Consider the following 57,671-nt stretch of genomic DNA (forward strand, 5'->3'; position numbering starts at 1 on the left):
CGGAGAGCGCGGGGGTGGCCTTGGTGCCGTTGTTCGACGCCACGCCGCTGCCGGTGAGCAGCCGGGTCTCGCCGCCGGTGCCGTACTTGTCGATCCGGGTCTGGTCGAGCAGCTCCCGCACCGGGTCACCGTCCCACCAGATCAGGAAGTTGGCCGAGGACGGCTTGCGTCCGACGTTCGCCCCGGACGGGCTACGCAGCCCGTCGACCGCCGACGACCAGGACTCCGCCCCGGGGCTGCCGGCGTAGATGTCCCCGGAGACGCCGCGGCCGTTGTCTCCGGAGGGCGAGGTCGACCAGTAGATCTGTCCGGTCCGGGCGTTGGCGAACCACGACGACGGCTTGCTGGAGTCCTCGCTGACCTTGAAGTACTCCAGTCCGGGTCGGCTCGGGTCGAGGTCGCCGAGGTGCGCGGCGTCCCCGTGCCCGTGGCCGGTGTTCCACAGCGGCGCGCCGGTGTCGTCGATGGTCATCGCGCCGTAGACGATCTCGTCCCGGCCGTCGCCGTCGACGTCGCCGACGCTGAGCGAGTGGTTGCCCTGGCCGGTGTACTGCGACCCGGCCGAGTTGGAGTCGAAGGTCCAGCGCCGGGTCAGGCTGCCGTTGCGGAAGTCCCAGGCCACGATCACGGTACGGGTGTAGTAGCCGCGCGCCATGATCAGCGAGGGGCGCTGCCCGTCCAGGTACGCCGTACCGGCGAGGAACCGGTCCACCCGGTTGCCGTAGTTGTCGCCCCAGGACGAGACGGTGCCCCGGGGCGGCTGGTAGTCCACGGTGGAGAGGATGGCGCCGGTACGCCCGTCGAACATCGTCAGGTACTCGGGGCCGGTCAGGATGTACCCGGACGAGTTCCGGTGGTCGGCCGAGGCGTTCCCGATCACCTGGCCGGTGCCGGAGCGGGTACCGTCGGCGGTCTTCATCGCCACCTCGGCGTCCCCGTCGCCGTCGTAGTCGTACACCTGGAACTGGGTGTAGTGGGCGCCGGCCCGGATGTTGCGTCCCAGGTCGATCCGCCACAGCCGGGTCCCGGTCAGGGTGTACGCGTCGACGTACACGTTGCCGGTGTAGCCGGACTGCGAGTTGTCCTTGGCGTTGGACGGGTCCCACTTCAGCACGATCTCGTACCGGCCGTCCCCGTCCAGGTCCCCGACGGAGGCGTCGTTGGCGGAGTAGGTGTACGTCTCACCGCTCGGCGTGGTCCCGCCCGGCGGCACCTGCAGCGGTACGTCGAGGTAGCCGGCGCCGAACTGGAGCGCGGGGGCCGAGGCGGCCTGCTCCGTTCCGCCCACCACCGCCCGGACCGTGTACGTCGCCCCGGCCGGCGCCCCGGCGTCGAGGTAGTTGGTGGCGCCGGTGATCGGAAACGCGTTGACCCGGGTGGAGCCGCGGTAGAGGTTGAACGCCACGCCGGAGGTCTCGGTGCCGAGGAGCCGCCAGGAGACCAGGTTGCCGTTGCCGGACCGGACGCTGATCAGTCCCCGGTCGAGGTCCTCCATCTGCTTGGCTCCCGGCGCGGGGTTCGGCGGTGGCGTGGTCGCGGGTGGCGTGGTGGCCGGCGGGGTGGTCGTCGGCGGCACGGTCGGTCCGCCGGTCGTCGGGGTGACCGCGCCGGTGCAGGTGGTGCCGTTCATCGCGAAGCTGGTCGGCACCGGATTGCCGCCGGTCCAGGTTCCGTTGAACCCGAACGAGGTGCTGGCGTTGGTGCCCAGCGACCCGTTGTAGCTGACGTTGGTGGCGGTGACCCGACCGCCGTTCTGGCTGATCGTGGCGTTCCAGGCCTGGGTGATCTGCTGGCCGGCGTCGTACGTCCAGGTGACGGTCCAGCCGGTGACCGGGTCCCCGAGGTTGGTGAGCGTGACGCTGGCGCCGAAGCCGCCCTGCCACTCGGTGGTCACCTGGTAGTCGACCCGGCAGCCGGCGGCGGCGGCCGAGGCGACGACCACGCCGAGGGATCCGGTGCCGGCCAGGATGCCCGCCGTGGCGGCGGCGAGCAGGACGGTGCGCTGTCGTGCGAGGGGCATGATCATCTCCATCGCGGAAGGCGGGGCACGCGGCACGGTGCCGAAGGCGCGGCCGACGGCGGCGGCCGGCCTGCCCAGGCCGACGGACCGAGCTGCGGCGGGGTGGCCGAAATGGAACATTTCAATCGGGCACCCCGGGACGAGATGTGGCTCCAGCGCACTTGGATGCTAGGGCAACCGCTTTCCTAATGCAACGACCATCTTGAATATTTGAAGGTTTCATGGCCGATCGCGCGTCACCCACCCGATCGCGCGTCACCCACCCGCCCGGGTGTCGCCGCGCCAGCCCTCGCCCGGAGTCGCCACCGCAACCGCCCGTCGATGCGGCGGCCGACCGAACCAGCCAGCGGTACCGCCCGCCCAGCCGTCCGTGGGTACCGACGGGTCGGCCCCCGTCGGTACCCACGGGTCAGTCGAGCGCCGCGAGCAGCGCGCCACCGCCGCAGCAGATCACCAGCGTGCTGATGAGGCCGATGAGGGCGATCAGGTAGTTCGACCACATGCCGAACCTCGTGACGTCGGCGCCCTGGCCGTCGTACACCCGGTTGCGCCAGACGCCGAACCGGAAGTCCAGGTAGCTCGGGGTGCCGGGCTGGACGACCACGTCGGTCCGCACCATCGGGACGCCGAGGAAGTCCGTGTACTTGACCTCGTGCGGACCGGCCGGCACGGGGATGTGCCAGGTGCCCGCACCGGGGATCGGGACCTCGCGACCGTCGATCTTCAGTTTGCAGGTGGCCGGTACCGGGACGACGTAGGGGCCGCGGCTGACGGTCACGACGAGGGCGCCGGCACCCGCCGGCAGGGGGACCGGATGGGGGTGGGCGACCGGTGCCAGGTAGCCGGGCGGACCGTAGGGGTGTGTCATGGCACAGCATCGTGGCACATGGGACGGTCGCGGGGCGCACCGCTCCGCACCGGCATCCCCGCGGCGGTCTCCCGGCCGGGCACACCGCGCGATCGGGCACACCGCGACGCGGGGCTCAGCCCGCCGCGCCGTCCTCCCGCAGCACCGCGCAGCCGCCGGGCGGCAGCGTCACCGGGTCGAGGTGACCGCCGGTGAGCAGGTCGGTTCCGGCGGCCGGAACGGTCTGCGTCGTGGCGGTGTGGTTGAGCAGGAAGAGCCAGCTCCGCCCGGCGCCGTCGCCCCGCCGGACCGCCTCCACCCCGGGCGGGGCGGCCGGGCAGGCGGGCGCCACCCCGGCCCGCTCGGCCGCCCGGCGCAGCAGATCCCGGTACGCGTCGTCGTCGAGCCGGGTCGAGACGTACCAGGCCACGCCGGCGCCGTGGTCGTGTCGGGTCACCGCCGGCCGGCCGGCCACCGTCCCTCCGGCGTACGTCGTCACCACGGTCGCGCCGGCCAGCCGTACCGGCTCGGACCAGAGTCGCCCGGTGGTGCCGTCGGCGAGCGGCACCCGCTCCGCCGGGTCGAGCGGGTGGAACTCCTCCACCCGGATCCCGAGGAGGTCCCGGAAGGCACCCGGGTAGCCGCCGGGGCGGACCCGCCCGTACTCGTCGGCGATCCCGCTGAGGTAGCCGACGACCAGGTGGCCGCCGCCGGCGACGTACCCGCGGACCTGGTCGGCGTACCGGTCGGAGACCAGGTAGAGCGCGGGCAGGACCAGCAGGGCGTACCCGGAGAGGTCGTCGCCCGGGATGACGAGGTCGCACGGGTAGCCGGCCCGCCACAGCGCGCGGTGGGCCGCCGCGACCTCGGCGGCGTAGTCGAGGCTCGCCGACGGGAGGACGGTGGCCTGCATCGCCCACCGGCAGGAGGCGTCCCAGGCGATCGCCACCCGGGCCGCGACCGTTCCGGCGTCCACCTCGGCGAGCCGGGTCAGGCTCTCCCCCAGCGCGACCGCCTCCCGGAACGTCCGGCTCTCCGGGCCGGCGTGTGGCAGCAGCGCGGAGTGGAACAGCTCGGCGCCGCCGCGGGAGGCCCGCCACTGGAAGAACATCGCGCCACGGGATCCCCGGGCGACGTGGGCGAGGCTGTGCCGCAGCAGCCGGCCCGGTTCCTTGGCGTGCATCCGGCCGGGGGTCAGGATCAGGTTCGGGGCGCTCTCCATCAGCAGCCAGGCCGGGCCGCCGGGGCTGCGCCGGGCCCAGCACCGGGCCAGATCGGCGGCGAACGCGGTCTGCTCCTCCGCGCCCGGCCCGGACTCCGACGGGTAGTGGTCGATCGCCACCAGGTCCACCTCGGCCGACCAGCGGGCGTGGTCGACCGGCACCCAGTCGCCGAGGACGTAGTTGGTGGTCACCGGCACCTCGGGGGTCGCGGCCCGGAGCAGGTCGCGCTGCTCGAGGTACGCGCCGAGCAGTTCGTCGGAGACGAAGCGGCGGAAGTCCAGCAACTGGCCGGGATTGCCGAGGTACCGGGTGGCGACGGGGGTGCGGATCTGCTCCCAGTCGGTGTAGTGCTGGCTCCAGAAGCTGGTCGTCCAGGCGTCGTTGAGGGCGTCGAGCCCGCCGTACCGCTCCCGTAGCCAGCGACGGAACGCGGCGGCGACGTACTCGCAGTGGCAGGTGGTGCCGTACTCGTTGTGCACGTGCCACAGCGCCAGCGCGGGGTGGTCGGCGTACCGCTGGGCGAGGGCGGTGGCGATCCGCCGCGCCGCCGCCCGGTACGCCGGCGCGCTGGCGCAGTAGGTGTCCCGGCTGCCGTGGCTGAGCCGTACGCCGTCGGCGGTGACCGGCAGCGCGTCCGGGTGCCGCAGCGAGAACCACGGCGGTGGGGCGGCGGTGGGCGTCGCGAGCGCCACCCGGATGCCGCCCGCGTGCAGCAGGTCCAGCACCCGGTCCAGCCAGTCGAAGTCGTACCGGCCGGGCTCGGGCTCCAGCCGGGACCAGGCGAAGACGCCGACGGTGACGAGGGTAACCCGGGCCCGGCGCATCAGGGCGACGTCCTCCGGCCAGAGCTCGGCCGGCCACTGCTCGGGGTTGTAGTCCCCGCCGTAGCAGAGCCCGGTCAGCCCCTTCGGCCACCGCATCGGCGTCCTCCCAATGGGCTTTTGTTGAGGGTCCAGTCAAAGTAGACGGGATGGCGTACCCCGTCAACGGTCGGGTCTTTCCCGCCGGCGGTGACGGCGAGACCGACTTCGCAGACGGTGCAGGCCGGCGACGGAGGGCGCGCGGACCGACGGGGGGCGGCCCCCGGCCGGGCACCCGGCGTTGACAGTTTGTTGGGTTACCAAAGAAACTAAGGGAGTCCGGCGGGACCGCGCGGCCGGGCGCCGGCCACCCCGGCGACCCGGGCGGGCGGACGACCGGGCAGGCGGACGAGTCGCGACGTGTCCGACTCCGGGTCGGCACCGGTCGCCGTCCACGTCACAACCGCGCCCGGGAGCCGAGGAGACCGCATGCCGTACCGACCGCCCCTGGTGCCGCACGAGACCTTCGTCGCCGACCCGCCCGACCTACCGGTCCGGGCCCCCGGCGAGGAGGGGCTCTCCGCGCTGACCCGGGCCGAGGTGCTCGGCACCGACACCGCCGGGGTCAGCCTCAAGGCCGGCACCTCCGACGGCGGTTCGCTCACGGTCCGGATCAGCGCGGCCGGCGAGGGCGTCATCCGGGTACGGCTCAGTGAGGACCCGCTGGCCCGGGGCCGGGCCGCCCGGGCGCTGCCGCTGGTGCGGCCGCAGCCGTACGTCGCCGGCGTCCGGGTCGACGGCGACCGGGTACGCGTCGACGCCGGCGCGGTCGTCGCCGAGCTTCACCTCGACCCCTGGCACCTGCGCTTCGTCGACCGCACCGGCGCACCGCTGCTGGAGCAGAGCCGGGGCGAGCAGGACATCAGTGGCCGGCTCCGGACCCTCCCCTTCGGCCGCTCCCTCGTCGACGGCGCGGTCGCCGCGTACCACGAGAGTTTCGTCGCGCCCGGCGACGAACGCTTCGTCGGCCTCGGCGAGAAGTTCACCCCGCTGGACAAGCGGGGGCAGCGGGCGCTGATGTGGAACTTCGACGCCTTCGGCAGCGAGTCCGACCGGGCGCACAAGAACGTCCCGCTCTACCTCTCCAACCGCGGCTACGGGATCCTGGTGGACAGCGGGATGCCGGTCGAGTTCGACATCTGCCAGTCGACGCACAGCTGCGTCCAGATCCTGGTTCCCGACGACCTGATCGACTACTACGTCCTCGCCGGCCCCACCCCGGCGGAGATCCTCGACCGGTACGACGCCCTGACCTGCCGCCCCGCGCTCCCGCCGAAGTGGGCCTTCGGCACCTGGATCTCCTCCGGCTTCGTCCGGGACAGCCAGGAGCGGGTGCTGGACCGGGCCCGCCGGATCCGCGAACGTGGCATCCCCTGCGACGTACTGCACCTGGACTGCTACTGGCAGGTCGCCGGCGCCTGGTCGGACCTGCGCTGGGATACGGCACAGTTCCCCGACCCGGCCGGGATGCTGGCGACCCTGGCCGCGCAGGGTTTCCGGGTCTGCCTCTGGATCAACCCGTACGTGATGACCGGCAGCCCCCGGTACGCCGAGGCCGCCGAGGCCGGCTACTTCCTGCGCCGGCCGGACGGATCGGTCTACGTCGCCGACACCTGGCACGGCAGCCATCCGGCCGGCGCCATCATCGACTTCACCAACCCGGCCGCGGTGGAGTGGTTCACCGGCCTGCTCCGCCCGCTGCTGGCGCAGGGCGTCGCCGTCCTCAAGACCGACTTCGCCGAGGGTGTCCCGGCGGACGCGGTGGCGAGCAACGGGATGACCGGGGTCGAGCTGCACAACGTCTACAGCCTGCTCTTCAACGACGTCGTCTCGGCGGTCACCGAGGAGGTCGTCGGGCATCGGATGGTCTGGGCTCGCTCGTCGTACCTGGGCGGGCAGCGGCACGCGGCACAGTGGAGCGGCGACGTGAACGCGACGTACCCGGCGATGGCCAGTACGCTGCGCGGCGGGCTGAGCCACGGCCTCTCCGGGGTGCCGTTCTGGAGCCACGACACCGGGGGTTTCCACGGCACGCCGACGCCCGATCTCTACGTGCGCTGGGCGCAGTTCGGGGCCCTCTCGCCCCTGGTGCGGTTCCACGGCACCACGAGTCGGCTGCCGTGGGACTTTCCCGCCGAGGCCGAGCGGGGCGCGGTCGACGCGCTCCGGCTGCGGTACCGGCTGCTGCCGTACCTCTACTCGGCGGCGGTGACGGCAGCCCGGACCGGTACGCCGATGCTGCGGGCTCTGCTGGTCGACTCGCCGGACGATCCGGCGGCGTGGGGTGCCGAACTGGAGTACCGGCTCGGGACGGACCTGCTGGTCGCCCCAATGATCAGTCCGGATGGCCGCCGGTACGTCTACCTTCCCGCGGGCGAGTGGGTGGACTTCTGGACCGGCGAGGTGCACCCCGGGGGCCGGCATCTGCGGGTGTCCCGGCCGTTGGAGCAGATTCCGCTCTTCGTCCGGTACGGCGCGCTGATCCCGGTGGCTCCGCCCGCCGACCGGGTCGGCGACGGCCCGTTCCCCCGGGTCACGCTGCTGAGCTGGGGAGCGGTCGACGCCGAGGTGACGATTCACGACGTCGACGGGGACACCACTGTCCGGGCCTGTCGTTCGGGCGACGAGTTCCGGGTCGAGGTAGACGGGCCGCTCTCGATCGACGGTGTCGCGTTCGCCCGGGTGAGCGGCGCCCGGCTACCCGCGCGGCTGGTCTGTGACGGCGAGGTCACCGCCCCGGTGCGCCTCGACGGGCTGCCGGTCGCGCAGGGCTGAAGGTCGGGACGGGGTGCCCAGGTGGGGGGCGCCCCGTCCCTCCTTCGCGGCCGGCCGCTGCCGTCCGGTCCCGGCCGGTCCGGCCCGTCCTGGTCCGGGGTGACCCGCTCCGGTCCCGGCCGGTCCGGCCCGTCCCAATGGTGGCCGACGCCGGGCGGCGGACCCGGCGCTCCGCCCGTACTCCGGCTGGTCAGGCGGTCGCGGCCGCCGGGTCGGGGGTCGGTGCTTCCACCGCCTCCTCCGGTTCCGTCCCGGCCGGCCGGGACGGCTGGCGGAGCACCGCCGCCGCGAGCACGAGGGCGGCGGCGAGGAGCCCGACCGCGACGGTGAACGCCAGCCGGTATCCGCCGGTCAGGGCCGCCGCCGCGGACGTACCGGCGCCGAGCAGGTCCTCGGTGCGCGCGGCGGCGAGCGTGGAGAGCACCGCGACCCCGGCCGCCATACCGACCTGCTGGGTGGTGTTGAACAGACCCGAGGCGAGCCCGGCGTCGTCGGCGCGGGCCCCGGACATGCCGAGCGCGGTCAGCGCCGGCAGGGCGAGCCCGAAGCCGGCGGCGCAGAGCATCACCGGTAGCAGGTCGGTCAGGTAGTCGGCGTGTACCGGAATCCGGGCCAGCAGGCCGAACACCCCCATCAGCAGGACCAGCCCGACCAGCAGGACCCGGCGCTCACCGAACCGGGCGATGAGCCGGGCCGAGATGCCGAGTGAGACGACGCCGATCACCACCGCGGCCGGCAGCATGGCCAGCCCGGTGCCGGCGGCGCTGTAGTTCAGGACCCGCTGCAGGTAGAGCGCGACGAGGACCTGGAAGCTGAAGCAGGCGGCGACCATCAGGACCTGCACCAGGTTGGCCCCGGCCACGGCGCGCGAGCGGAGGATCCGCAGGGGCATCAGCGGCTGCCGGGCGGTGGCCTGCCGGACCACGAAGCCGGTGAGCAGGGCGAGGGTGAGGAGCCCGAGCCCGAGGGTCGACCCGGCGGTCCAGCCCACGGCCTCGACCCGGACGACCGTGAAGATGCCGAGCATCAGGCCGGCGGTGACCAGCAGCGCGCCGAGGACGTCGGCGCCGGCGGCCAGGCCGATCCCGCGGTCCGCCGGCAGGACGGGCAGCGCGACCGCCAGCGTCGCGAGGCCGATCGGCAGGTTGATGAAGAAGATCCAGTGCCAGCCCAGCGCGTCGGTCAACACGCCGCCGAGGACCGAGCCGAGCGAGGCGCCGGCGGCGCCGGTGAAGCTGAACACCGCGATGGCGCGGGCCCGCTCCCCGGGGTCGGGGAAGAGCGTCACGAGGATCCCCAGGCCGACCGCGGTTGCCGCCGCGCTGCCGATCCCCTGCAGGAAGCGGGCGACGATCAGCACCGCCGGCGTCGTGGCCAGGCCGGCGAGCACCGAGGCGGCGGTGAAGACCGCCGTGCCGGCGAGGAAGACCCGGGTACGACCGAGCAGGTCGCCGAGCCGGCCGGCCAGCAGCAGGAGGCTGCCGAAGGCGATGAGGTAGGCGTTGACCACCCAGCTGAGGCTGGCGGGCGAGAAGGCGAGGTCGTCCTGGATGGCCGGCATCGCCACCGTCACGATGCTGCCGTCGAGGATGGTCATCAGCGTCGCCGTGGCGATCACCGCAAGGGCGAGCCAACGGGATCGGGGCGACGGGGCAGGTGGTACGGACACAGGTCCTCCTGTCGAGTAGGCGCGACAGAAGGAAAGTAGCAGATAGTTTTGTTGTAGACGATCTGCTAGAGATCTAGCTCTCCCGCTGGCGGGCCCGGCGGACCTGCTGGGGCCCCTCGACCGGCTCGGCGAGGTGACCGGTGGCCAGCCGGGTCAGGGCGCGGACCAGGACCTCCCGTTCCTCGGCCGGAAGCGTCGCCAGCACCTCGCGGTGCACCCGGTCGACGATCTCCTGGCTACGCACGGCCACCCGGGCTCCCTCCTCGGTGACCGTGATGATCCGGGCCCGCCGGTCCGTGCCGGAAGGCCGCCGCTCCGCCAACCCCGCCCGCTCCAACGCGTCGACGGTCACCACCATCGTGGTCTTGTCGATGTCGCCGAGCTCGGCGAGCTGGGCCTGGGTCCGCTCCTCGGCCATGGCGTGCACCAGCACACAGTGCATCCGCGCGGTGAGCCCCACCTCGGCCAGCGCCGCCGCCATCCGGGTACGCAGCACGTGGCTGGTGTGGTCCAGGAGATACGACAGGTCCGGTTCACGCCGGGTCGGGGCGATGGCGGTCATGTCACGAGGATAGGCGGAGCGGGTCACCCCTTGACCGCGCCGACGATCACGCCCTTGACGAAGTGTCGCTGCACGAACGGATAGACCAGGACGATCGGCGCGACCGTCACCACCACCACCGCCATCTTGATCGCCAGGGTCGGGGGCATCGCGGCGCCGACCACGCCGGAGGTGCTCGGCGACTGCCCGGCCAGGATGAAGCTCTGCAACACCCGCTGGCTCGGGAACTTCGCGTTGTCGTCGATGTAGAGCAGCGCGGTGAACCAGACGTTCCAGTAGCCGACGGCGTAGAAGAGCCCGACCACGGCGATGACCGCCCTGGACAGCGGCAGCACGATCCGGGCCAGGATCCGGAACTCCCCCGCCCCGTCGATCCGGGCGCTGTCGAGCAGTTCGCCGGGGAGGTTCTGGAAGAACGCCCGGAGCACCACCAGGTTGAAGACGCTGATCGCGCTCGGCAGGATCAGCGCCCAGAGGCTGTCCTTCAGCCCGAGCCCGGTCACCACGAGATAGCTCGGCACCATGCCCGGATAGACCAGGAAGGTCAGCAGGAAGTAGAGCAGCAGGCCCCGGTGCCCCACCGAGCCGGGCCGGGAGAGCCCGTACGCGGCCAGCACGGTCAGGGTCAGGCTCACCGCCGTACCCGCCGTGGTGACCAGGGCGCTGATCCAGAGTGCCTGGGTGATCTGGCCACCCGAGAAGATCGTCACGTACGCCGAGACGTCGATCTCCCTCGGCACCAGCACCAGGCCGCCGGCCTCGTTGATGGTCTCCTGGGACGCCAGGCTGGTGACCAGCACCACCCAGAGCGGGATCAGCACCGCCAGCACCACGCCGGCCAGCAGGCCGCCCCGGGCGACCTGGCCGGCCATGCTCGGCGGCTCCTCCCAGGCCGGACGGCGGCCCCGGCCGCGCCGCGTCCCCGCGCCGGCGGGACGCCGATCCGTCACCGTCATGACCGCGAATACACCCCCCGCTCGCCGAGGGCGTGGGCGAACCGGTTGGCCGCCAGGATCAGCACCAGCCCGACCACCGCCTTGAACAACCCGGCCGCCGCCCCGTACCCGTAGTTCCCGGTCGTGATCCCCTGGTGGTAGACGAAGGTGTCCAGCACCTCGGCGGCCTGCCGGCCGACCGCGTCCCGCTGGAGCAGGAACTGCTCGAATCCGACCGAGAGCGCGTCACCGAGCCGCAGGATCAGCAGCAGGACGATCACCGACCGCAGGCCGGGCAGGGTCACGTGCCAGAGCCGCCGCCACCGTCCGGCCCCGTCCACCGCCGCCGCCTCGTAGAGGTGTGGGTCGATGGTGGAGAGCGCCGCCAGGAAGACGATCGTGCCCCAGCCGACGTCCTTCCACACCGTCTCGGCGGTGACCAGCACGATGAAGGTGTCCGGATTGGACATGATGTCCCACGGCTCGAGGCCGACGTTGCGCAGCGTCTGGGCGAGCAGTCCCGCGCCGCCGAACATCTGCACGAAGAACGTCACCACCAGCACCCAGCTGAAGAAGTGCGGCAGGTAGACGACGCTCTGCACGAAGGCGCGCAGTCGTGCGGAGAGGATGCCGTTGAGCATGATCGCCAGGGCGACCGGCAGCGGGAAGTAGAAGACCAGCTGGAAGCCGGTGATCGAGAGGGTGTTCCAGAACGCGTCCCAGAACGCCGGATCGCCGAAGAGCGCCTCGAAGTTGCCGAACCCGATCCACGCGCTGGCGAGGAACGCCTCCAGCGGGCTGTCCCCGGCGTACGGGTTGTAGTCCTGGAACGCGACGACGTTGCCGAGCGTGGGCACGTAGTGGAAGACCAGCAGCAGCAGGGCGGCCGGGGTGACCATCACCAGCAGCGGCCAGTCCCGGCGCAGCCGGGCGCGCAGCGGGAGCCGGGAGCCGTACCGGCCTCGCCGGCCGCGGCGTGCCGCCGTGCCGTCCCGCCGGTACGCTCGCGCACCGCGGTGCGGCGCGGCCGTCGCTCCGGCCGGCGGCCGCGCGGGTCCGCCGCCGCGCCGCGGCCGTGCGCGGTCGTCGGGGGTGGGCTCCGCGCCCGGGTCGCGCTCCGCCGCTCCGGTGGCCCCTACCGGGTGGGGTGGGCCCGCGCCACCGACCCGGTCGGTCGAGTCGCCGGGCCGGGCCGCCTCCCGGGTGCTCATCGTCCGGCGTCGGCCAGCGCCTTGGCGCGGAACTCCCGGGCCTCGTCACCGCCGCCGCTGGTGCGCCACTCCTGGATCACCGCGTCGAGGTCGCGCAGCGGCCGGCGGCCCCGCAGGATGTCTGTGATCTTGTCCTCGGTCGGGACCAGCCCCGCGTTGAACCGGGGCGGCATCTCCAGCTTCAGTCCGGCCCACGGGTCCTTCTCCAGGTACCTGACCATCTCGTTGGAGTACGCCAACACGTCGACGACGAAGTTCGGGGTCTGCGGGGAGGGCTGGAGCACCGGGCTGCGACCGCTGATGAAGAAGTACTGGTTGGCGATCTCCTTGAAGCCGAGGTCGGTCTTGGCCACCCCGGCCGCGCTCCGGGTATGGTGCTGGCCTTCGACGCCGTACTCCCGGAGGTTGAACTCGGTGGTGCCGAACGGCGCCGAACACCAGTTGATCACGCGGAGTAGCTCCTCGACCCGTGCCTTGCCCAGCCCCTTGCGGATGAAGGTGAAGGAGATGGGGTCGTCGTCGCCCCAGACCAGCGGGTCGCCCCCGGTGGCCGCGAAGATCGGCACCGGTTGGATGTTGAAGCCCGGGGTGACCTTCTGCTGCTCGGCCTGCATCGGCTGCCACATGCCGACCCCGTCCTGGTGGAAGAGGATCCTGCCGCTCTGCAACAGCTGCTTGGCGTCGGCGCCCTTGCTGGCCACCAGGTCCGGATGGACCAACCCCTCCCGGTAGACCTTCGCCATGAACTCCACGGCCTGCTGGAACTCCGGGGTCTCGTACTTGAACTCGGGGGTGCCGTCCGGTCTGAGTCGCCAGCCCTCGTCGGTGCCGGGCACCTTGTAGAACATCTGCACCATCGCGAAGATGTCGGAGAAGGCCCAGACGCCCCTGGCCGGGTTGGTGACCGCCTTGCCGACCTCCCACAGCTCGTCCATGCTCGTCGGGTACGTCAGCCCCAGCTTGTCGAGCAGGTCCTTCCGGTAGAAGAGCGCCCACGGGAACGGCCCGTCGGTCGGGTTGGGGATCGCCATCAGCCGTTCGTTCCACAGCGCGTTGCGCCACGCCCCGGTCGGGAAGGTGGCCAGCATCGGGTACGCCCTGACCGCGTCGCCGGCGAGGTAGTCCGTCAGGTCCTCGAAGAGCGCGGCCACCGCGTCGGAGAAGCGGGGCAGCTTGCTCACCTCCCACTCCGGCACGCAGAGCAGGTCCGGCACGTCCCGGGCCCCGAGCATCGCGTTGAGCTTCTCGGCGTACGTGAGGCCGTCCTGGACGCTGAAGTTGACCGGTACGCCGAGTTCGGCGTTGACCGCGGCCAGGTAGGCGTTCTGCCCGAGGCCGGGTGGGGCGGGCCCCCAGGCCGGGGTCATCGCCCGGATCTCCTGGCCGCTGCTGCCGGGCTTCTCGGTGACGGCGTCGACCAGGTTGGCCGGGAACCGGGTGTAGCCGTCGGGGACCGGCCGGACCCCGGCGATGTCCGGCTTCGGGATGCCGGGCGGCAGTGGCTGCGGGTTGGGCAGCAGGCCGGCGAGCCGGTCCAGGTTCTGCGCCTCGCCGCCGGATCGTGTCGCCTCGCCGCAGCCGCCGAGCAGGCCGCCGCCGACGGTCGCCGCCGCGCCGAGGCCGAGCAGGCCGAGAACGCTCCTACGGCTGGTGGCGACGTCCGGGCCGGATGCTTCCACGGCGCGCTCCCTTCGCTGTCGCCGGACGGGCCGCCTCGCGGACGGGACGGACGAGGCGGTCCGATCGGGGGTGGTATGGGGTAGAGTTAGTTCGTCGGGTGACTAAACAAACCTAATCGACGGTGACCGGTGCCACAAGATGCCGGGCGCGCGACGGCGACCGGCGCCCAGGAGCGCCGCGCGGCAGACCACACGTGGCCGCACGGGCCCGTGGTGCGGCATGATGGGGCCGCGTGGTGCGCCTCGGGAACGCGTCCGGGACGCACCGTCGCGTGGGGAGCGGGGCTGATCTTGATCACGACGCAGCGCGGGCCGCGGCCGGCCGATCTCGCCGACGTACGGGCCACCAACCTCGCCGTCGTCCTCCGCTTCGTCCGGGCCAACGCGCCGTGCTCCCGCGCCGACATCGCCGCCAGCACCGGGCTGAACAAGGCGACCGTCTCGAGTCTGGTCGCCGAGTTGATCGATCGTCGCCTGATCCGGGAGACCGGGCTCACCGAGAACCGGATCGGCCGCCCGGCGACCATGCTGGTGCTGGACGGCGCGCCGTACGCGGCGATCGGCCTGGAGGTCGGGCTCGACGAGCTGACCGTCGTCGCCGTCGACCTGGCCGGCACCGAACTGCTCGCCTGGCGGCGCGCCTTCGACGGCTCGGCCGCCTCACCCGGGCGGGCGGTCAGCGCGATCGCCGCGCTGGCCAGCCGGGCCGTCAAGCGGGTCTCCGGGCAGGGACGCCAGGTGCTCGGCCTCACCGTCGCGGTCCCGGGGCTGGTGGACGCGGCCGGTACGGTCCGGCTCGCCACCACGCTCGGCTGGCGGGACCTGCCGCTCGGTGCGGACCTGCGTCGCGCCCTGCGCGAGCCGTCCTTCGACGTGGTGGTCGAGAACGACGCAAACCTCGCCGCGCTGGCCGAGTACCGGCAGGGCCCGTACGCCGGGACGGCCCACCTGGTCCACCTCACCGGTGGCGCCGGCCTCGGGGCCGGGGTGATCGTCGACGGGCGGCTGCTGCGCGGCGGGCGCGGGTTCGCCGGCGAACTGGGGCACGTGTCGCTCGACCCCACCGGCCCGGTCTGCCCGTGTGGCCGGCGCGGTTGCCTCGAGGCGCTCGCCGGCATCCCGGCGCTGATCCGCCGGGCGCTGCCGGACACCGCCGAGGACGGCCCGATCACCGACTTCGCTCCCGAGGTCGACCGGATCCGGGCCCGGGCCCGGCGCGGGGATCCGGCGGTCCTGGCGGCCCTCGCCGAGACCGGCCGGCACCTCGGGCACGGCGTCGCGCTGCTGGCCAACCTGGTCAATCCCGAGGTGGTGCTGCTGGGCGGCTACTTCAGCGTCCTGGCGCCGTGGCTGCTGCCGGCGGCCGAGGCGGAGTTGGTCGCCCGGGCGCTCGCGCCGGAGGCCGGCGGCACCCGGCTGCTCGCCTCCACCTTCGGCACCGGCGCGGCCGCGGCGGGGGGTGCGGCCCGCACCCTGGAGGCCGTCGACGCGGGCCGGTTGCCCCGGCACGAGCCGGACCCCGGCCGGGCCGGGCGCGGCGCCGTGGGCGGCGACGCGTCCCGCAAGGCGCCGCACCGGGCGACCGGTCGGCCGGGCCCCGAGCCGGAGTCGGGTACGCCCGGCGAGGATGTCGACGCGCTGCCGTCGGCCCTGGCCGCGTCGCCGCCGGGTACCGCCACCGACAACCGCTGACCCCGCGGGGCCGGGTGCGGTCGTACGTCGCGCGGCCGGCCGGGCCGTGACCGCCTGGCCCGCCCGGGAATCACGTTGTCCGTGTAGCCCGCGGCGGCAGCTTCGGAATCGATGGTGGTAAACCCTTGACCGACGGCACGGCGGGTGGAAATCTCGAACTGCTCCGCCGGGACGTGCGGGACCGCGTCGTCCAGGGCGGATTTTCCACCTCGCCTGTCGAAGCGCTTCGAGGGCGCCGGGCCGCGGCCGGGGCGTGCCGCCCGGCCCCGTGTCCTCTCGAAGCGCTTCGACCGCCCACAACCCCATACCCCACGCCCCCACACGGTCCGCACCCCCGACGATTCGCACCCCGCCGCCCCACCACGCACCCACACCGCCCGCTCCCCCACCACCGCACGACCCCACCGCCCCTCGGCACCACCACCCCGCCGCCACGTCCCCTCGGCTTCACGCCGGGGACGCAGTCGAGACCAAGGTGATCCAGATGAGTGAAGGGACGTACCGCGACCCTGACCGACCGCTCGACGTACGGGTCGACGACCTGCTGAGTCGGCTCACCCTCGGCGAGAAGATCGCCCTGCTGCACCAGTACCAGGCACCGGTCCCCCGGCTCGGGATGGGCGCCTTCCGGACCGGGACGGAGGCGCTGCACGGGCTCGCCTGGCTCGGACCGGCCACCGTCTTCCCCCAGGCGCTCGGACTCGGCACCACCTGGAATCCGGACCTGCTCCGGGCGGTCGGTGCCGCCGTCGGCGACGAGGTCCGCGGCCTGCACGCCAAGGACCCGAGCCGGGTCGGCCTCAACGTCTGGGCGCCCGTGGTCAACCCGCTCCGCGATCCCCGGTGGGGCCGCAACGAGGAGGGGTACGCCGAGGACCCCTGGCTGACCGGCCAACTCGGCACGGCGTACGCCGAGGGGCTGCGTGGCGACCACCCGGTCTACCTGCGGACCGCACCAACCCTCAAGCACTTCCTCGGCTACAACAACGAGACCGACCGCTGCACCAGCTCCAGCAACCTGCCGCCTCGCGTGCTGTACGAGTACGAGCTGCCGGCCTTCCGGGCGCCGATCGCCGCCCACGCCGCGGTCGCGGTGATGGCCTCCTACAACCTGGTGAACGGGCGACCGGCGCACCTGAGCCCGCTGATCGCCGCCGAACTGCGGCGCTGGACCGACGACGAGATCATGGTGGTCAGCGACGCCCTGGCGGTCTCCAACATCGCCGGGGCGCAGGGGTTCCTTCCCGACCATCCGACCGGTTACGCCGCGGCGCTGCGGGCCGGGATCGACAGCTTCACCGAGGATGACGACGACCCCGGGCCGACGGTGGCCCGGATCACCGAGGCGCTGGGGCGCGGCCTGCTCACCGAGTCCGACGTGGACATCGCCGTCCGGCGGATCCTGGCGATCCGGTTCCGCCTCGGCGAGTTCGACCCGCCCGGGCGCAACCCGTACGCCGAGGTCACCGCCGACGTGGTCAACTGTCCGGCGCACCAGGAACTCGCCCGGACCGCGGCCCGACAGTCCATCGTGCTGCTGCGCAACACCGCTCCCGAGGGCGGGGCCGCGCCGCTGCTGCCGCTCGACCCGGCGCGCCTGCGCCGGGTGGCCGTCCTCGGACCGCTGGCGGACATCCTCTACGAGGACTGGTACAGCGGCACCCTGCCGTACGCGGTCACCGCCCGGGCCGGGCTGGCCGCGCGGCTGCCCGGGACGGAGATCGTCCACCACTGGGGCGCGGACCGGATCGCGCTGCGCACCGCCGGGGGCGTCGTCCGGGCCGCGACCGGACCGGAGGGTGGGCCGCTGACCGTCGCCCCGGCGGACCGGGAGGCCGGACCCGTGCCGGTCGACGGAATCCTCGAGGTCTTCGACTGGGGCCAGGACGTCCTCGCGTTTCGGGCGGTGGCGAACGGCCGGCACGTTGGCGCCGACGAGACCGGGGTGCTGGTCAACGACCGGCCCGGTCCCGGCGGCTGGGTGGTCCGGGAGACGTTCCGGTTCATCGCCCGGGCGCCCGGGGAGGCGGTGCTGCACCACCTGGGTAGCGACCGGTACGTCCGGGTCGGCCCGGACGGCGTCCTGCGTGCCGAGGCCACCGATCCCGCGGACGGGACCGGGTTCACCGTCGACCTGATCGGCGACGGCGCCGCCGAGGCGGCCGCCCTCGCCGGCGCGGCCGACGTCGCCGTGGTGGTGCTCGGCAACCACCCGATGGTCTGTGGTCGGGAGACCGAGGACCGCGCCGACCTGGCGCTGCCGACCGCGCAGGATGCGCTGCTGAGGGCCGTCCGGGCGGCGAACCCGCGCACCGTGCTGGTGCTCAGCAGCAGCTATCCGTACGCCATCACCTGGGCCGACGCCCACGTGCCCGCGATCTGCTGGTCGGCGCACGGCGGCCAGGAGTACGGCCACGCGCTGGCCGCGGTGCTCTGCGGCGACGCCGACCCGGGTGGCCGGTTGACCCAGACCTGGTACCGCGACGTGGCCGAGCTCCCCGACCTGTTCGACTACGACGTCATAGCCGCGGACGCCACGTACCTCTACTATCGGGGCACCCCGCTCTATCCGTTCGGCCACGGGCTGAGCTACGCCGACTTCGCCTACTCTGACCTGCGGCTGAGCGCGGACGAGGTGGACGCGGCCGGAGAGATCGAGGTCAGTGTGCGGGTGGCCAACGTCGGCGCGCGACCGGGCGACGAGGTGGTGCAGCTCTACACCCGGCAGCGGCGGTCCCGGGTCAAGCAGCCGCTGCGCCAGTTGCGCGGGTTCGCCCGGGTGACGCTCGCCCCGGGCGAACAGACCACGGTACGGCTGCGGCTGCGCGCCGCCGATCTGGCCCACTGGGACGTCGTCCAGGGCCGGTACGTCGTGGAGAACGCTCGGCACACCGTGGCGGTCGGCCGCTCCAGCGCCGATCTCGGGCTGACCGCCACCCTGACCGTCCACGGTGAACGGATCGGACTCCGCGATCCGCTCGCCGCCCGGCTGTGGGCGATCGATTACGACGAGTACGCCGGCGTCGGCGCGTTGCCGGACGGCCCGGTCGCGACCGCGGTGCTCGCCCGCCAGGCCGGCGGGTGGATCCGCTTCTCCGACGTCGACCTCGACGCCGACATCCACGGCGTGACCGCCCGGGTCGGCGGGCGAGAGCTGCCCGACGACGGTGCGGAGCTGCTGCTTCGACTGGACGATCCGGTCCGGGGTCCGGTCGTCGGTACCATCCCCGTGCTCCCACTGACCGCCGACGGCGACGCCGCCCGGGGCCCGCTGCCCGGTCGGGTGGTCTCCGGACGGTGGTACGGCGGGGCGACCGGGGTACGGGACCTGTATCTGCTCTTCCCGAACCCGGGCGTCACGGTGACCTGGCTGGCCTTCCTCGGCGGGCCAAAGGGTCACCGGTCCGGTCCTGACCTGGGAGAAGGCTAGTGTCCGACCCGTCGCACCCCACCCCGCGCCCCGCCGCCCGGCGCGCCACCCGCGCTGCCGGGGCGGGGTCGGCCGGCGGCTCGTCCGGCAAGCGGGCGGACATGGTGACCATCGCCGACGTGGCCCGGCACGCCGGGGTGGCGGTGAGCACCGTGTCGTACGTGCTGAGCGGCAAGCGGGCGATCTCGGCGACGACGCGGGAACGGGTCCTCGCCAGCGTGCGTGCCCTCGGCTACCACCCCAACGCCGGCGCCCGCGCCCTGGCCAGCCGGCGGGCCAACGTGATCGCCCTGGTGCTGCCGCTGCGGTCCGGGATGCACCTGCCGGTGCTGATGCAGTTCGCCACCGCCGTGGTGACCACCGCGCGCACGTTCGACCACGACGTTCTGCTGATGACGGCGGACGAGGGGCCGGCCGGGCTGCGCCGGATCGCGGCCAGCGCGATGGTGGACGGCATCGTGCTGATGGACGTGGAGATGCACGACGTCCGGGTGCCGTTGCTGCGCACCCTCGAACGCCCCAGCGTGCTGATCGGCTTTCCCGCCGACCCGACCGGGCTGACCTGCATCGACCTGGACTTCTACCGGGCCGGGCAGGTCTGCGTCGACCACCTGGCCGACCTCGGTCACCGTCGGATCGCGCTGCTCGGCGCGCCGGCCGTGGTGTACGACCGGGAGACCGGTTTCGCGCACCGCACCCGGGCCGGCTTCGCCGAGGCCGCCGTCCGGCACGGCATCGCGGCGACCACGCAGCCCTGTCCGGAGACCTTCGCGGCGGTGCACCGGGAACTGGCCGACCTGCTGGCCCGACACCCCGACCTCTCCGGCCTGGTCGTGCACAACGAGGCGGCGGTCGGTCAGGTGCTGACCGCACTCGCGGCGCTCGGTCGACGCGTACCGGCCGACGTCTCGGTGGTGGCGATCTGCCCCGACGAGGTCGCCGAGCGGGCCAATCCGGCGCTGACCTCGGTGCTGATCCCGGCCGAGGAGGTGGGCCGACAGGCGGTGTCGCTGCTGATGCGCAAGCTGAAGGGCGAGCCGGTGCCCGAGGCGACCCTGCTCGACCCGCGGCTGACGGTCCGGGCCAGCACCGGCCGCGCGGCGTCCTCCCGATCGCCCGCCTGACGGTCCTCGCTTCAGGAACTGCCAGACGCTAGGAAGAAGCCGCAATTTGTGGATGGCACCGCACTTCCGATCATGAATGGGTTTGCTGTAGCGTCTGTCCCGCACCTCTCCGGATCGCCGGTCCTCAATGGGATGCGGTAGAGGATCTCCAATACGGAGATGGACCATGCCAAACGCTGGGACGTCAGTGATCCCCGCTCCCGCGGGGCTGAATCGCGCGTTCGTGTCGGCCGGCCGGTAAGACACGGATCGCGAACGACATCGTCTCCGGGCGCCACCCGGAGACCAATCCCTCAACGTGGAGGTGGCTATCTCATGACCACTTATCGACGTGGGCGCGGGCCCAAAAGCGAGAATGCTCAACTCATCCCAGTCCGCACCTTGGCGATCGCCACCGCATCGACCCTGTCCGCGCTCCCGGTGGGTCTGTGCACCTGGTGGGTGGCCCAGCAGGCGATGCCACAGACGCCGGCGCTGGCGGTGACCGCCATCGCGATGCTGACCGCCTATGGCCGGTGTCTCGACTACCTGCACGAGCGCGTCGGGTGACCGTCCAGACGGTGGCGGCCTGGGGCAAGGCGGTCGATGGTCAGGTCCACCCGCTGATCTGTCATGCCTACGACACAGCCGCCGTGGCCGAACGCGTACTTCGCCAGTTCATCGGACCGACCGCCCGTGACGAGCTGCTCGCCAGTTTCCATCCGTTGGGAAACCCCACATCATGGATAGCCCTGCTCTGCGGCCTTCATGATCTCGGAAAGGCGACGCCATCGTTTCAGGCAATCCGGGCCGACCTCGCATCTACCCGGCTCGCCGAGCCGGAAGCCAACGACGTGGGTCGGCTCGGCCGGCACAAGGTGGGAACACGACGCCTCGACACCCCGCATGGACTGGTAACGGCAATGCACGTGCAGGACATGCTTGTCCGGTGGGGAGCCTCCATCGACACGGCCGAGCGGATCGCCGTGGCGATCGGCGGCCACCACGGACACCTGCCGGACGGCTCACTGGTGCGCCAGGCGCGGCGTGAGGTCAACAACCACGGCCGGCAGCGGTGGGAGGACACACGGGAGGATCTGGTCGCCGAGCTCATCCGACTACGCGGGCTTCCCGAGCCGACCGCCCTTCCGTGGGGCGAGGTGCATGTGAGCGATGTGGCCGCGCTGTGCCTGGCCGCGTTGACGACCATCAGTGACTGGATCGCCTCTGACACCACGAACTTTCCGCTGACCGACCCGGATGACCTTGACGCGTACGCGACGTCGTCCGAACACCGTGCCGACGCGGCGGTGGCGCGACTCGACCTCCGCCCGTGGCTACCCGACCCGGGGTTTCGCACCCTGTTTCCCGGCGACACACCCAGACCGGTCCAGGCGGAGGTGGAGCGCCTCGTTCGAGATCGGACGGAGCCGACGCTGTTGCTGATCGAGGCGCCGACCGGCGAGGGAAAGTCGAAAGCCGGACTACAGGCGGCGGCCACCCTGGTCCGGCAACTGGGCCTCATCGGAACCTACGTCGCGATGCCGACCCAGGCCACGAGCAACCAGATGCTGGGCGAGGTGCAGGAGCTGGCGGGGCAAGCGTCGGTCAAGCTGATCCACACAAACGCCAGAGAGTACGTGCGTGACAATCCGACGACGCCGACCGGCATAGGCGTGGATGACCCAGACGACTTGGACGTTACTGCCCAAGAGTGGTTCACCCGGAAACGGAGTCTCCTGGCGAGTCTCGGCGTCGGCACCGTGGACCAGATTCTCAAGGCGGTGATCCGCTCGAACCACGTGTTCGTACCGCTGGTCGCGCTCACCAACAAGGTCGTCGTGATCGACGAGATCCACGGCTACGACACATACATGTCCACCCTGCTGGATCGGCTGCTGACCTGGCTGGGCCGGCTCGGCGTCTCGGTGATAATGCTGTCGGCCACCCTGCCGAGCAGCCGTCGGCGGGATCTGGTGGCGGCCTGGCAGGCGGGTGCGTTGCGGTGCCTGCCGCGCGAGGTGCAGCGCCCGGCAGAGTCGATGGTCACCTATCCCGCCGTGACAATCGCCGGAAAGGGTCGACCCACCACTGTGCCCGTGGGCGTCAGCGAACTCAACGGCAATCGTGCGCTGCACCTGGAACACGTCCCCGATTCGGACATCGTTGACTGGGTGTTGGACCGCGCCGGTGTCGGCTCGGTCGCGGTCATGCACAACCTCGTACAGCGCGCTGTGTCGACGTACACAGCGCTGGAGGCACGGATTTCGGCGATGCCCGACGCCGAGCGACCACACCTTGTCATGATCAACGGACGTATGCCGACCGCCGAACGCGCCCGGGTCGAGGCATGGCTGGTGGAGTCGTTCGGGCAGGGCGGCACGCGCCCACGGGCGATCGTGGTCGGTACCCAGGTCCTGGAACAGGGGCTTGACCTCGACTTTGACACGGTGTTGACCGACCTCGCGCCGGTGGACTGGATGATCCAGCGTGCCGGTCGGTTGCACCGGCACCGACCCGGAACACTCGGTGGCACACCGACGCTGGGTGTCACCGGCGTCAGCGATCACGGCGACGCGCCTCCGACGTTTCCCCGATACGTCAACCTCGTGTACGCACCCGCAATCCTGTTACGCACCTGGGCACTTCTCCGAGGCCGGACCACGCTTTCCCTGCCAGGCGAGGTACCAGCACTTGTCGATGCGGTGTACGGGCCGGAGGAGGCGGTTGCCTGTCCGTCGGGGTGGGAGGACGCATGGTTCTCGGCCGCGGACAGCCTGCGGCGCGCTCGGGAACGCTCGGAGCGCAACGCGAGGATCATGTATCTGCCGCTGCCGAATGCCATCGGTCATGTGAGTGAGGTGACCAAGCACAGTAAGAGTTCGCGCCACACCCGGGAGCAGGGACGTACACGATGATGTCCGACGACGATTTCCACGAGGAGTCGGTGGACGTCGTGCTGTTGCAACCGTTCCGGACCGGGCTGGTGCCCATCGGAGGTGGGCCCGTCATCGATCCGGCGGCGCCGGATCCACCATCGCCGGACGTGCTGGCAGCACTGCTCGACGCATCGGTCAACCTCGGCGCCCCACACGGTGTCCCCGCCGATCTCGTACGCACCATCGCGCGCTCACCGGTACCCGCGTCGTTCCAGCGGTCACCGTGGCTACTCAATCATCGCGTGTTGGTCTTCGCCGACGGCGTCTGCCGGGTCGGGGCACATCTGCTGCGCTACCAGCCGCACCTTGGTGTCTACACGGACGAACCCGAAACGCATCCGCCGGTCGCTCCAGCCCGAGCCACCGTGCCGCGGCCTCGGCCCTCCGCCGAAAGGATCGGCGCATCGTTCGATCTCGTCACCGAACCGTGGGTTCCGGTCGTTCGAGGCAATGGAGCCATCGTCGACGTGGGGTTGCGACAGCTCTTCATGGAGGCGCACGACATCCGGCGGATCACCGGCGAAACACCGACGATGTCCGCCGCGCTGTACCGTCTCGTGCTCGCGATGTTCCACCGGTCCTACGGCCCGGACAGCGACTCTGTCTGGGCCGAGTTGTGGAGCGCGCGGGAACTCCCACCCGATCCCCTCGACAGGTACCTGGAGCGGTACGGCGACCGGTTCGATCTCTTCCATCCGACCGTTCCGTTCCTGCAATGCCCGGGCCTGGCTGAGCTGACACCGTCGACCCCCGGCAAGCTGGTACCGCATCGCGCGGTCGGCAACAACGTCACCCTGTTCGACCACACCACCAGTAGCGACGCTGTACGGCTCACCCCGGCCGAGGCGGCACGCTGGTTGGTCACCACCCTGGCCTTCGACCCGGGCGGGATGAAAACGCCGTTTGTCAAGGACAAGTCGTCAGAGCGGGCACCCTGCAACGACTTCGGCGTGGTGGTGGTCGAGGGTGGCGACCTGAAACAGACGCTACTGCTCAACGCCGTGGTGTATCGCCCGGACGCGGAGCAACCCCGGATGACCGGGCAGCAGGACGCGCCGGCGTGGGAGCGGGAACCGCCCTCCCCGCATCCGGGCAAGCGCACCGCGCGCGGCTGGACGGACCTGCTCACCTGGCCGTCGCGGCGGATTCTGCTCCGTGCCGACGACATCGACGGCGCCACCATGGTGACCGGTGTGACGCTGACGCCGGGTGACCGGCTCGACGTCGCACTTCCGGACGAGGAGCTGATGGCAGCGTACCGGCGCCCCGCCGACCGGGCGGGCCGTGCCAGGCGGGACGCACCCATGCTGCCGGTCAAGCTGCATCCGGTCCGGGGCGTGTGGCGGCACAGTGTGGAGCTGCTGATCACCGACCCGTGGCAGGAGGACCGACATCGCCAGCGTCCCCGTGCCCTGGACCATGTCGCCAATCTCGCCGAACGCGGGCATATCAGCTCGGAAACGGTATACACGCTCAGGGTCTTCGGTCAGCAACTGGACTCGAAGGCGTCGGTGGTCGAGGCGTGGCTGGAAGAGTCGGTTCCGGCGCCGGTGGCACTCCTGCGGGCGAGGGATGACCGGCTCGGCGGACTGATCGGCGCCGCGATCGATTACGCCGATGAGGTTGGCTCGGCGCTCCGGTCGTTGCAGGCGGACTTCCGCAGGGACATGCGGGCCGAGCCGGGAGGGCGGATCGAGCTGTCGTACTGGCCACGGTTGTCTCGCCCGTTCGCGACGTTCCTCAAGGGGCTGAACGAGGACCGGGTCGCCGGACGCTCCGAGGCGGCCACCGCGCGGACGTGGCAGGCGGCGGTAAGCCGAATCGCCCGGTCTGTCGCCGACGCATGGCTGGCGGGATCAGCGGCAGAGGCGCGCGCGATGCTCACCCTGGGCAGGCATCAACGCAACTTCCAGATGCGACTGGGCAAGGCGTCGGACGCCTTCCTGAGGCAGATCATCACCTACACCGACAGAGAAGAAAGCGACGATGTCTGACAACGCCGATATCGCTGCCCAGCGTCGAGCTTTCATTCACTCACTCGAAAAGCTCCGTCACGACGCATATGAGTCGCCGTACCCACACCGGGCCGCCGATGCTCGCCGCCAGCTTGCCCAGTTGCGCCACAGCCTGCGTCCCGGCCACCAGCACCAGGCCTACGAGATCGTTTTCCGACCCCCCTCGCGGCCAGCCGAGGAGTCTGGAACTGGCCAGGGCCAGCCACCCGAGTGGTTGCCGCCCGCAGCGCACGAGCAGGAGGCCTGGCTGCTCGTTGGCGGCCTCTTCGCGCTGCACCCACAGCCGTGGCGGCGGAAGGGACCGCGGTCACTGGGCGCTTCGATGGGCCTACTGGACAAGGCACAGGTGGGCTCGGCCAGCCGACGCTTCATGCAGTTGCTCGGCCGAGACGGGAGTACGCTGCCGCACCACCTGCGTCAGGCGATCCAGCTGCTGTCCAGCCACGAAATTCCCGTCCACTACGGGCAGCTATTGGACGATCTCGTGGTGCTGCTCGGCCCGTCGCGGGCCGGGGAGCCGGCTGCCCGGGTTCGGCTGCGCTGGGCCCGCGAGTTCTACATGCCGGCCACGATCGAACCATCCGACCCGTCGGATCCGACGGACGAATCCCACTCAGTCGAGAGGCGTCGCGATGATAGTTGAGCTCCACCTGCTCCAGTCATTCCCGGTGAGCAATCTCAATCGAGACGATCTTGGACAGCCCAAGACGGCGACGTTCGGCGGTGTCACTCGCGCTCGGATATCCAGCCAGAGCCTCAAGCGCGCCGCCCGGCGGCTTTTCACAAAATACGGCCTGAACACCACCGAGGTCGGGATACGGACCAAGCGGATCGTGGACGAGGTCGTACCGATTCTGGGTCGGGCCGGTAAGGACGAGGAACAGGCCCGCACCGTCGCGATGGCCGCACTGCGGCAGCTCGGATTCGGGGTCAACAAGGACAGTGGCCTCACGCAGTATCTGCTGTTCGTCAGTCACGCATCCATCGACTTTTTGGCCCGGTATTGCGATGACAACTGGGAGAGCCTGAAACGGCTCGCCGCCGCCAAGACGACGTCCGCACAGAACAAGATCAAGGCCGACCGGGCAGCGGTCGAGGCGGGCCGGCGCATCCTGGATGCTGGCCGGGCAGCCGACGTGGCGTTGTTCGGCCGCATGATCGCCGACAACGCGGACTTCAACGTCAACGCCGCATCCCAGGTGGCACACGCCATTTCAACGCACGCGGTGACCACCGAGTTCGACTACTTCACCGCAGTCGACGACCTCAAGCCGAACGACACCCCGGGCGCCGAGATGATTGGCAGCGTCGATTTCAATGCCGCCTGCTACTATCGGTACGCCAACGTCGACATCGGCCAGTTGTCCGTAAACCTGAGCGGCGACGACGACCTGGTTGCGCGGACTGTGCGGGCCTGGCTCTACGCCTTCATCAACGCGGTGCCGGGCGGAAAACAAAACTCGACCGCCGCCCTTACCATGCCGGACACACTGCTCGGAGTGGTACGGAGTCGAGGCGCGTGGAACCTCGCCAACGCGTTCCTCAAGCCGGTGGTCGCCGAGGACCTGATGTCCGAGTCCACAGACCGGATGCTGTGGCACTTCGGCCGCCTCAAGGACTTCTACGGCGGCGAGAGCGGCGAGATCCGCAGCGCGGTGGCCGCGTCGGTCAGCGGCGACATCGCGACGAACGGTGTGGTGTCGACGGCGGACAGTGTGGACACCTTCGTGCGCGGTCTGCTCGCGGCCGCCGAGGTGTGAGAGCCCATGCCCGACGACGTGATGTCGCTGGCCATGTGCTTTGACGCCCCGATGCAGTCCTGGGGGATCCGCTCCCGCGGCATTGTCCGGGACACCATGATGGAGCCGACCAAGTCCGGCACGATCGGATTGGTCGCGGCCGCCCTCGGTGTCAACCGCGAGGATGATGTGACTCTGGCCGAGTTGGCCAGGCTCCGGCTTGCGGTCCGGGTAGACCGCGAGGGTCTACTCGAGCGGGACTACCAGACGACGCAGAATGTGCCGACCACGACCGGAACCGGACACCGCACGGTTGTCAGCGAGCGCTACTACCTGGCCGATGCGCTCTTTCTGGTCGTACTGGAGGGTGACGGCTACCTGCTCGCACGGATAGCCGAGGCGATCCGGCGACCGCGTTGGCCACTGTCGTTCGGGCGACGGTCGTTCGTACCGGCTCGGCCGCTGCTTTCACCCGATGCGGCGCCAGTCCGCGAGCCAGCCGTACAGGTTCTGAAGAGCCACCCGTGGTTGGAGGAGTCGGAGGCGTTGTGGCAGCGGGCCCGGACAGACCCCCCAACGCTTCGCACGGTCGTCGAGTGCTCCGCAGAGGAGAAGCAGGCCGAGGTCCGGCACGACCAGCCGATTAGTTTCGGGCGCGGGCGTCGGCGCTTCGCTCCCCGGACAGTGCTGGTCGATGACGTGACATTGACCCCGTCCATGATCCCCGCGAGGAGCGGCCTTGTACCTGACCAGACTGACGTTTAACCCCAGGTCGCCGGAGTTCCGGCGGGACATGGCCAATGTGCACGACATGCATCGGACGGTGATGTCGGCGTACCCCGAGGAACCGGCCACGGCAAACTATCGGCAGCACCACGGAGTGCTGTGGCGGGTTGACCGGGTCAACCGTGGTTACGTCCAGTATGTGCAAAGCCGTTCCAAGCCGGACTGGTCCCGACTGCCGCCGGCGCATTTGCTCAGGCCGGCCGAGGTACGCTCGCTGCAGCCACTCCTGGACGGCATCACCGCTGGTCGGCGGTACGCGTTCCGGCTTGTGGGCAACCCGACCCGGTGTGTCCACCCCAAGCACGGCAGCCCCAAGAGGGTCCCACACCGGCTGCCAGAGAAACAGATTGGGTGGTTGGTGGAGAAGGGCAGGCGGCACGGTTTCATCGTGCCCACCACTGACAGGGCGATTCCCGATGTCATCGTCACCCCGATGCCCGACCTGATTGGCCGCCGGCAACGGCACATCATCACAATCGCACCGGTTCGCTTCGACGGTCATTTGATCGTCACCGATCCGGAGGCGTTCGCCCGTGCCGTGGTCGACGGCATCGGCCGGGCGAAGGCGTACGGGTGCGGCCTGCTCAGCTTGGCGCCCGCGCGGACTGCCCAATACGACAGCCGGGGTTGTTGACCTGGGCTGGGCTGGGGTTTGACGGGGGGTGGGGGAACGAGGGCAGCCTTCGCCGTCGTTCATGGACGGTTGTGTGGACTGACCATGACGCGGCGGTGGCTGCGATACGGGGTAGACGTCCAGCGGTGGTGGGTGTCGGTCGACGATGTGATGCTGACAGTCGGGCGGTGTTTCCACAGGCCGGAGCCGCGTCGCCGGGTGCGTGGCTTCGTCCCGGGTCTTCTGGCGCCCCTGCTCTGCAAGAAAGCTGGTGGGTGGTTGCGGAGCATGCCGGTGACGCCGGCCCGGACGGGATGCAGTGCCTGTTGATGCCGGTGCGGTGGGAGGACGCCGCTGTGCGTGCCGATGTTCGCGAGTTCGTGAGCGAGGCGTCTCGGTGAGGCCGAGGCGGTGTTGATCATCGACGAGACCGCTGATCTGAAGAAGGGCCAGCATGCTGCCGGTGTACCGGCGGCGGTACAGCGGTGCTGCCGGGAGGGTGGAGAACTGTCAGGCCGCGATACATCTGGTCTACGCCACCCGGACGGCTCACGCGATGCTCGACACCGCCCTGTACCTGCCGGCATCCCGGTGCGACAACCCCGAATGCCGGACAAGGGCCGGTATCCCCGAGCAGGTTCGCTTCGCCACCACACCGCACCTGGCCGCCCGGGGTGATCGCCGACGCGGTCGACGCCGGACCGCCCTGCCGGCGGGCGGAGGGCCGGCGACGAGGCCTACGGCAACGACCCACACCCAGCCCGCCGGAAGGGCTGGGCTACGTCCTCGCCGTGGCCCGATCCCACCAGGTCACCACCAGCCTGGGCGTCTTCCGGGTCGACGTGTTGGCCGCCGCTGTTCCCGCCACCGCCTGGCATCGCATGTCCGCAGGGCGGGACGTGAAAGGTCACCGCTGGTACGACTGGTCCTACACCGCTCTACCCGCCCACCACGACGAACACGCAGGACACCGCCGGCTGCTCATCCGCCGCCACCGCCGCACCGGCGAACTCGCCTTCTACCGCCTCAGCACCGGCGGCGGTGATGCAAGACTCGGCGTCGTCGGCCGCCCTGGTCGCCGTCCTGGCGGCGCTGCACCGGGTCAGCGGCGGGCGGTGGCGCGGCCAGGGCATCGAGCGGCCGTACCGAGGGTCTGCACCTCCGCCCAGGGCCACTCGTCGATCGAGAAGGCGGCCGGATCGCCGGGCTCGGCGCCGCCGGGGTCCAGACCGTCAAGGTTCACGCACGATCTCCACCGTGGTGGTCAGGACGGTCCTGGCCCAGTCGACCGGCCGGCCGGCAAACCCCTGATCGGCACGGACGTGCCGGATCGGCGTGGACGCGTACGTGGCCAGCAGGGCACCCCTCGCACCGTCGCGGTCCTGCCAGCAGGCGGCGACCACCCAGACGACGACCAGCAGGCCGAGGGTGTCGGTGACGATGAACCGCTTCCGCCCGTTGATCTTCTTACCCGCGTCGTAGCCGCGGCTGGTGGTGGGCACGGTGTCGGCGGCCCGCACACCCTGTGAGTCGATGATCCCCGCGGTGGGCTCCGACACTGTCACCTTGACGTTCGACCGGCGGTCCCGGGTGCTGGTCTGCCCCCGGTTGCTCGCCGACGGCAAGATCAACCAAGGGCCGCTGGCCCGGATCAACGCCGACGGCCGGGGCCTGACCCACACCCGGGGCCGGCACCATAGCGGCTCGCGGTCGCCGTACACCCGGAAGGAGGACGTGGTCGGAGGCCTGGCGACTGGTCGCGGAGCCATCCAACCGTCCTGGCCGTCGGGAAGCCGGCAGCCGTTCGGGCGGTAGCTCGGTGGGCTGTTCCCCAGATCCGCCCCGACGGCCCTGGGGCGTCCCGGCTGTTTCGTGTCAGGCTGGGAATCAATCCCCACATTCCGGGAAGTCGACGGCCCGTGCCGGGTTTCCTGCCCTCGATCCCGTGGCCGCTCGGCCCGAGCGTCGCGGTCTTCGCTGTCGCCGGGGTGGTCACGATCATCGGCAGCATCCGGCTCGTCGCGCTCGGCGACGCCCTGGCCGATCGGACCGGATGGGGCGAAGCCGTCTTCGGGGTGGTCTTCTTCGGGGTGGCCACCGGCCTGTCCGGGATCGTGATGACCGTGGTGACCGCCTCCACCGGCCACCCGAACCTCGGCTACAGCAACGCGGTCGGCGGGATCGCCGCCCAGACCACCGCCGTCGCGGTCGCCGACATGTTCTACCGCTCGGTCAACCTCGAGCACGCCGCCGCGTCGCCGTCGAACCTGCTCTTCGGCTGCCTGCTGATCGCGTTGCTCGCCCTGACCCTGCTCGGCACCTTCACTCCGGACGTCACGGTGGGCGGCGTCCACCCGGTGTCGATCGTGATCGTCGCCTGCTATCTCGGCGGGCTCCGGTTGATCCGTACCGCCGGGACCCGGCCGATGTGGAATCCGGTCGGAACCAGCGAGACCCGGCCGGACGTCCCGCAGGAGCACGGCTCACTCGACAGGCACGGCACTCCCGTGCTGTGGGGGCGGTTCGTGCTGGTCGGAGTCCTCGTCGCGACCAGCGGCTGGGCCGTCTCGCTCGCCGCCGAGAGTGTCGTGGAAACCACCGGCCTCTCGGCCGGCTTCATCGGTGGCGTCCTGCTCGGCGTGGTCAACGGGCTGCCGGAGACCGTCACCGCGATCGCCGCCGTCCGACAGGGTGCGGTGACCCTCGCCGTCGCCGCCGTGCTCGGCGGCAACATCCTCGACGTGATCACCGTCGTCGTTGGGGACATCGCCTACCGCCAGGGGTCGATCTACCACGCGGCCGGCACCGAGGACCTGCTGATCACCACGACCGGGCTCTTCATGACCACCACGCTCCTCGGTGGCCTGCTCGTCCGCCAGTCCTGCGGCTGGGGGCGGGTCGGCTTCGAGGGCATCGTCCTACTGGCCAGCTACCTCGGGATGACGGCCCTGCTCGCGGCCTGATCCGGTCCGGTCGGGCCACTGCGGGCTCGACCGGTTCGGGACCGGTGGCCGACCGGGGCCCGCGGTCGCCGGCTGATTCCGGCGACCGCGGGACGGGCCGAGCCCGCGGTACGGCGGCACGGCCTGGCGTCCACCCCCTCGTCCACGTCGTCGAGGCGGCGGATTCGGCGCTCCCGTCGGGGCGTCAGACCCGATGCTGTCCGGCGCAGGCGCGCCGTCGGCCGCGGTGGCGTGATCCCGGAGCGCTCAGCGCGCGGAGGCGCGCAGGGCGGCGATGAGCCACTCCCAGGCCGGGACCGCGGACGGGAACGGCGGCCGGCCGTTGAGCACCCCGATCAGCTGCCAGTACCGCTCCACCCGCCGGTCGGTGAAGGTCTCCATCTGGTCGGCGAGCCGGGTCCGCTCCTCCGCCGGCATCGCCGGGTCGATTATCCGGTCCAGCACCGCCCGCCCCTGCGCCGAGTCGGGGGCGACGCCGTCCCGCAGGGCGGCGCCGGCCTGTTCGGTCACCTGCGCGGGGTCGTAGGGCGGCGGTGACTCGGCGGCTCCGGCCGCGCCGGCGGCACCGGCCAGCGCCATCTGCCGGACCCGCTGCTGGAAGTCGGTGTCGCTGACGAGTTCGGCGAGTTCGAGCCAGGCGTCCACCTGCTCGGTCGTCGGCTCGGCCGGCAGGTCGGCCGGTAGCTGTCGCATCGCCTGCGCGATCCCCGCCCCGGGCGCCCCCGGATCGATTCCCGCGAAGGTACGGTCGACAAACTCGTCGATGATCCGCTGTCGCTCCCGGGCGGAGAGTCGGGCCAGGTCGTTCATGATTTTCAGCTCCTCGGTCGTGCTGTTCCGCTCGGCGATCGACCGCAGCACGGCCCGACGGATCTGGAGCGTGCGGATCTCGGCGTCGAGGGCGCGGACGTGCGCCCGCGCCACGTCGGCCACCGTCTCCTGCCGGGAGAGGATCCGCCGTACGGTGTCGAGGTCCAGCCCGAGGTCCCGCAGCGTCCGGACCAGGTCGAGCCGGGCCACCGCGGCGGCGTCGTACAGCCGGTATCCGCCCGCCGACCGGGCGGTCGGCGTGATGACGTCGACGTCCGACCAGAACCGAATGGTCCGGACGGACAGGCCGGTACGTCGGGCGAGCTCACCGATGGTGAACAGCTCGGTGCGGTCGTTCACGGAACGAGCATCAGCCTTCCAGCCGCTGGAGACTCAAGCCCGATTCTGTGCCGTGCTCGACGTCCTCGTGTGGCGGTTGTCCGGAACGCCCGGCAGCGGGCCGTCGACGGTGCCGGTCAGCTCCACGCGCGGGGGTCGGCGGCCAGGTCACGAACGCGGTCCGGCAACTTGTCGGTGGCGACGTCGGCGAGGGTGACCAGTTCGAGGATCTCCCGCTCGCTGGCCCGCAGCGCGATCCAGACCTCCTGGAGCGACCGGGCGGCGCCCTGGTAGCCGAGGTCCTCCGGGCGCTGACCGCGGATGTTGGCCAACGGTCCGTCGATCACCCGGATCACCTCCGCCAGGGAGATCTCCGATGCCGGGCGGGCCAGCCAGTATCCGCCCTCCGGGCCGCGCTGGGCGTGCACGATGCCGCCACGGCGTAGCTGGAGCAGGATGCTCTCCAGGAACTTCGGCGGGATGTCCTGGGCCCGGGCGATCTGGTCGGCCGTGATCGGGGTCGGACGGCGGGTCGGCGCCGCGACTCGACCGGACTGCCCGCCCTCGGCGGTACGCCCCGGACCGCCGCCGCGGGTTCGCGTCTCCGCTCCGACGCCCGCCTCGGGGACCGGCTCACCCGCCTCGGCGTGGGCGGCGAGTTCGGCGGCGGCGCGGAGTGCGTAGTCAACCCGGGCGGAGAGTCGCATGCCCGACAGGTTAGCCGGGGCGGATCGCCGGTCCGGCCGCAGGTTCCGATCAGGCCGCGATGCGGTGACGCCGACGAGTCCTCCTTCGACGCCGCTGTCCGCGAGGTGCGGGAAGGGCTCGGCCTGGCGGTGACCCCGGGTCGGCTGCTGGTCGTGGACTGGGTGCCGCCGCGCGCCGGTCGCACCGAGGAGTCATGTTCGTGTCCGGCGGGCGGTCGCCCCTCGTCCGGGCCGGGCCGAGGTGGTTCGAGCCGGAGCGGGTCAGGCGCCGACCCGGCGGAGTAGGCCCTCCTGGACGGCGGTGGCGATGTGCCGGCCGTCGACGGTGAACATTCGGCCGGTGGCGAGCCCTCGGGCACCGGACGCGGACGGGCTCCAGCAGTCGTAGAGGAACCACTCGTCGGCCCGGAACGGGCGGTGGAACCAGAGGGCGTGGTCGAGGCTGGCGCCGACCACCCCGCCCGGTCCCCAGACCTCGCCGTGGACCGAGAGCACCGAGTCCAGCAGCGTCATGTCGGAGGCGAAGGTCAGGGCGCAGGCGTGCAGCAGCGGGTCGTCGGGAAGCTTGCCGTCGATCCGCATCCAGACCCGCTGGTGTGGGTCGGCCGGCCGGTCGCCGGGCCGTACCCAGCCGGGCTCGCCGACGTAGCGGACGTCGATGGGGCGCGGGATGGTGGCCCAGATGCCGAGCCGTTCCGGGTAGCGGGCGAGCCGGTCGGCCATGGTCGGCACCGCCTCCGGCGGTGGTACGTCGACCGGGGCCGGGGCGTGGTGGTCGAGTCCCTCCTCCTGGTGGTGGAACGACGCCGACATGAAGAAGATCGGCTTTCCGTGCTGGTACGCGACGGAGCGCCGGACCGAGAACGATCGACCGTCCCGGATGTTCTCGACCTGGTACTCGATCGGCTCGGTGGGGTCGCCGGGCCGGACGAAGTAGCCGTGCAGGGAGTGCACGAACCGGGCCGGATCGACGGTCCGGCCGGCGGCGACCAGGGCCTGGCCGGCGACCTGGCCGCCGTACACCCGTTGGGGTCCGACCGGCGGACTGGTTCCCTCGAAGGCCATCTCGTCGAGCTGGCGGAGGTCGAGCAGGGCGAGCAGCTGGTCGACCGCCGCCTGCCCGACGACCGGTTCGGGCTCGGCCGAGGTCACTGCAGGGCCTTGGCGGCCGTCGCCGCGTCGACGAGCGAGCCGAGCTGGTGTACCCGCAGGGTGTTGGTGGAGCCGGGGGTACCCACCGGGCTACCGGCGACGATCACCACAAGGTCGCCGGGGTTGGCCCGGTTGAGGCCGAGCAGCGCTTGGTCGACCTGTCGGAACATGTCGTCGGTGTGCTGGACGAAGGGCATGAGGAAGGTCTCCACGCCCCAGGAGAGGGCGAGCAGGTCCCGCACCTCCGGCACCGGGGTGAAGGCGAGCAGCGGCAGGTCGCAGTGCAGCCGGGAGAGCCGCCGGACGGTGTCGCCGGTCTGGGAGAACGCGACCAGGGCCTTGGCGCCGATCGCCTTGGCGATCTGGGAGGCGGCCACGGTGAGCGCCCCGCCGTGCGTACGCGGGTCGTGCTGGAGCCGGGGGACGGAGATCGAGCCGGATTCGGTCGTGGTGATGATCCGGGCCATGGTGCTGACGGTCAGGATCGGGTACTTGCCGATGCTGGTTTCGCCGGAGAGCATCACGGCGTCGGCGCCGTCGAGGACGGCGTTGGCGACGTCCGAGGCCTCGGCGCGGGTCGGCCGTGAGTTCTCGATCATCGAGTCGAGCATCTGGGTGGCGACGATGACCGGCTTGGCGTTTTCCCGGCAGAGCTGTACGGCGCGCTTCTGCACCAGGGGCACCTGGTCGAGTGGCAGCTCGACGCCGAGGTCGCCGCGGGCGACCATGATGCCGTCGAAGGCCTGGACGATCGCCTCCAGGTGGGCTACCGCCTCGGGCTTCTCCACCTTGGCCATCACCGGCCGGTGGATGCCGACCTCCTGCATGACGGCGTGGGCCAGCTTGATGTCCTCGGGTGAGCGGACGAACGACATGGCGACCATGTCGACGCCGAGGCGGAGCGCGAAGCGGAGGTCCTCGGTGTCCTTCTCCGACAGCGCTGGGACGCTGACCGCGACGTTCGGCAGCGAGACGCCCTTGTTGTTCGACACCGGGCCGCCCTCGGTGACGAGGACGCGGATGTCGCTCCCCACCACCTCGACGACCTCGACGGCGACCCGGCCGTCGTCGATGAGCAGCCGGTCTCCGGGCTTGACCTCGAAGGGCAGCTTCTCGTAGGTGCAGGAGACGCGGTCCCGGGTGCCGAGGATGTCCTCGCCGGTGATGATCACCGAGTCTCCGGTGCGCCACTCGTGGGGGCCGTCGGCGAAGCGGCCCAGTCGGATCTTGGGGCCCTGTAGGTCGGCGAGGATCGCCACGGCGCGGCCGGTGGCCCGGGCGGCCTCCCGGACCAGGTGGTAGACCCGCTCGTGGTCGGCCTGGCTCCCGTGGCTGAAGTTGAGCCTGGCGACGTCCATGCCCGCCTCGACCAGCCCGCGGATGCGCTCCGGCGATGAGGTCGCGGGGCCCAGCGTACAAACGATCTTTGCGCGGCGTGTCACGGCCATCAGGCTAGTCTCTCTCTCGGATCGGCCCGCCGGACCCTTCACATGTGGAACAGTTGCGCAACGTCTCGCGGCTGGGAGGTGACCGGCGGGTGCGTCACACCGGGACGTTGGGCGGCGGGCATCGGCGACCGCGCGGCGCCGAGCCTACTCCCGCCGCGCCCGCCACGTCCGCCCGGCCGACGCTGGTCCGGTTCGTGTGCGGGTCACCCGGCGTCCGGGAGAAGTGTACGCCACGCTCCGCATTTCACCGCTACGTGATCTTGCCGTTATCAGCCCGACACGGTTCGGCCCGACCCTGGGTGCCATCGATGATCAAGACAGGTCTGACCTGCTCGGATGATCAGCGTTGACTCCGTCGGGCGCCCCGGATGTTCCCGGAGCCCGAATCCCCCGAGGAGGACGCCCGTGGCACCCACCCCACCCACCGATGCCGAACTGGACGTGTTGATCCGGGCCCGGCTCGCCGCCCTCGGCATCGATCTGGACCAGCTGCCGCCCGGCACCACCGCCGATCCCGAGACGGGCTCGCCGGGGCGGGACTCCGTGCTCGCCTCGCTGCGCGCCTTTGTCCGAAGCACCGTGGGCACGCTCGCCGCGTACCAGCTCCCGGCTCCGCCCGGTACCGACCCGGAGATCGCGAAGGCGCTCTCCCAGCAGCCCGCGCCGATGCTCTACCCCTCGATCAGCACCGGATGGCGGCGGTCATGACGTTCGCACCCCTGGACCGGACCGTCGACCGCCGGGCGTTCCTGGCCCGGAGCGCCGCCCTGGCCGGCGCCGCCACCGTCGGCGGCGCGCTGGCCCTGCCCGCCGCCGCCCTCGCCGCCCCGGGCGGCGCCGCGGCGCCCGCGCCCGGCGGGCCCAGCCCCGGGCTGGACCGCCCGGAGGCGTACGTCCGGCCCCGCCCCGAGGCGCTCGCCGACCCGACCGAGCTGACCCTCGCCGAGGCGGCCTGGCTGATCCGGGCCGGCAGGCTGCGCCCCGAGGACCTGGTGGAGGCGTACCTGAACCGGATCGACGCGTACGAGTCGACGTACCAGGCGTTCAACATCGTCCTCGCCGACGCCGCCCGCGCGGCGGCCCGGGAGGCGGCCCGGCGCCCCCGTACCGGCCCGTTGCACGGCATCCCGCTGGCGATCAAGGACAACTACTTCACCGCGGGGGTGCCGACCACCGCCAACTCCTACCTCTTCCAGGATTTCGTGCCGCCGTACGACGCGACCGCGGTGCGCCGGCTCAGGGCGGCCGGCGCGATCGTGCTCGGCAAGACCCAGATGGGACCGCTCGCCACCACCCGGGCCACCACCCCGGCCGGGGTGATCACCACGGTGAACGCCTGGGCGCCGACCGATCCGGGCGTCGACCCGGGCGGCTCGTCGACCGGGACCGCGACCGCGGTGGCCGGCCGGCTCGCGACCGCCGGCACCGGCACCCAGACCGGTGGGTCGATCACCGCGCCCGCCAACGCCCAGAACCTGACCGGGCTCAAGCCGACCATGGGTCGGGTGCCGCTGACCGGGATCATCCCGCTCAGCTACACCCGGGATCACCCCGGGCCGCTGGCCCGGGACGCCCGGGACGCGGCGATCATGCTGACCGCGATGGCCGGCGAGGACCCGGCCGACCCGCGCAGCCAGGGTCTGCCGGCGGTGCCCCGGCTGATCGAGGCGGCCACCCCGGTGCGGGCGGGCAGGAGGGTCCGCCTGCGCTGGCCGACCCGCGTCGGGGTGCTTCCCGGGTACGCCGACGGCACCTCGGCCACCGCGCAGGCCCGGCGGGCCTTCCTGGCCACCCTGGCCGCCATCCCCGGCGCCACGCTGGTCGAGGTGCCGTTGCCGGACGAGTGGAACCTGCTCAGCGGCACCGCGTTCAACAACGTCCGCCTGGCGGAGCGGACCGAGCCGTTCCTGCCGTACCTGCGGACCGACCTGCGCGCCTTCGGTGTCTCGGTGACCAGTTGGCTGCAGGGTGCGCTGCTGGGTGGGCCGGAGTTCGTCACCGGGCAGCGGGCCAAGCTGCTGTTCCTGGAGCGGGTGCTGGACCAGATCTTCGACGTCTGCGACGTGGTGGTGCAGACCAGCCCGGTGCCGTTCGACATCCTCGGGCTGCCGGAGATCGGCTTCCCGATCGGCTTCACCGCGGCCGGGGTGCCGATCGGGACGACCCTCGGCGGCCTGCCGTACGGCGAGGATCGACTCCTGTCGGTGGTGGCCGCGTACCAGGCGGTGACCGACTGGCACTGGCGCCGCCCGCCGAACCCGCCGGCCGCGACCGGGCCCCGGGCCGGGCGCGGCACCGTGGCGGCCACGGCGCCGGACGTGACGCGGGGCCGGCTCACCGCGGAGCAGGTCGCCGAGCTGACGCAGTAGCGCCCACCCCGGCGGGTCCCGACCGCCCGTGCGGGCCGGCCGGCGGCGTACCCCCCGAGGCAACGCCTACGCCGCCGGCCGGCGGGCGCTACCGGGCCGGCACGGCCGCGGTCACCTCGACCTCGAGCACGGCGCCGGGGCGGAACAGCCGGCTCACCTCGACGGTCGTGCTCGCCGGCGGTGGCGTGTTCGGGAAGAGCCGGCGCCGAACCTGGCCGTAGGCCGGCAGGTCGTCGAGGTTGGTCATGAAGGTTCGGATGTGTAGGACGTCGGCCAGCCCCGCGCTGTGCGCGGCCAGGATCCCGCCGATCAACTCGAAGATCCGTTCGGCCTGGGCGACCACGTCACCCGGGGCCACCACGGCTCCGTCGTCGTCGACGGCGATCTGCCCGGCGGTCATCAGCAGCGTCCCGCCGCCGACGTCCACCCGCGCCACGTGGGCGTACGGCCCGACCGGCGGCGGTACGGTGCTCGGATTGTCCAAACTCACGCGCATGCATCCTCCGGTTGGTCAGACGAACGTCCTGGCCCGTCCTGTCGGTCACCCGGGCGGACGCGCCACCCAGCGGTCCGGAGGCGAGCGCGGCGCCGGGGTCGCCGCGAGGCGGATGCCGGCCCGCGACCAGCGGCGCGGCGCGCCCAGCGTGGCGGTTCCAGACGGTGACCGCGTGCCCCGCCGCCAGCAGGCCGCGGGTGATCGGCATACCACGTGCCCGGTGCCAGAACGGCGAATGACTGTCACGGGCAGACCGTAGGCGGCGACTACCGATGCGACCAGCGAATGTCACGCATGGCTGCCATGCGTAGCTAGCATCCCGACCATGGAGATCCACTCCCTTGAGGTGTTCCGGACGGTCGCGCGGCACGGATCGATCACCAGCGCCGCCCGAGCCCTCAGCTACACCCAGTCCGCGGTCTCCCGCCAGATCGCGACCCTCGAGGCGGAGCTCGGCGGGCGGCTCTTCGACCGCCTACCGCGCGGGGTCGCGCTCACCGAGGAGGGACGCTGCCTGCTCGACCACGTCGAGGCGGTACTCGACCGACTGGAGACGGCACGGCGGGACCTGGCGGCACTACGCGGTCTGGGCGCCGGGCGGCTGCGGGTCGGCGCGTTCCCGACCGCCGTCGCCGCGCTGGTGCCCCGGGCACTGGCGACCTTCCGGGCCGCCCACCCCGAGATCGCGGTGTCGCTGATCGAGGGGCGAACGCCCGGCCTGCTGGAGCGGCTCGCCGCCGGCGACGCGGACGTGGCGGTGGTGAGCGCGGCGGTGGACCGGCCGATCGACGCCGACCGGTTCGACCTGCACCACCTGCTCGACGAGCGGCTGCTGGTCGCGGTGCCCCGGAACCACCGGCTGGCCCGGCGCCGCACGGTACGTCTGGCCGAGCTGGCCGAGGACGCCTTCATCACAGGATCGGCCACCGACGAGCGGGCGCTGCTGCGGGCCTACCTGCCGCCGAACTTCCAGCCCCGGGTCGACATCATCGCCGCCGACTGGACCGGCAAGCTCGGCTGCGTGGCCGCCGGGCTCGGGGTCGCGCTCGTCCCGGCGCTCGCCGCGCGGGCGGCCCCGGCGGACATCGTGCTGCTACGCCTGCACCGCGACGACGCCTCCACCCGGCGGATATTCGCCGCCACCCTCGCCGGACGCACCCGCCCACCGGCGGTCACCCGGCTGCTCGGCATCCTCGACGAGGTGGCCGCGGCCATCCCCACGTGACAGCGCCGGTCGCAAACGTCCACCACCCGGGCGACATGCCGCCCGGCCCGGCACAGGCCGCCGGCATGACGGCTGCGGCCGCCTCACACCGCGGATGCGGCCCTGCTTCTCACCCCGCGGACGCGGCCCTCAGCGCTCCTCCCCCACGTACAGCCGGGTGACGGTCTCGGCCACGCAGACCGGCTTGCCGCCGGCGTCACTGTCCACGGTGACCGTGGCGAGCATCTGCAGACCGCCGGGAACGTCGCTGACCTCGGTGATCACCGCGGTGGCGCGGACCGCCGCACCGACCCGCAGGGGGGCCGGAAACCGCACCCGGTTCAGCCCGTAGTTGACCACCATCCGTACCCCCTCGACGCGGTACAGCGGTCGCACGAGCGCGGGCAGCAGCGACAGGGTGAGATAACCGTGGGCTATCGTGCCGCCGAACGGACCGCTGGCGGCGCGTTCCGGGTCGACGTGGATCCACTGGTGGTCGTCGGTGGCGTCGGCGAAGCGGTTGACCCGGTCCTGGTCGACCACGCGCCACGGCCCCGGGCCGAGCGACGTGCCGACCGCGGCGGCGAGTTCGGCCGGCGAGGCGAAGACCTTCATGCCACGATGCGTCCCTTCCGGATGCCCGGGCCGCGGGTCAGCGGGCCCCGCCGTTGACGTACAGGGTCTGGCCGCTGACGTACGACGCGTCGTCGCTGGCCAGGAAGGCGATCACCGCCGCTACCTCCTCGGGCTGGCCGACCCGGCGCAGCGGGGTCCGCTCGGCGGCCTGCCGCTGGTGCTCCTCCGGGGTTGCCCCGACCCGCTGCGCGGTGGCCGCGGTCATGGCGGTCGCGATGTAGCCCGGCGCGACCGCGTTGACGGTGATGTTGAACGGGCCGAGCTCGATGGCGAGGGTGGCGGTCAGCCCCTGGACGCCGGCCTTGGCCGCCGCGTAGTTGACCTGGCCCCGGTTGCCCAGCGCCGAGCGGCTGCTCAGGTTGACGATCCGGCCGTACCGGGCCGGCACCATGTGTCGCTGCGCCGCCTGACAGCAGAGGAACATGCTGGTCAGGTTCGTCGTCAGCACGGCCTCCCAGTTCTCCAGCGGCATCTTGAACAGCAGGTCGTCCCGGGTGATGCCGGCGTTGTTGACCAGCACGTCGAGCCGCCCGTACGTCTCGACGACCCGGTCGATCGCGGCCGGCACCGCGACGGCGTCGGTGACGTCGCAGCCGATCCCGATCGCCTGGCTCCCGCCGGCGGTCAGCTCGGCCGCGACCGCCTCGGCCCGCTCCGCGGACAGGTCGAGGACGGCGACGGTCGCACCCTCGGCGGCCAGCCGTCGCGCGGTCGCCGCACCGATGCCCTGAGCGCCTCCGGTGACGACGGCCACCCTGCCGGCGAATCTGTTCACGTCTCTCACCCCAGAGTCCCAGTCCGCGCCTCGACCGGTGGTGTGGACGTCCCGCCGACGGCTCGGCGGGACGCTGCCGGTTCCGCCGATAAACTAGCGGTGCAAGTTTTGTCCCGTCCAGACCCGGGGTGGGGCGGTCCTCGCCGCGACCGGAGCCGGGAGGTGACAGGGTGCCGAGACCGCGTGAGGCGCTGCTGAGCCGGGAGCGGATCATCGCGGCCGCCGCCGCGCTGATCGACGCGGAGGGCCTGGCGGCGCTCTCCACCCGCCGGCTCGCCGCCGAACTCGGGGTGCGGGGGCCCTCCCTCTACCACCACTTCGCCACCAAGGACGAGATCCTCGACGCGGTGGCGGACAGCATCATCGCCGAGGTCGACGTCTCGTTCTTCGGCACGCTCGACTGGCGGGAGGCGCTGCGCCGCTGGGGTCTGTCCTACCGGGCGGCCCTGGCCACCCACCCGAACATCGTTCCGCACCTGGCGCGGGGGCCGGGACGCCGACCGGCCGGGCTGGCGATGGCCAACGCCGTGTACGGCGGGCTGGTCGCGGCGGGGTGGCCGCCGGCCCGGGCCACCCACATCGGCGCGCTGATGCGCTACTTCGTGACCGGTTCGGCGCTCGGCTCGTTCGCGAGGGGGTTCGTCGAGGACCCGGACGTCTACGGCGAGCGGTATCCGCACCTGCACCAGGCGCACCGCCTCGCCGAGCACCAGCGCAGCGTCGACGAGGGCGCGTTCGTCCTCGGCCTGGAGGCCCTGATCGACGGGCTGTCCCGGACGTACGAGCGGACGGTCGGGCCGCTGCCGCCGCTGGCCGCCGGCCGGCCGAGTTCGTCGGATTCGGAGTAGTCGCGATCACGCCGACGCCCACTTATATAAGTTCACCCTGATACACTCCCAGCCGACGTCCGGGGCGGACTCGCCGCAGGTGCCCGGACAGCACCACGACCAGCGAGAACAGGAGCGTACGGGTGGACATCGTCGACGAGATCAACGCGATCCACCGGGTGGTCGGACGGGCGGAGACCCCGGCCGGCGAGGCCCGGACAGTGCTGCTACGCCGCACCTACGACGCACCGGTGGAGGACGTCTGGGACGCCGTCACCAACCCCGAACGGCTCCCCCGGTGGTTCCTCCCGGTCAGCGGCGACTTCCGGGTCGGCGGCCGCTACCAGACCGAGGGGAACGCCGGTGGGGAGATCGTCCGGTGCGAACCGCCCCGCCTGCTGCGGGTGACCTGGATCTACGGCGAGCCGGTGGAGGGTGGGTACAGCGAGGTCGAGGTCCGCCTCTCGCCGGAGACGGACGGCACGACCGTGTTCGAACTCGAGCACATCGCGGTCACCGACCCCGAGCGCTGGACGGAGTACGGCCCCGGGGCGGTCGGGGTCGGCTGGGACCTGACGCTGCTCGGCCTGGGCCTGCACCTCGCCGGGCGCACCATCGAGGACCCGAGGACCTGGGAGCAGTCCCCGGAGGCCCGGGAGTTCGCGACGCTGAGCAGCAACGCCTGGGGCGCGGCCGCGGTGGCCGGCGGCGAGTCACCCGACGACGTGGCCCGGATGGTCGCCAACACCACCCGGTTCTACGCCCCGGAGCCGCCCGCCGGCCCGGCGGCCTGACCGTACGACACCTGCCTGACCGTGCGGCACCTGCCTGACCGTGCGGCACCTGCTCGACCCCCGCACCAGCGCACCGTCGTCATCCGCGACGTCACGCTCACCCGGCCGGGCAACACCGTGGCCGGACCTCATCTGCCGTTCCGTGGGGCGTACCCACCGCCGCCCTCCGGGGCTGTGCCCGCCGCCACCCGGCAGACGCGTCGGGGCCACCGGCCGGAGAGACCGGTGGCCCCGACCGACTACCCGACCATCAACCCGGGACAGCCCGCGCGGCTCGACGGCCGCGGGGCGCCCACCGGCCAGACCGCGGCGCTCACCGCGGTTTCGCCGAGCGGAGCGGGTACAGGTCGAGCAGGGTCTGCTCCACCCGGTTGCCCGCGTCGTCCCACGCCACGGTATGCAGGCTCACCGAGGACGCTCCCCGGGGGTGGTTCACCGTCACCTCGTACCGGCCGTCGCCGCGGGGTACCGCCAGCACCGGCAGCCAGTGCTCGCCCCGGTCGTAGCTGACCCGCACCTGGATGCCGCGCAGGTGCGAGCGCGGCACGCCCGCCTGCTGGTACACCGAGAGACCGATCCGGCCCACGCCGGGGGCCTGCCCGGAGTTGTCCAGCCGTACCGCCCGGCCGAGGTCGTAGCCGAGCAGCAGCACCCGCTCGACCCGGCAGGGCGCCACCGTCGTCTCGCTCGCCCGGCAGGTCTCCCAGGTGGGGCCCTCGTAGCCGGTCGGCTTCTGGGACCGGAACTCCCAGATGGTCTCCGACTCGCTCGGGTACGACGTGGTGGGCCTGGGCGCGGTCCCGCCGACCACCCGTAGGGTGTAGCGGTACCGGGCCGGGTCCGGATACTTGGTCAGGTCCCAGTACGGCCCGCCGGGTAGCTCCTGCCCGTTGCGGTACAGGTGCGCCTCGTAGTGGGTGTTCTCGTAGTTGAGCACGTCGAGGGCGGGCCGGCCGACGTGGCTGCCACCGCCCGTGGCCTCCCAGACGAATGGCAACAGCCCCTCGCTGGTGCGGCAGAAGGCGCAGAGGCTGATGGTCGGGGCCACGGCGCCCAGCGGTCCGTCGAGGAACTCCGGTGCGCGGTACCCGCCGTAGCCGGCGGGGGTCATCCAGTCGGTCGTCTGGTGGCGGGCCTTCGGGTACACGTCCATCGCCCACTCCCAGGCGATCGGCGTGAGAACGTCGGCATCCATCTTGTCCCGGTCGCTGACCAGCGTCCCGTGCACCGAGGTCGTCCACAGCACCCGGGACGAGACCGGCCCGACGTAGTCGGTGATCTCCGCCGGTCCGGCCAGGAACGTCGACCCGCCGAGCTGCCAGCCGTCCGGGTCCACGCTGTACGTGTTGCGCTCCACGTCGCTCGGCGCCTGCCCGTGGTACCGGCTGGTGACCGTGGCGAGCTGGTGAGCCCGGACCGAGTGGGTCTGGTCGGGGCCGATCCGCCCGCTGTTCTCCTCGAAGCGCAGCCGGTAGGTGTAGCTCGGCGCGGTCCGGGCCCGCAGGTCGACCCGCACCGGCCCGCGGCTGGTCAGGCTGCGGGCGGTGGCGGCCTCACCGGGTCCGAGCACCAGCACCGGCAGCGGGGAGGTCTGCGGTGTGGCGGCGCCGCTTCCGGAGTCGAACACCAGCGGGCCGAGCCACCAGGGCAGTCCCTCGGACACCGACGCGATGGCGGCGACGGCGCCGGCGTCGCGAAGCCGGGCCAGGCTCTGGTACAGGGTCGACTCGGTGGCGTTCACGTACGTGCCGGTCCGCCAGTCGGCCTGGATCAGCGCGACCCGACCGCGGACCCTGGCCCGGGAGATCGCCTCCGGGCTGCCGTCGCCGGCGTCGACGAGGTCGACGGTCCGGTCGAGGGAGAGCTTCGGCTCCTGGAACTGGTACTGCGCGTAGTTGATGTCGAAGGTGTGCCCGCCCGGCCGGGCGACCCGCATGCTCACCAGGTCCTCCGTCAGGTCGAACTGCGTCGCCACCCGCAGGGTGCCGATCGTGACCCGCCGGGTCGGGGTGATCCGGAAGGCGATGTCGCCGTGGTAGGCCCAGACGGCGCCGCTGACGAGCTCGTACTCGCCGTGGTCGGCGGTGCCGCGCCGGAGCGAGAGCCAGATGTAGTGGGTCTCGGTGGGCTTCGGTGTCTCGGCGGCCACCGGTACCGCGGTGGTGGCGTCCAGCACCGTCTCAACGTTCCGGTCGCGGACCACCACCTCCGGGTCGACCAGTTGCGTCACCGTGTGCGCCCCGGTCACCGGGTCGTAGGTGTAGAACGTGGTCGACACCAGGTAGACGCCGTCGTCGACCCGGACGTCGACGTAGGGCTCGTCGCCCCGCTCGACGGCGATCGGCTCGGCCGACTCGTCCACCCGCGCCAGCCACAGCACCGAAAAGTCCGTGTACCGCGTCCGCTGCGCCCATCCGGCCGGCGGAACCAGCCGAACCCGCACGACGTGCTGGGGCGGCTGGAGGTACAGGCCGATCGGCAGGTGCAGGACCTCGTCGTCGGTGCCCGCCGCGCTCGCCCGCAGCACTCCGGAGTACTGCTTGGCGGCCCGGTCGGTCGGGTCGACGGTCACCCGGACCTCGGCCGAGCCACCCGCCGGTACGGTCACCCGGGCCGGCTCGACGGTCAGCGCGTCGGTGGCCGGTCGACCGTCCGGCCCGGTCAGCTCGGCGGTGAGGTCCAGGGTCGCGGTGGTGGCGCCCTGGTTGGTCAGGGTGACGGTACGGGTGGCCGGCTCACTGTGCGGCCATTCGAGGGTGCCGAAGTCCAGGCTCGACGGGCTTGCCAGGACCTCCTGGCGGATCGCCCGGGCCACGTCGATCCGGCCGGCGCCCTGCTCGTACACGCTCAGCTCCGAATTCCACACGGCGGTGCTGGTCAGCGCCGTCTTGAGCTGCGGCGCCCGCCAGTCCGGATGCCGCTGGGCGAGCAGCGCCGCCGCACCGCTGACGTGCGGGGTCGCCATCGAGGTACCGGACAGCGAGGTGTGGTAGTCGTCCACCGGACCGTCACCGGGCACCGACGAGGTCAGCGAGGTGCCGGCGGCCCGGGCCGCGACGATGTTGACGCCGGGTGCGGTGACGTCCGGCTTGAGCCCGTTGCTGCCGGTCAGCGGACCGCGGGAGGAGAAGTCGGCCAACCGGTCGCGCTTGTCGACGGCGCCGACGGTGAGCGCCGCGGCGGCGGAGCCCGGCGCCGACACGGTTCCCGGGCCGTTGCGTCCCGCGTTGCCCGCCGCGATCACGAACAGGGCGCCGGTGCGGGCGGTCAGCTCGTTCACGGCGAGGCTGGCCGGGTCCTGACCGTCGCTGGCACCGGCGCCGACGCTGATGCTCACCACCCGGGCGCCGCTGGTGGCGGCCCACTCCATGCCGCTGATCAGGCCGGACAGCTCGCCGCTACCGTCGCTGCCGAGCACCTTGCCGATCAGCAGCCGTGCTCCGGGGGCCACGCCCCTGTAGCGGCCGCCGGACGCGGCGCCGCTGCCCGCGACCGTCGAGGCGACGTGCGTACCGTGTCCGTTGCCGTCCGCGGCCGTCGGCTCGGAGGTGAAGTTCGCGGTCCCGGCGATCTTTCCGTTCAGGTCCGGGTGCGACAGGTCGACGCCGGTGTCGAGGACCGCCACGGTGACGCCGGTGCCGTCGTATCCGGCCTGCCATGCGGCGGGGGTGCCGATCTGCGGGACGCTCTGGTCGAGGGTCGCGTGGATCCGGCGGTCCAGCCAGACCCGGCGTACGCCGCTGGCGGGGCCGCGTACCTTGGCCCAGAACGTCTCGGTGTCCGTCTTCGTGACCTCGGTGGCGGCGGCGTGGATGCTCCGCAGCGGGCGGACGCGTTCGGTGGCCGGCAGGGCGTCGGCGGAGTACGTCAGGGCCGACGCGGGGTCCGACGCGGCCTTCGGTGCGCGTTCCGTCGCGGCGGGATCGAGCTGGACGATCACCGGGGTACGGGCGACGCGCTGGTCGGTGTACCCGTCCTCCACCAGCCGCCGTACGTTGAACAGGTCCAGGTCGATGCGTCCGCCGGCCACCTCGGCACCGGCGTCCGACGGCACCACGTACAGGTCGCCGGCGGGGGTGCGGAGCTGGCTGAACGCCACGGGCTGGCCGTCGGCGACGCGGCGGCCCGGGCGCGGGGTGGCCGCGTACCGGCCGTTGGCCAGCCGCTGCACCTCGACCGTGTCTCCGGTGAGCAGCGTGACCTGGTGGGTGTCCACAACCGGCGCCGAGGCCGGGGCCGGGGTGGGTGTCGACGTGGATGGTGTGGGCGGACTACCGGCCGCGGTGGACGGGGTCGCCGCCACCAGAACCGCGCCCACGGTGAGGCCGACGCCGAGTAGTCGGCGTCGTTTATCTGGCAGAAGCACGTTGAGCTCCTTTGATCATGAGGAGTGCTCCGTCACTATCCGCCGGACCTGTCACAGTGCTCTGGCCGTACGCTTGACACGTTCTTGACAGCGCCGACCAAGCGGCTACCGTCACCACCCGTGGAGTTCCGGCTGCTCGGCCCGGTGGAGTGTGTCGTGGCCGGCGAACGGATTGCCCTGGGCCGTCCACAGCAACGCTGCCTGCTCGCCATCCTGCTCGTCGAGATGGGCCGGGTGGTGCCGGTCGACCGCCTCGTCGAGCTGCTCTGGGACGGTGAACCGCCGCGGCGGGCCCGGTCCATCGTGCACACCCACGTGTCGCGGCTGCGGGCCCGGCTGCGCGCGGCTGGGGTGGAGCGACACGGAATCGCGGTGGAGACCCGCGGTGCCGGGTACCTGATCACCGGCCCGCCCGAGGCGGTCGACCTGCACCGGTTCCGCGCGCTGCTCGACCAGGCACGGGAGTCGACCGACCCGGCCCGCCGGGCCCGGCTGCTGCGGACCGCCCTGGAGCTGTGGCACGGCCCGCCGCTGTCCGACGTGGCGACCGGCCGGGTCGTCGACCAGATCTGTGCCGGCCTGACCGAGCAGCGGCTGGCCGCGTTGGAGGACCGCGTCGAGGCCGAGCTGGCCCTCGGTCAGCACCGCCAGCTGGTCACCGAGCTGACCGACCTGGCCGCCCGGTACCCGCTGCGCGAGCGGCTGGTGGGCCTGCTGATGCTCGCCCTGTACCGGTCCGGCCAGCAGGCACGGGCGCTGGCCGCGTACCGGGAGACCCGCCGGATGCTCGTCGACACGCTCGGCATCGAGCCGGGCGCCCCGCTGCGCCGGCTCGAGCAGGCGATCCTGGCGCAGGACCCGGCGCTCGACCTGGCCGTGGCCGGGCCCGCCGAGCCCGCGGCCCGCGGCCGGGCGGCGACCTGGCACGGCCGCCGCTCCCACCTCACCAGCATCGTCGGCCGCGACCGGGAACTGGCCGAACTGACCGCGCTCCTCACCGACCACCGGCTGGTGACCGTCGTCGGTCCGGCCGGGGTCGGCAAGACGACCCTGGCCCTGCACGCCGCCGAGCTGCTGGCCGCGGATACATCGGCGGACGCCGTGGCGGCGACGCCCACGACCGACGCCACGTCGCCGCCCGCACGCACTCCGTGCGATGCGTCGCCGGCGCCCCGCACACCCCGAGCCACGTCGTCGGCCCCGCGCGCCCCGGACCACGCACTGGTGGCGTCGCCCGCCCCGGGCATCCCGCACGGCGCGCTACCGGACTCGCGTATCCCACACGACGTGGTGGTGGTGCCGCTGGCCGCCGCGCGCAGCCATGACGACGTCGTCGTGGCGCTCGCCGACCTGCTGTCGGTCAAGGGCGCCAGCGTCGCCGAGTTGCTGACCGGCGTCGAACGGTACGTCGCCGACCGTCCCGTGCTGGTCGTCCTCGACAACTGCGAACACCTGCGGGAACCCTGCGTCGCGCTGGTGCGCCGGCTGCTCGCCGCGGACCGTCGGCTGGTCGTGCTGGCCACCTCCCGGCAACCGCTCGGGTTGCCCGAGGAGACGGTCTGGCGGCTGTCCCCGATGGCGGTACCGCCCGAGGACGGGCCGGTGACCCCGACGGTACCGGCGATGGCGCTGCTGCTGCGCCGGGCGCGGGAGGCGCTGCCCGGCTTCACACCCACCGACGCCGACCTGGCCGCCCTGGCCCGCATCTGCCGCCGGGTCGACGGGCTACCGCTCGCGCTGGAGCTGGCCGCCAGCCGACTGCGGATCCTGCCCCCGGCCACCCTCGCCGCGCACCTGGAGCACGACTTCGGTCTCCTCGCGGACGCGCTGACCGCCACCCTGGACTGGTCGTACCGGTTGCTGACCGCCGACGAGCGACGGCTGCTGGCCCGGCTGTCGGTGTTCCGGGACGGTTTCACCGCCGAGGCGGCCGAGCAGGTGTGCGGGATCGCGCCGCTCGCACCGGAGCAGGTGCTGCCGATGCTGGTGACCCTGGTCGACCGCTCGCTCGTACAACCCGACGAACCCTCCGGCACCCGACGGTTCCGGCTCCTCGAGGTGGTACGCGCCCACGCGGCGACCTGCCTGGCCGAGTTCGACGAGACCGAGGCGATGGCCGACCGGCACCTGACCTACTGGCTCGACCGGGTACGCGCCATCCACAATCGACCGTTGGCGGACGACCAGATCGCCGGCTTCACCGGGCTACGGCCGGAGCGGGACAACCTGCGGGCCGCCGGCGACCACGCGTTCGCGGCCGGGCGTACCACGGCGGCCGTCGAGCTGACCGCGTTGGTGCTGGACTTCTGGGCGGTCAACGACGGGCCCGCCGAGGTGGAACGCTGGCTGGACCGGGTCGAGCCGTACCTGGCCGACGCGCCGGGACATCTGCGCAGCCATCTCCGGTTCAGCCGCGCCTTGACGTACACCAACCGCAACGACTACGCCGGCGCCCTGCGGCTGATCCGTTCCGCCCTCGCCGAGCTGCGTACCCACTACCCGATCCTTCACGCCGAGGCCCTGATCAGCGCGACGCGGGCGCAGACCCGGTTGCTCGACCCCGCCGCGCCGGCCGCGGCAGCCGACCTGTTCGCGGCCCGGTTCGAGACGCCCGACCGGCACCTGCTGCTGCACGCCGTGGCGATGCAGGCGGAGGCGCTGATCGTGTGGGGGCGGTACGCCGAGGCCGCCGACCTGCTGACCGACCATCGGGAGCAGTACCAGAACGCGAGCCCCTCCGACACCACCCGCTGCTGCTACCTCGAGGTCCTGGCGTACCTCGGGCAGGGCCGGTTCGACGACGCCGAAGCGGCCGAGACAATGCTGGTGACGCAGGCCGACCGGCCCGGCAACTATCTGCACTACGGCAGGGTCGCCGAGGCCCGTGGGCTACGGGCGCTGCTGACCCGGTCGCCGGCCGAGGCGGCGACGGTCATCACCGGCCTGATCGACGAGCTGACCCGCCGCTACCCGCCCAGCATGTCCCGGGCGTACGTGCAGCGCATCCTGCTCGCCGAGGCGGAACGGCGAGCGGGCCGACCGACTCGCGCGCTCGGGCACCTGACGGAGGGGCTGCGGTACGGGGTGACCTGCTCCGACTACACGACGACCCTGCCCGCCGTCCTGGTCGCCGGTCTGCTCGCCGACGACCTCGGAGACGCGGCGGCCGGCCGGGACCTGGTCGGCCGTTGGGACCGCACACGTCGGGGCATCGGGCTGCCCGCACCACTCGGGCTCGCCGAACCGGTCGCCGCGCTCGGGCTCGATCCGGCGCCGGCGGTTCCTGATCCGACGTACCGGTGGAGCCTCGACGAGCTGGCGGCGCTGGTGCGGTACGCGTACTCGTGGTGCAGCGAGGGGGTCGAACGGGCGGCCGCGCCGAGCCTCGCCGGGTGAACGCCCGGTATGGGCGCCCGGGCCGGTAGCCCATCGTCCGTTCGGCAGGCCGCCCTGCGTCGCCCGCACCGCCACGGCACCCGCACGGATGCCCTGCAGCGCACCCGTGAGGTCATTCCCGACTGGTGTCGATCCCCGCCGATATCGGTCGCCCAACAATATGTTTGATAGACAGACACCTATCAACTATATTTCCGCACGCACTGCCAGACGCGAGACGCACTTCCCTCCGCAACGTCGAGATCCTGCGACACGAGGGAGGCGCGAGCACAGTGACGCCGACGCAGCAGGTCGTTGTCGAGCCAGAACGACTCAAGGGCATGTCGACGGATGTCACGCGGGCGGCAGAGTTGCTGTCGTCGGCGTACGCCGAGTCTGAATCCGATCTTGCTCCCAACGATCAGGCCGGGTGGGCGCCGCAGAAAGCGGCTGCGAAGGCGAAAGCGGTGTGGGGCGACTTCATCACCACACTACGCCGCTCGGTGTCCGGACTGGCCAATGACTTCAACACCGCAGCCGGCGAGTATGTGGGTGTCGACGAGGGTTCCGCTACCCGGTTCGGCGACATCGGTGGCCGGAGGATCCCGCAATGAGCGAGATCACCCTGGCTGGGCTGCTCGCCAGCGACCCCAACAAGTTCCACACCGCGGCGGCGGCCTGGCAGCGAATGGCGCAGCGCATCGACGACGCCGCCGAGGAGCTGATCCGCGGTACACGGGAGCTGGAGGACGTCTGGCCGGAGGGCCCCGCGTCGCAGTCCGCCCACGCCAAGACCCGGGATCTGTGCGCCGAGGTGAGCAACACCTACCCGCCGGCGCGGCGCATCGCCGAAGCCTTGGATCACCACGGGTACGCGCTGGCGCGCCTCAAGCAGCAGGCGGAGGACATCATCGCCCGGGCCCGCGCGAACGGATTCACCGTCGACCCGGCCGCCGGCACGGTGACCGCGCCGCCGGAGGCGTACCAGGGCGGTTCGGCCCCGACCACCGCGCGCGCCGTCGGCGCGGTGGTCTCCGAGCTGCAGGAGATCCTCGACAGGGTACGGCAGGTCGACAGTTCGACCGCCAACGCCATCAACGCGAACCTTCCCGACAGCAAGACTGGTTTCGGTCGCATGTCCCTGCCGCCGATCGACCGGGCAAAGCTGGAGGAGCAGTTCGGCCGTCCGCCCGCCGACGTCAAGAAGTGGTGGGACAGTCTGACCCCCGCCCAGCAGGAGCAGGCCATCCGCGACTTCCCGGAGCTGGTGGGCTGGCTGGACGGCATCCCCGCGTCCGACCGCGACGCCGCCAACCGGCTCCGCCTGGAACGGCATCTGGACGAGCTGCAGGCCTACGAAGACGACCTACGGCGGAAGATCGCCGAGCTGGAGGCCCGCGGCAGCCATGACACCGCAGCCCAGAACGAGCTGGCCACCCTGCGGCAGAATCTCGACGCGGTCGAGCGCGAGCAGAAAAAGCTCGAGCCGGTGAGGTCCACGCTGGACCGGCTCGGCGACAACGGCTTCCTGCTGGGTTTCGACCCGCAGCCCGGTGGCGACGGCAAGGTGGTCATCGCCGTAGGGAACCCGGACACCGCCCGGCACACCGCCGTATGGGTGCCCGGGCTCGGCACCGAGATCGACGACACCTCCGGCAACGTCAAGCGGGTGGAAAACATCCACAACACCGCCACCAAGCTCAACGCGGGCTCGGTTTCGACGATCATGTGGCTCGGTTACGACGCTCCCGAGCTGCTCACGGTGTTGGGTAGCGGGCGTTCCGAGCAGGGCGGCGTGGCGCTGGACCGGTTCGTCGACGGGCTGCGGGCCACCCACGACCGGGGCCCGTCGCATGTCACCGCGATCGGGCACAGCTATGGTTCCACGGTGGTGGCCGAGGCAGCGCTGCGCGGCGACGGCCTCGCCGTGGACGACATCGTCACCGCGGGCAGCCCCGGCATGCACACCGACCGGGCCGAGGACCTGCAGATCGACCCCCGGCAGGTGTGGGCCGGGCACGCCAAGGGCGACCCGGTGTCAGGTTGGGGGGGCAGCATCTGGGGCGTGCACGACAATGAGCCCAGTGACAAGGACTTCGGCGCCAACCGGTACGTGGTCGACACCGAGGGGCACAGCGACTACTGGAGGCCTGGCAGCGAAAGCCTGCTCAACCAGGCGCATATCGTGGTCGGACAATACGACAAAGTCACCCTCGAACACGGATCGGCGCCGCGACAATGAACACGACCCGTAAAGCCTTCAATACCGTTCTCCGTGGTGGGGTCACGGGGCTTCTTGCGGTGATCGCGGCGGTTGGACCCGCCGGCTGCGCAGACCAGGGAGAAGACATGCAGACCGTGCCGCAGGACGAGGCCCGACGCAAGGTCAAGGAGTACGCCGAGTCGGTGCGCGCCGCGGTGGGCGTCCAGGAGTTCTCCAACGGCAACGAGAACGTCACACCGTGCGAGGGCAAGCTCGGTGAGCTGTCGGACGAGAGCGAGGTCTACTACGTCCAGGGGACCTACCAGATCCAGGTTTCCGGCGAGCAGCACGCTGAGGCGCTGAGGAGAGCCCGCCAGGACTGGGAGAGCAGAGGCTTCACCATCAAGGGCGAGCACACTTACAACGACGGTGGGGGCCGGGTCACCGCGGTGACCGACGACGAGTACTCGCTGCAACTCGGCAGCGGCAACCCACCGGCGATGGTGCTGCTGGTGTCATCACCCTGCTACCGCACCCCGGACGCAGCCAACTGACGCCCGACGTTCCACCCGAGCACGCGCCCGGCTTCCTCGGCGAGCCGGATGGCAAGGTACGCGAGCGATTCGTCATCGACAACGGCAGGGCTGCGAGTCGGGATCGCCGGGGTGCAAGGCCACGGGCCACGGCTTCCTCCATCGCCTGAATCCGCACGGTCGTCGTGGGAGGCCGGGGCCGTGGCCCCGGCCTCCCACTGGTCAGGAGGCGAGCAGGTCGTCGATTTGGTTGATCGCCGACTTGGCGCCATCGATCACGCCCATGTCCAGCACCTGTTGCAGCGCCTCGGCCGAGGCGTACTGGCTGACGTAGGTCGCGCGCGTACCGCCGTTGTGCTCGGCGAAGGAGTAGGTGTTCTTGGACACCGGCAGGTCCGGGTTCGGCTTGAAGTCCAGGTCGGCGAAGCCGTCTTCGAAGGAGAAGCTCCGGGGCTCGTCCACGGCGGTGATCGACCAGTATCCGGCGTGCTTCGCGCCGTCCGGGCCAGTCAGGTAGTAGGTCACCCGGCCGCCGGGCCGGAAGTCGTGGTCCACCACCGTGGCCGGGAAGTCCGGCGGCCCCCACACCTTCTCCAGCTGGCGCGGGTCGGCGTAGACCTGCCAGACCCGCTCCACCGGCGCGGCGAAGTCCGCGGTGATGGTCAGGGTCATCTTGTCGGGGTCGGGCTTGGCGTCGATAACCGGCATCGTTCAGTCCTCCAGGTCGAGATCGGCTGCCAGGAGTGCGTCGACGCGCGCGACGTGGCCATGCCAGATCTGTTCCAGCTCGGCGAGCATGGTTGCCACCGACCGCACCGCCGTCACCTCGCCGCGGGTCAACTGCTCACGGCCGCTGCGTCGCTTGGTCAGCAGGCCAGCCTTCTCCAGCACGGCGACGTGCTTCTGCACCGCGGCGAAGCTCATGTCGTACTTCGCCGCCAGCGCGGAGACGGAGTGCTCCCTGGCCAACACCCGGCGCAGGATGTCGCGTCTGGTGCGGTCAGCGAGCGCGTGGAACAGGGCATCCAGGCGATCGTCGTCGCTCTCGTCGTCGATCACAGGACAGATCATACAACCGATCGGTTGTATGTTGTCAACACCGCCCCGTAGGCGTCACGCCGATCAGCACGACCAGGCACGGCACGGCGACGCCATGAGCGACGGGACCCATGCGCCACCGCCCAGAAGCGGAGCCACGCGCACGTACGACCTACGGGCCGAGCGGTAGGCAGGATCATCCGCATGGCACTGGTTCGTTAGCGGGAACCCGCGGCACCGACGGGGACACCGTCCAGGTGGAGGTGACGATCAATCCCACCGCCGACGGAAGGCGAACGGCCCGGCTGGCCGGTGTCGCGTCGCTGCCCAAGGTCGACCACGACCCCGAACGGAACCACCTGCTCGCCCGCACCGAGGGGTTTGTCAATCCGTACACGTTCGTGCCGACCCTGCCGCGGCGTGACGAGCATGGCAGTCGCCTGGCCGGCACCGGGCCGGACGACGCACCACCACCGAGCCACGGCTACCACGGCGACGGACAGTGGAGCGGCACCCTGGCCCTGACGCTGACCACCGTCACGCCGCTGCTGCTGCCGTGCTCGCCGCGAAGCAACCGAAAGACGGGATCCGGACGTTCGACGTCCGGGTAGGCCCGGACGGACGGCCGTATATTCACGGCGCCTCGTTCAAGGGTGCGCTGCGCAGCGCGTATGAGACCGTCACTGGCAGGCGGTGCTACGGGCCTACGACCTGGCCCACGAGTACCACGACCCCAACGCCACGTACTCCCGCGACAGCTCCGCCGGCAAGGGCGGGATCGTCCGGTCGCTCCACGTCCCCAGCACCCGAGAACTGCGGGAGCTGCCGACCGGCACGCTCGTCTACGTCAGGTACGACGAGACGCGCAACGAGGTCACCGAGGTCCATCCGGTCATGATTGGCCGGCTGCCGTTCGACGCCGCGCCCGGCGAGCTGCTGCACGACAGCCTGCGCCAACGATACGACTCGACGCCGACTCCCGCCTCATTGCCGCGCTGCGTGAGTGGGGCCTGGGGCTGTACAACACCCAAGGATTCGGATGGGTGAGGTAGACGGCGACGCCGCGACGCGGCCCGGGACTACTGTTGCGCAGACTCGTGGGCGCCAGCGGACGCAGCTCCCGGCCGACCGAACCGTGCCCAAGCGCCATCGACGCCCGTGCCGTTCCCTGCCGCTTGAGGTGCCCCTCAGTCCCCGACCGTGATGCGCGGACCCGTTCCCCGGTACGCCGGATCACGAACACCCGTCCGAGTCGGTGCTGACTGCGGATTGACGAAGGGCTGACCGAATCGCGGTATAGACGTGAACGCATAGGCTGATTCGTATGAATCGCTCCGCTCGGTGTCGGACCGCTCTCCGAGGATGCCCGGCGGCTAGCTCGCCGCTGGTTGGCGAAACTGCGCGGCCGTCGGGCGTTCTTGCCTTGAGGCTGTCCCTGGCACGCCGAGGAGAGGGTGAGGCATGATCTCCCCACTGCCCGATCGGTCGTCCAAGACACCCGTCTGGCAAATCGTCGTGGCCGTCATGGGTTCCTCGGCAGCTCTGCTCTCGGCTGTCTGGGGTGGTGTGGCTCTCTTCTACCAGGTCGACCAGGCGGGGCCCACTGCCGCACATCCACCCGTCGCCCACACGTCAGCGCAGGTCTCCATCTCGCCGACGAACCACCCGACTGCCAGTCCCGGTCTGGTCGGGAGCGGTGCAGACTCCGTGCGTCGCCAAGGCATCGTCACGATGGTCCGCGACGATGTCATCGACCTCGACACCGACCGCGCCGACTGGGCCGCAGAAGAAGCGCCGGGATCCACCGCGACCGACCTCGAGTTCACCGACGCCGGACCGACCCTGGTCAGCGTTCATGGCGCGGTTATGGCACTGCTTCCCGCTGACCGCACCGGCGAGCACTTCCGCGACTGCGCCACTCTCTCCTCCGAGTACGGCGGCACCCCGCTACCGGCTGAGCAGATGCGCCCCGGTGTCAAGCTCTGCTTCATCACCGACCAGAAACGCGTCGCCCTGCTTCGGGTCACCAACGTACATCGGGGGGCTGACCAGGAGCCGGAGCAGGTAACCCTCACCGTCACCGTCTGGTCTCGCCGCCACAGCGGTTAGCCGCGGCGGCTCAGGTTCACCTCGCCTGGCAACCGCGCAGGAGGTGGCCACGATATGGCCGCCCCACCGCGGGCGCCGTGTGTAAACCAGTCCCTGTCCGTCGGTCGACTGGTGTGCTCTGTCAGGATCGCGCTGCGCGTCGTGCCGGCGAGCATTTGCCACACGAGAGCCGGCCGGGACACCCGGCGAACGACACCGGGTGTCCCACGCCGCACGGCGACCCGTAGTCGAAACGGGGACGGGGCGGAAGGAGGTGCGCCGCCCGCTCTGCCAGGCCGGAGCCTCCTCCGGCTCTCTGAGCTACCGCCGTGTGCCGCACAGACTGCCGTATCCGCCCCAACCCCGCAACACCAATCCGCCGCCGGGCAATGGCTACGACAAGCCTGGTGGGCCCCACCACCGGTAGCGCTGCCTGTACGGCTGACCCGGCATCCTCCAGCGGGATCCACTCGCTCCCATCGGTGCGGAGCGTCGGCTCCACCCTGCCGGCGACCAGCGTGGAGTTCCCCGACAGCACCTGCGGCGGCAGTGACACCCGGCGGCCGTTCCTACCTGGCGGGGCCTCACCAACGACATCCGAACCGCGCCAACCGAAGGTTAACCATCATGTGCGGTGAATGCGTGACCGTCGCCTCGCCCAGGTCCCAGGGCGCCGCCTCGGTCCGGTCGCCGATGCGAAGGACGGCCTTCGGGGAGATGTCGGTGGCGGTCATACCCCCACCCCGAGGTACGTGACGTCGTCTCCGTTGGCACGGCAGCCGGCGGAATCACTGCGCAAGGACTACCCGAGCCTTCCAGACAGGTTCGAGTCATCGCACAACTAATTGATTGTCTTCGATCTCATGCCTGACCCGAGTACACGCCGGCCCGCCGCATGATCGACGCGAGCAGCGGCGATGACACCGTCACGCCGTGGACCAGATCCGGCGCCGGTTCCGGCAGCTCCGTCAGGTCCTGCTGGTACGGCTGTGTCCAGCCGGACGTCTCCGGGTCGACCCCATGCCGCCGACACACCTGCCGCACCAGCTCCGCGGGGCAGTCGGCGTCACCCAACACCACGTCCCACGGCAACGGCAGCTCGGCCCACACCCGTACGTCGATGTGCTGGTCATGGCCTTCCCGGGCGTGCCACGCCGCCACGTCCGCGGCCACCAGGGCCGGCACCTTACCCGGACAGGAGGCTTCCACGAGGTCGTCGTAGCCGAGACTGCGGGTCAGGTTCAGCCAGCCGGTACGCGCCTGGTTGAACGCCCGGGAGGCGGCGTTCCACGTCGAGGAGTCGTCCCCGGCGCGTACCACCATCCGCAGCCGGTCACGGTTGACATCGAAGCACCTCCGCAGCGCTCGAGCACACGCCGCCATCTGCTCGTAGTACCGGCCCAGCAGCTCACCGCACTCGGCGTCGCTCAACATGTCCAGCACCCGCCAC

Annotated in this window: 48 protein-coding genes (2 of these 48 cut by a window edge); 26 read left to right on the forward strand and 22 right to left on the reverse strand. The window is 71.8% G+C overall.

Annotated elements, in window-relative coordinates; all coding sequences use genetic code 11:
- The 3 genes from EF879_RS15900 to EF879_RS15910 form a co-directional block, all read right to left on the reverse strand.
- A protein-coding gene (locus EF879_RS15900; RefSeq protein WP_199736459.1) for a cellulose binding domain-containing protein crosses the window boundary here: on the reverse strand, positions 1-2,020 show its 5' portion. It extends 239 nt beyond the left edge of the window; only the first 2,020 of its 2,259 coding nucleotides appear in the window; it begins with the start codon at positions 2,018-2,020; its stop codon lies beyond the left edge, outside the window.
- Positions 2,021-2,429: 409 nt separating this feature from the next.
- Positions 2,430-2,888 carry a hypothetical protein gene (locus EF879_RS15905; RefSeq protein ID WP_123559378.1) on the reverse strand — a complete coding sequence of 153 codons (459 nt, stop codon included), beginning with the start codon at positions 2,886-2,888 and terminating at the stop codon, positions 2,430-2,432.
- A 115-nt stretch (positions 2,889-3,003) separates the two neighbouring features.
- Entirely contained in the window at positions 3,004-5,010 is a 2,007-nt protein-coding gene (locus EF879_RS15910) for a beta-galactosidase (protein WP_123559380.1), read from the reverse strand.
- A gap of 369 nt (positions 5,011-5,379) precedes the next feature.
- On the opposite strand from EF879_RS15910, the gene EF879_RS15915 reads away from it, so the two are divergent.
- Positions 5,380-7,725 (forward strand): TIM-barrel domain-containing protein, encoded by a 2,346-nt coding sequence (locus EF879_RS15915; RefSeq protein ID WP_123559382.1) that lies wholly within the window; start codon positions 5,380-5,382, stop codon positions 7,723-7,725.
- 190 nt (positions 7,726-7,915) lie between these two features.
- Here EF879_RS15915 and EF879_RS15920 read toward each other — a convergent pair whose 3' ends face one another.
- From EF879_RS15920 to EF879_RS15940, 5 genes are all read right to left on the reverse strand, one after another.
- The gene (locus EF879_RS15920; protein ID WP_233604506.1) at positions 7,916-9,394 is read right to left on the reverse strand and encodes an MFS transporter; all 1,479 of its coding nucleotides are present in this window, start codon (positions 9,392-9,394) and stop codon (positions 7,916-7,918) included.
- 73 nt (positions 9,395-9,467) lie between these two features.
- Positions 9,468-9,956, reverse strand: coding sequence for a MarR family winged helix-turn-helix transcriptional regulator (locus EF879_RS15925; protein ID WP_123559958.1), 489 nt, complete (start codon positions 9,954-9,956; stop codon positions 9,468-9,470).
- Positions 9,957-9,979: 23 nt separating this feature from the next.
- Positions 9,980-10,828: a carbohydrate ABC transporter permease gene (locus EF879_RS15930; RefSeq protein ID WP_233604507.1), complete on the reverse strand. Its 849-nt coding sequence runs from the start codon at positions 10,826-10,828 to the stop codon at positions 9,980-9,982.
- 80 nt (positions 10,829-10,908) lie between these two features.
- Complete coding sequence (locus EF879_RS15935) at positions 10,909-12,102, reverse strand: sugar ABC transporter permease (RefSeq protein ID WP_123559387.1); 1,194 nt, start codon at positions 12,100-12,102, stop codon at positions 10,909-10,911.
- A complete protein-coding gene (locus tag EF879_RS15940; RefSeq protein ID WP_123559389.1) occupies positions 12,099-13,781 on the reverse strand; it encodes an extracellular solute-binding protein in 1,683 nt (560 codons plus the stop codon). Before EF879_RS15940 ends, EF879_RS15935 begins: the two co-directional genes overlap by 4 nt.
- A gap of 291 nt (positions 13,782-14,072) precedes the next feature.
- Between EF879_RS15940 and EF879_RS15945 the strand changes: the two genes are divergently transcribed.
- From EF879_RS15945 to EF879_RS15990, 11 genes are all read left to right on the forward strand, one after another.
- Positions 14,073-15,473: an ROK family transcriptional regulator gene (locus EF879_RS15945; RefSeq protein WP_123559391.1), complete on the forward strand. Its 1,401-nt coding sequence runs from the start codon at positions 14,073-14,075 to the stop codon at positions 15,471-15,473.
- Positions 15,474-15,957: 484 nt separating this feature from the next.
- Positions 15,958-18,903 (forward strand): glycoside hydrolase family 3 C-terminal domain-containing protein, encoded by a 2,946-nt coding sequence (locus tag EF879_RS15950; RefSeq protein ID WP_123559960.1) that lies wholly within the window; start codon positions 15,958-15,960, stop codon positions 18,901-18,903.
- A gap of 101 nt (positions 18,904-19,004) precedes the next feature.
- Positions 19,005-20,027, forward strand: coding sequence for a LacI family DNA-binding transcriptional regulator (locus EF879_RS15955; RefSeq protein ID WP_123559962.1), 1,023 nt, complete (start codon positions 19,005-19,007; stop codon positions 20,025-20,027).
- Positions 20,028-20,408: 381 nt separating this feature from the next.
- A complete protein-coding gene (locus EF879_RS27255; RefSeq protein WP_158624185.1) occupies positions 20,409-20,576 on the forward strand; it encodes a hypothetical protein in 168 nt (55 codons plus the stop codon).
- Positions 20,573-22,924 (forward strand): CRISPR-associated helicase Cas3', encoded by a 2,352-nt coding sequence (cas3, locus tag EF879_RS15960; protein WP_199736460.1) that lies wholly within the window; start codon positions 20,573-20,575, stop codon positions 22,922-22,924. The genes EF879_RS27255 and cas3 overlap by 4 nt, the downstream gene beginning before the upstream one ends.
- A complete protein-coding gene (casA, locus tag EF879_RS15965) occupies positions 22,921-24,939 on the forward strand; it encodes a type I-E CRISPR-associated protein Cse1/CasA (protein ID WP_158624186.1) in 2,019 nt (672 codons plus the stop codon). Before cas3 ends, casA begins: the two co-directional genes overlap by 4 nt.
- Entirely contained in the window at positions 24,932-25,603 is a 672-nt protein-coding gene (gene casB, locus EF879_RS15970) for a type I-E CRISPR-associated protein Cse2/CasB (RefSeq protein WP_123559393.1), read from the forward strand. Before casA ends, casB begins: the two co-directional genes overlap by 8 nt.
- A 25-nt stretch (positions 25,604-25,628) precedes the next feature.
- Complete coding sequence (gene cas7e, locus EF879_RS15975; protein WP_199736461.1) at positions 25,629-26,720, forward strand: type I-E CRISPR-associated protein Cas7/Cse4/CasC; 1,092 nt, start codon at positions 25,629-25,631, stop codon at positions 26,718-26,720.
- A 6-nt stretch (positions 26,721-26,726) separates the two neighbouring features.
- Complete coding sequence (gene cas5e / locus EF879_RS15980; protein WP_199736462.1) at positions 26,727-27,464, forward strand: type I-E CRISPR-associated protein Cas5/CasD; 738 nt, start codon at positions 26,727-26,729, stop codon at positions 27,462-27,464.
- The gene (gene cas6e, locus EF879_RS15985; RefSeq protein ID WP_123559397.1) at positions 27,439-28,119 is read left to right on the forward strand and encodes a type I-E CRISPR-associated protein Cas6/Cse3/CasE; all 681 of its coding nucleotides are present in this window, start codon (positions 27,439-27,441) and stop codon (positions 28,117-28,119) included. Before cas5e ends, cas6e begins: the two co-directional genes overlap by 26 nt.
- 433 nt (positions 28,120-28,552) lie before the next feature.
- On the forward strand, positions 28,553-29,143 hold the full coding sequence (locus EF879_RS15990; protein ID WP_233604509.1) for a transposase: 591 nt from the start codon (positions 28,553-28,555) through the stop codon (positions 29,141-29,143).
- 57 nt (positions 29,144-29,200) lie between these two features.
- Here EF879_RS15990 and EF879_RS27675 read toward each other — a convergent pair whose 3' ends face one another.
- Together EF879_RS27675 and EF879_RS27680 are read right to left on the reverse strand one after the other, a co-directional pair.
- Entirely contained in the window at positions 29,201-29,341 is a 141-nt protein-coding gene (locus EF879_RS27675; protein ID WP_199736495.1) for a hypothetical protein, read from the reverse strand.
- A complete protein-coding gene (locus EF879_RS27680; RefSeq protein ID WP_199736463.1) occupies positions 29,331-29,657 on the reverse strand; it encodes a transposase in 327 nt (108 codons plus the stop codon). Before EF879_RS27680 ends, EF879_RS27675 begins: the two co-directional genes overlap by 11 nt.
- A 7-nt stretch (positions 29,658-29,664) precedes the next feature.
- Here EF879_RS27680 and EF879_RS16005 point away from each other — a divergent pair, with 7 nt between their 5' ends.
- Both EF879_RS16005 and EF879_RS16010 read left to right on the forward strand, forming a co-directional pair.
- Entirely contained in the window at positions 29,665-29,913 is a 249-nt protein-coding gene (locus EF879_RS16005; protein WP_148086458.1) for a hypothetical protein, read from the forward strand.
- A gap of 104 nt (positions 29,914-30,017) precedes the next feature.
- On the forward strand, positions 30,018-31,061 hold the full coding sequence (locus EF879_RS16010) for a sodium:calcium antiporter (RefSeq protein ID WP_123559403.1): 1,044 nt from the start codon (positions 30,018-30,020) through the stop codon (positions 31,059-31,061).
- 246 nt (positions 31,062-31,307) lie between these two features.
- On the opposite strand, the gene EF879_RS16015 is transcribed toward EF879_RS16010, so the two are convergent.
- The 4 genes from EF879_RS16015 to pyk form a co-directional block, all read right to left on the reverse strand.
- Entirely contained in the window at positions 31,308-32,231 is a 924-nt protein-coding gene (locus tag EF879_RS16015; protein ID WP_123559405.1) for a MerR family transcriptional regulator, read from the reverse strand.
- Positions 32,232-32,347: 116 nt separating this feature from the next.
- Positions 32,348-32,917: an Rrf2 family transcriptional regulator gene (locus tag EF879_RS16020; RefSeq protein ID WP_123559407.1), complete on the reverse strand. Its 570-nt coding sequence runs from the start codon at positions 32,915-32,917 to the stop codon at positions 32,348-32,350.
- Positions 32,918-33,178: 261 nt separating this feature from the next.
- The gene (locus EF879_RS16030; protein WP_123559409.1) at positions 33,179-34,069 is read right to left on the reverse strand and encodes an acyl-CoA thioesterase II; all 891 of its coding nucleotides are present in this window, start codon (positions 34,067-34,069) and stop codon (positions 33,179-33,181) included.
- Positions 34,066-35,517, reverse strand: a complete 1,452-nt coding sequence (gene pyk / locus EF879_RS16035; protein WP_123559411.1) for a pyruvate kinase — start codon at positions 35,515-35,517, stop codon at positions 34,066-34,068. The genes EF879_RS16030 and pyk overlap by 4 nt, the downstream gene beginning before the upstream one ends.
- Before the next feature lie 405 nt (positions 35,518-35,922).
- Here pyk and EF879_RS16040 point away from each other — a divergent pair, with 405 nt between their 5' ends.
- Both EF879_RS16040 and EF879_RS16045 read left to right on the forward strand, forming a co-directional pair.
- Positions 35,923-36,225 carry a hypothetical protein gene (locus tag EF879_RS16040; RefSeq protein ID WP_123559413.1) on the forward strand — a complete coding sequence of 101 codons (303 nt, stop codon included), beginning with the start codon at positions 35,923-35,925 and terminating at the stop codon, positions 36,223-36,225.
- Complete coding sequence (locus tag EF879_RS16045; protein ID WP_233604510.1) at positions 36,222-37,886, forward strand: amidase; 1,665 nt, start codon at positions 36,222-36,224, stop codon at positions 37,884-37,886. Before EF879_RS16040 ends, EF879_RS16045 begins: the two co-directional genes overlap by 4 nt.
- 88 nt (positions 37,887-37,974) lie before the next feature.
- Here EF879_RS16045 and EF879_RS16050 read toward each other — a convergent pair whose 3' ends face one another.
- Positions 37,975-38,382 (reverse strand): RidA family protein, encoded by a 408-nt coding sequence (locus tag EF879_RS16050; protein ID WP_123559417.1) that lies wholly within the window; start codon positions 38,380-38,382, stop codon positions 37,975-37,977.
- 325 nt (positions 38,383-38,707) lie between these two features.
- On the opposite strand from EF879_RS16050, the gene EF879_RS16060 reads away from it, so the two are divergent.
- Positions 38,708-39,607 carry a LysR family transcriptional regulator gene (locus tag EF879_RS16060; RefSeq protein ID WP_123559419.1) on the forward strand — a complete coding sequence of 300 codons (900 nt, stop codon included), beginning with the start codon at positions 38,708-38,710 and terminating at the stop codon, positions 39,605-39,607.
- A 129-nt stretch (positions 39,608-39,736) separates the two neighbouring features.
- Here the strand turns inward: EF879_RS16060 and EF879_RS16065 are convergent, their stop codons facing one another.
- The gene (locus tag EF879_RS16065; RefSeq protein WP_123559421.1) at positions 39,737-40,201 is read right to left on the reverse strand and encodes a MaoC family dehydratase; all 465 of its coding nucleotides are present in this window, start codon (positions 40,199-40,201) and stop codon (positions 39,737-39,739) included.
- A gap of 37 nt (positions 40,202-40,238) precedes the next feature.
- A complete protein-coding gene (fabG, locus tag EF879_RS16070; RefSeq protein WP_123559423.1) occupies positions 40,239-40,997 on the reverse strand; it encodes a 3-oxoacyl-ACP reductase FabG in 759 nt (252 codons plus the stop codon).
- A 170-nt stretch (positions 40,998-41,167) separates the two neighbouring features.
- On the opposite strand from fabG, the gene EF879_RS16075 reads away from it, so the two are divergent.
- A complete protein-coding gene (locus EF879_RS16075) occupies positions 41,168-41,845 on the forward strand; it encodes a TetR/AcrR family transcriptional regulator (RefSeq protein WP_123559425.1) in 678 nt (225 codons plus the stop codon).
- A 122-nt stretch (positions 41,846-41,967) separates the two neighbouring features.
- On the forward strand, positions 41,968-42,618 hold the full coding sequence (locus tag EF879_RS16080; RefSeq protein ID WP_123559427.1) for an SRPBCC family protein: 651 nt from the start codon (positions 41,968-41,970) through the stop codon (positions 42,616-42,618).
- Between the two features lie 313 nt (positions 42,619-42,931).
- On the opposite strand, the gene EF879_RS16085 is transcribed toward EF879_RS16080, so the two are convergent.
- The gene (locus tag EF879_RS16085) at positions 42,932-46,984 is read right to left on the reverse strand and encodes a S8 family serine peptidase (RefSeq protein ID WP_123559429.1); all 4,053 of its coding nucleotides are present in this window, start codon (positions 46,982-46,984) and stop codon (positions 42,932-42,934) included.
- 120 nt (positions 46,985-47,104) lie between these two features.
- Between EF879_RS16085 and EF879_RS16090 the strand changes: the two genes are divergently transcribed.
- The 4 genes from EF879_RS16090 (at position 47,105) to EF879_RS16105 (ending at position 53,116) form a co-directional block, all read left to right on the forward strand.
- Entirely contained in the window at positions 47,105-50,380 is a 3,276-nt protein-coding gene (locus EF879_RS16090; RefSeq protein ID WP_123559431.1) for a BTAD domain-containing putative transcriptional regulator, read from the forward strand.
- Between the two features lie 272 nt (positions 50,381-50,652).
- Positions 50,653-50,973: a type VII secretion target gene (locus tag EF879_RS16095; protein ID WP_123559433.1), complete on the forward strand. Its 321-nt coding sequence runs from the start codon at positions 50,653-50,655 to the stop codon at positions 50,971-50,973.
- Positions 50,970-52,601, forward strand: coding sequence for an alpha/beta hydrolase (locus EF879_RS16100; RefSeq protein ID WP_123559435.1), 1,632 nt, complete (start codon positions 50,970-50,972; stop codon positions 52,599-52,601). The genes EF879_RS16095 and EF879_RS16100 overlap by 4 nt, the downstream gene beginning before the upstream one ends.
- Positions 52,602-52,708: 107 nt before the next feature.
- Positions 52,709-53,116, forward strand: a complete 408-nt coding sequence (locus EF879_RS16105) for a hypothetical protein (RefSeq protein ID WP_123559437.1) — start codon at positions 52,709-52,711, stop codon at positions 53,114-53,116.
- Between the two features lie 201 nt (positions 53,117-53,317).
- On the opposite strand, the gene EF879_RS16110 is transcribed toward EF879_RS16105, so the two are convergent.
- Together EF879_RS16110 and EF879_RS16115 are read right to left on the reverse strand one after the other, a co-directional pair.
- Positions 53,318-53,803, reverse strand: coding sequence for an SRPBCC domain-containing protein (locus tag EF879_RS16110; RefSeq protein ID WP_123559439.1), 486 nt, complete (start codon positions 53,801-53,803; stop codon positions 53,318-53,320).
- A 3-nt stretch (positions 53,804-53,806) separates the two neighbouring features.
- Positions 53,807-54,154 carry a helix-turn-helix transcriptional regulator gene (locus EF879_RS16115; RefSeq protein WP_233604511.1) on the reverse strand — a complete coding sequence of 116 codons (348 nt, stop codon included), beginning with the start codon at positions 54,152-54,154 and terminating at the stop codon, positions 53,807-53,809.
- A 242-nt stretch (positions 54,155-54,396) separates the two neighbouring features.
- On the opposite strand from EF879_RS16115, the gene EF879_RS28180 reads away from it, so the two are divergent.
- The 3 genes from EF879_RS28180 (at position 54,397) to EF879_RS16125 (ending at position 56,242) form a co-directional block, all read left to right on the forward strand.
- Entirely contained in the window at positions 54,397-54,744 is a 348-nt protein-coding gene (locus tag EF879_RS28180; protein WP_233604512.1) for a hypothetical protein, read from the forward strand.
- An 82-nt stretch (positions 54,745-54,826) separates the two neighbouring features.
- Positions 54,827-55,180 (forward strand): hypothetical protein, encoded by a 354-nt coding sequence (locus tag EF879_RS28190; protein WP_233604550.1) that lies wholly within the window; start codon positions 54,827-54,829, stop codon positions 55,178-55,180.
- 414 nt (positions 55,181-55,594) lie between these two features.
- On the forward strand, positions 55,595-56,242 hold the full coding sequence (locus EF879_RS16125) for a hypothetical protein (RefSeq protein ID WP_148086459.1): 648 nt from the start codon (positions 55,595-55,597) through the stop codon (positions 56,240-56,242).
- A gap of 563 nt (positions 56,243-56,805) precedes the next feature.
- Here EF879_RS16125 and EF879_RS27260 read toward each other — a convergent pair.
- Together EF879_RS27260 and EF879_RS16130 are read right to left on the reverse strand one after the other, a co-directional pair.
- Entirely contained in the window at positions 56,806-56,955 is a 150-nt protein-coding gene (locus tag EF879_RS27260; RefSeq protein ID WP_158624187.1) for a hypothetical protein, read from the reverse strand.
- Positions 56,956-57,082: 127 nt separating this feature from the next.
- Positions 57,083-57,671 carry the final stretch of a hypothetical protein gene (locus EF879_RS16130; RefSeq protein WP_148086460.1) on the reverse strand. Its footprint extends 902 nt past the window's final position, so only the last 589 of its 1,491 coding nucleotides appear in the window; its start codon lies off the right edge, out of view; the stop codon is at positions 57,083-57,085.

This window comes from Micromonospora sp. HM5-17 (assembly GCF_003762835.1).
In the GTDB taxonomy this organism is placed as follows: Bacteria; Actinomycetota; Actinomycetes; order Mycobacteriales; family Micromonosporaceae; genus Plantactinospora.

Coding starts and splice junctions, on each gene's coding strand:
- casA (WP_158624186.1), top strand. CDS start 22,921: ATGATGTCCGACGACGATTTCCACGAGGAGTCGGTGGACGTCGTGCTG.
- EF879_RS16100 (WP_123559435.1), top strand. CDS start 50,970: ATGAGCGAGATCACCCTGGCTGGGCTGCTCGCCAGCGACCCCAACAAG.
- EF879_RS16045 (WP_233604510.1), top strand. CDS start 36,222: ATGACGTTCGCACCCCTGGACCGGACCGTCGACCGCCGGGCGTTCCTG.
- EF879_RS16020 (WP_123559407.1), bottom strand. CDS start 32,917: ATGCGACTCTCCGCCCGGGTTGACTACGCACTCCGCGCCGCCGCCGAA.
- cas5e (WP_199736462.1), top strand. CDS start 26,727: ATGCCCGACGACGTGATGTCGCTGGCCATGTGCTTTGACGCCCCGATG.
- EF879_RS27260 (WP_158624187.1), bottom strand. CDS start 56,955: ATGACCGCCACCGACATCTCCCCGAAGGCCGTCCTTCGCATCGGCGAC.
- EF879_RS15910 (WP_123559380.1), bottom strand. CDS start 5,010: ATGCGGTGGCCGAAGGGGCTGACCGGGCTCTGCTACGGCGGGGACTAC.
- EF879_RS16110 (WP_123559439.1), bottom strand. CDS start 53,803: ATGCCGGTTATCGACGCCAAGCCCGACCCCGACAAGATGACCCTGACC.
- EF879_RS16060 (WP_123559419.1), top strand. CDS start 38,708: ATGGAGATCCACTCCCTTGAGGTGTTCCGGACGGTCGCGCGGCACGGA.
- EF879_RS16065 (WP_123559421.1), bottom strand. CDS start 40,201: ATGAAGGTCTTCGCCTCGCCGGCCGAACTCGCCGCCGCGGTCGGCACG.
- EF879_RS16125 (WP_148086459.1), top strand. CDS start 55,595: ATGATCTCCCCACTGCCCGATCGGTCGTCCAAGACACCCGTCTGGCAA.
- EF879_RS16050 (WP_123559417.1), bottom strand. CDS start 38,382: ATGCGCGTGAGTTTGGACAATCCGAGCACCGTACCGCCGCCGGTCGGG.
- EF879_RS16105 (WP_123559437.1), top strand. CDS start 52,709: ATGCAGACCGTGCCGCAGGACGAGGCCCGACGCAAGGTCAAGGAGTAC.
- EF879_RS15930 (WP_233604507.1), bottom strand. CDS start 10,828: ATGGCCGGCCAGGTCGCCCGGGGCGGCCTGCTGGCCGGCGTGGTGCTG.
- EF879_RS15925 (WP_123559958.1), bottom strand. CDS start 9,956: ATGACCGCCATCGCCCCGACCCGGCGTGAACCGGACCTGTCGTATCTC.
- EF879_RS15950 (WP_123559960.1), top strand. CDS start 15,958: ATGAGTGAAGGGACGTACCGCGACCCTGACCGACCGCTCGACGTACGG.
- casB (WP_123559393.1), top strand. CDS start 24,932: ATGTCTGACAACGCCGATATCGCTGCCCAGCGTCGAGCTTTCATTCAC.
- EF879_RS15905 (WP_123559378.1), bottom strand. CDS start 2,888: ATGACACACCCCTACGGTCCGCCCGGCTACCTGGCACCGGTCGCCCAC.
- EF879_RS15915 (WP_123559382.1), top strand. CDS start 5,380: ATGCCGTACCGACCGCCCCTGGTGCCGCACGAGACCTTCGTCGCCGAC.
- EF879_RS15935 (WP_123559387.1), bottom strand. CDS start 12,102: ATGAGCACCCGGGAGGCGGCCCGGCCCGGCGACTCGACCGACCGGGTC.
- EF879_RS15955 (WP_123559962.1), top strand. CDS start 19,005: ATGGTGACCATCGCCGACGTGGCCCGGCACGCCGGGGTGGCGGTGAGC.
- EF879_RS15990 (WP_233604509.1), top strand. CDS start 28,553: ATGCTGCCGGTGTACCGGCGGCGGTACAGCGGTGCTGCCGGGAGGGTG.
- pyk (WP_123559411.1), bottom strand. CDS start 35,517: ATGGCCGTGACACGCCGCGCAAAGATCGTTTGTACGCTGGGCCCCGCG.